Below are 54,210 nucleotides of genomic sequence, written 5' to 3' on the forward strand. Positions count from 1 at the left end.
GCGCGGAAGTCTCGGCGGACGCGGTCGGGGCGTGGCATCCCGACCTCACCGGCGGCGCGGGTCGCCGCATCCGCGCCCGAGGGGTGTGGGGAGCGCGCCGGTTGTTCGACGACGGCGCGCGGTGGGGCGATCGTGGCGTGCGCCTGACGGCAGGCGCTTGGGCAGGCTGGGCGTTCCCACAACCCACGCGGGTGACCGACGTCACCGTCACGGCTGTCGACGCCGCCGCTGCAGACGCGCTGGTGTGGGAGGCGAGCGACGACGGCTCGTCGTGGTGGCACGTGACCGTGACCGCACCCCGCGAGCTGCTACCCGACCGCACGACCCCATTCCGCTTCGCAGAGCCTGTAACGGCCCACTTCCTACGAGTGCGCACCCCGCGCAGCACGCGTCTGCGCCAACTCGAGCTGTTCGACCTCGGCGATGCGCCGAGCGCGGTACCGGTGCCATCATGAGCGCATGACGACGTCGCCTTGGTCTGCCCCCGCTTCCCGTGCGAGCGCGCACGACGACGGGCGCCGACTGCGACGCCGCGTTCCGCGTAGGTCGCTCGCTGAGCTCCCTGCCCGCACGCGGGACCCCCTCGGCATCCTGTCCGCGCAGAACGCGACACGCGTCGAAGAGCTCGTACCCCTGCGCGAAGAGCGGATGTCGGCGAGTGCATTCGCGTTCTACCGCGGGACCGCCGCGCTCATGGCCGATGACCTCGCGGCGGCCCCGAGCACCGGCATCCGAGTCGCCTCTTGCGGCGACGCCCATGTGGCGAACTTCGGCTTCTACGCATCGCCGCAGCGCACGCTGATGTTCGATCTGAACGATTTCGACGAGGCGGCGTGGGCGAGCTGGGAGTGGGACCTGAAGCGCCTCGTCACCAGCATCGTCGTCGCCGGTCAGGCGACCGGCCGCGACGAGAAGGTGACGGCGGATGCCGCACGCGCCGCGGTCGTTCGCTACGCCCGCGCCCTGGCCGCCGGCGACGCCTCGACGCCCTTGATCCGCTTCTCGCACCACTTCACGGCTGCCGGCGGACTCACCGGCATCGACAAGGCGTCGCGCAGGGTGCTGCGCACGGCGATCGCGGATGCCGAGAAGCGCACCGGAGATCACGCGGTGCGCAAGATGACGACCGTCGGTCCCGACCGTCGCCTGCTGTTTGTCGAGCAACCGCCGACGATGACGCACGTCTCCGACGAGATCGCGGCATCCGTCGATGAGTCGCTCGCCCGATACACCGCGACAACCCGCGCCGATGTGCAACTGGTGCTGTCGCAGTACGCGCTGTCCGACGTCGTCCGCCGTGTGGTGGGTGTCGGCAGCGTGGGTACGCGCTGCTACGTCGCCGTCTTCGTCGACGGCGACGGGGCCGCACTGGTGATGCAGGTGAAAGAGGCCGGTCGCAGCGTGCTGGAGGAGTACGGGCGCTGTCCGCTGCCGCCCGAGATCGTGGCGTTCGTCGACGAGTACGGCGAAGGCGGCCGGGTCGTGGCGCTGCAGCGCATCCTGCAGGGGGCGTCCGATCCGTTCCTGGGTCACTTTCGCGGCACGGACCGCGACTACTACGTGCGCCAGTTCCGCGACATGAAGGGCGGCATCGACGCTGAGACGCTGGAAGACGCGCCGTTTCGCCTTTACGCGCAGGCGTGCGCCACCGTTCTGGCGCGGGCGCACGGGCAATCGCCGCATGCGGCGCAGGTGGTGGGCTATCTCGGCGCCGGACGCGCCGCCGCTGAAGCGATCGTGGAATGGGCCTACGGCTACGCCGCGCTGTCTCGCGCCGACTACGGCGCGTTCCTCGACGCGATCGCGCAGCGTCAGCGCTCCTGATCGTCCTCGAGGTCACCCGGGGGCATCGGCCGCCACAGCACGACCTCGGTGGCGCGGCGTACACGCGTGCCGTGACGCAGCGTGACGACCGAGCCCGTCGCTCCCGCGGCGAACACGCGGGAGCGACGGCCGAGCTCTTCCTGCAGTCGCTGTTCGAGTTCGACGACGCGACGACGGAGGCCGCGCGCCTCGTTCTCCAGCTCGATGAGTCGGGAGATGGCCGGAAGGCTCATCCCCTCCGCCGACAACGCGGCCACTTCACGCAGCTGCTTGACGTGGCGCAGCGAGTACCGCCGCGACCCGCCCTGCGTGCGCCCGGGCACCACCAGTCCTAGCCGGTCGTACTGCCGCAGCGTCTGCGGGTGCATACCGGCGAGCTCGGCGGCGACGGCGATCGCGAAGATCGGCGCCTCCTCGTCGGGCTGCTCGTCGGTCATCATCACTCCCGGGCCTTCGCCATGAGGTCGGCGCGCGGATTCTCCTTCGGCTCGAGCTCATGGAAGCGCTCGAGCGCCTCCTTGGCCTGCTCGTCCAAATGCGACGGTACAGCCACCTGCACTTCTGCGAGCAGGTCTCCCGTGCCCTTGGAGGTGTGCACCCCGCGACCCTTGACGCGCAGCACGCGGCCCGACGGAGTACCCGGGGCGACGCGCAGCTTCACCGGGTCGCCGCCGAGGGTGGGTACCTCGATGGTGGCGCCGAGCGCGGCCTCGGTGAAGGTCACCGGAACCGTGACGCGCAGGTTCTGTCCGTCGCGAGTGAACACCGGATGCGGACGCACCGTGATGCTCACGACGATGTCGCCCGGCTCACCGCCGTCGGGCGAGGGACGCCCGCGCCCGCGGAGGCGGATCTTCTGACCGTCCGCCACTCCGGCGGGGATCTTCACCTTGAACGGCTTGCCGTCCTCGCCGGCGAGGGTGATGGTCTCACCCTTCACCGCGGTCTGGAAATCGAGCGTGGTGCGGGCTGTGACATCCGATCCGCGCTGCGGCCCGCCGTAGCCGCGGAATCCACCCGACGACTGGCCGAAGCGTCCGGAACCGAAGCCGCCCTGGCCGAACATCGAGAACAGGTCATCGAAGTCGGCGCTCTGCTGCGAGCCGGCCCGGGGCTGACCGAACCGGCTGAAGACGTCTTCGAAGCCGCCGCTGCCGGCCCCCGGAGCCTGGAAGCGGGCACCGCCCGCCCCCATCGCCCGGATCTGGTCGTATTCCTCGCGCTGGCTCTTGTCGGAGAGCACGGCGTACGCCTCGCTCATCTCCTTGAACTTCGCTTCCTTCGCCGGATCCCCTTGCGTGGAATCCGGGTGATAGGTGCGTGCGAGCTTGCGATACGCCTTCTTCAGCTCCGCCTCGGACACGTCCTTGGAGACGCCCAGGACCTTGTAGAAGTCCTTGTCGAACCAATCCTGACTGGCCATGGACACCTCCTCCCGTTAGTCGGCCGAGCCGGCGACGACGACCTTGGCCGGTCGCAGCTCGATCGTGCCGAGACGGTAGCCGACCTCGACGACGTCGAGGATCGTGCCGTCCTCGACCCCACCGGGGTTGGGCGCGTGGAAGATCGCCTCGTGCTGCTGCGGGTCGAACTTCTCGCCCGCCACACCGTAGGTCTGCACGCCCAGCTTGCCGACCACGGCGCGCAGCTTCTCCGCGATGGCCAGCAGGGGCGTGCCCTCGGTGAGGTCGCCGTGCTTCTCGGCCCGGTCCAGGTCGTCGAGCACCGGCAGCAGCCCCTTGGCGACCGAACCCTTCGCACGGGCGATCTCCACCTCGCGCTGCTCCTCGGTGCGGCGACGGTAGTTGGCATATTCGGCCTGCACCCGCTTGAGATCCAGCAGCAGGTCGCGCTCGTCCTCGGATGCCTCGGCCACCGCAGCCTCGTCGGTCTGCGGTGCGTCGAGGATGTCATCGACGGTCAGCTCTTCGCCGTTCGCCCGGTCCCCCTGCGAGTCGGGGCCGGAGGCATGTGCCTCCGACCCCTCGTCACCGGGGACTTCGTCGATCGGCTCTTCGAAGTCCTTGTTCGTCATGGTTCGATTCTCTTACTTTCCGGTTCCCGGCTTCTTGTCGTCTTCGTCCTCGACGACCTCGGCGTCGATGACGTCCTCCTCGGGGTTCGGCACGCTACCGTTGCCCGGGTCGGCGACCGTGGGGTCAGCCGGCTCGCCCGCCGCCTGCGTCGAGGCGTAGATGGCCTCACCGAGCTGCTGCTGCGAGGCGTTCAGCTTGTCGAAAGCGGTCTTCACCGCGTCGTCGTCATCGCCGGCCAGCGCGGTCTTCAGCGCGTCGACGTCGCCCTGGACAGAGGTCTTGACCTCTTCGGGGAGCTTGTCCTCGTTGTCCTTGATCAGCTTCTCGATGGAGTACGAGAGCGTCTCGGCCTGGTTGCGCACCTCGGCCGCCTCGCGGCGCTTCTTGTCCTCGGCAGCGTGCTCCTCGGCCTCGCGCACCATGCGCTCGATGTCGTCCTTGGGCAGCGACGAGCCGCCCGTGATCGTCATCGACTGCTCTTTGCCGGTGCCCTTGTCCTTGGCGGACACGTGGACGATGCCGTTGGCGTCGATGTCGAACGTGACCTCGACCTGCGGGATGCCGCGGGGCGCCGGCGCGATGCCGGTGAGCTCGAACGTTCCCAGCGGCTTGTTGTCGCGGGTGAAGTCGCGCTCGCCCTGGAAGACCTGGATGGCCACCGACGGCTGGTTGTCGTCGGCGGTCGTGAAGGTCTCGCTGCGCTTGGTGGGGATGGCCGTGTTGCGCTCGATGAGCTTGGTCATGATGCCACCCTTGGTCTCGATACCGAGGCTCAGGGGGGTGACGTCGATGAGCAGCACGTCCTTGCGCTCGCCCTTGAGGACGCCGGCCTGCAGGGCGGCGCCGACAGCGACGACCTCGTCCGGGTTCACGCCCTTGTTGGGCTCCTTGCCACCGGTGAGCTGCTTGACCAGCTCGGTGACCTGCGGCATACGCGTCGATCCACCGACGAGCACCACGTGGTCGATGTCGCCGACCTTGATGCCGGCCTCGGCGATGACGTCGTTGAACGGCTTCTTCGTGCGGTCGAGCAGATCCTTGGTGAGGTCTTCGAACTTGGCGCGCGTCAACGTCTCCGACAGCGACACGGGGCCCGAGTCGGTCAGTGAGAGGTAAGGCAGGTTGATCGAGGTGCTGGTCGAGCTCGACAGCTCCTTCTTCGCCTGCTCCGCCGCTTCCTTCAGACGCTGGAGCGCGATCTTGTCACCCGAGACGTCGACACCCGTGGTGTCCTTGAACTGCTTGATCAGGTAGTCGACGACGCGCTGGTCCCAGTCGTCACCGCCGAGGCGGTTGTCACCGGCGGTGGCGCGCACCTGGATGGTGGAGAAGTCGTCGTCCTTGCCCACCTCAAGCAGCGAGACGTCGAACGTACCGCCACCGAGGTCGAAGACGAGGATGAGCTCGTCTTCCTTGCCCTTGTCGAGGCCGTACGCGAGCGCCGCGGCGGTGGGCTCGTTGATGATGCGCAGCACGTTGAGGCCGGCGATCTCACCGGCATCCTTCGTGGCCTGGCGCTCGGCGTCGTTGAAGTAGGCCGGGACGGTGATGACCGCGTCGGTCACGCTGTCGCCCAGGTACTCCTCGGCGTCGCGCTTGAGCTTCTGGAGGATGCGGGCCGAGATCTCCTGCGGCGTGTACTGCTTGCCGTCGATCGCCTGGGTCTTCCAGTCGGTGCCCATGTGGCGCTTGACCGAAGCCAGCGTGCGGTCGACGTTGGTGACGGCCTGGCGCTTGGCGGTCTCGCCGACCAGCACCTCGCCGTCCTTGGTGAACGCGACGACCGAGGGGGTCGTGCGGAAGCCCTCGGCGTTGGCGATGACCTTCGGCTCGCCACCTTCGAGGACCGAGACGACGGAGTTCGTCGTCCCGAGGTCGATACCCACTGCACGTGCCATGTGTGTTCCCTTTCGTGAAACGGATCTGAGGAAGTCTGCGGGGTTGAGTCCGCGGGGTTGAGTCCCTGCGGCTCAACTTCGATGTTTCCCACGATAGCCGCGGCATTCATTCGTGTCAAACCGAAGTTGATATGAATAGGCTCAACTTTGGAGACGGGATGCCGAGAGTAGCCTGAGCCTCGCGGCACGACGACGCGCCGCCACCCGGCGTTCACCGAAGGGACATACCGTGACGAACATGTCACTGCCCGCTCAGCCCGCTCCCGACTCGCTCGCCGCCACCGGTGCCCGGGCCATCGCCGCCGACAGACGCGGCGTCCGCGCGTGGGCGCTCTGGGATTGGGGCTCAGCGGCCTTCAACGCGGTGGTGACGACGTTCGTGTTCAGCACGTACCTGTCCAGCAGCTACTTCATCGACCCCGCGATCGTCGCGGCGGCCGGTGACGACGACAAGAACCCGGCGCTGGTGGCGGCCAAGGCCGACAATGCGTCACTCATCGGCATCGCGCTGATGATCGCCGGCATCCTGGTGGCCCTGCTCGCCCCCGTGCTCGGCCAGCGCTCCGACGGCTCGGGACGCCGCAAGCTGTGGCTCGGCATCAATACCGGCCTGGTCGTGCTCGCCATGGCCGCGATGTTCTTCGTGCAGGGCACGCCGGACTACCTCGTGCTGGGCGCGACGCTGCTCGCGGTCGGCAACGTCTTCTTCGAGTTCGCGAGCGTCAACTACAACGCGATGCTCGTGCAGGTGTCCACCCGCCAGACGATGGGGCGGGTCTCCGGCTTCGGTTGGGGCATGGGATACGTCGGCGGCATCGTGCTGCTGCTCGTGCTGCTGCTCGGCTTCATCGGGCTCAGCTCGAGCCCGGGCCCGCTCGGCATTACCACCGAGGGTGGTCTGGACATCCGACTCGCCGTTCTCGCGTCGGCGGTATGGTTCGGCGTTTTCGCGATCCCGGTGCTCGTGCGGGTGCCGGAGATCCCGGCATCCGAGCGTCGGGTGAAGGTGGGCTTCTTCCGCTCCTACGCCGTGCTGTGGGGGACGCTGCGCGGACTGTGGCGCGGAAACCGGCAGGTGCTGCTGTTCTTGCTCTCGAGCGCCGTGTTCCGCGACGGCCTTGCGGGCGTGTTCACCTTCGGCGCCATCATCGCCGCCCAGGTGTTCGGCTTCAGCTCGACCCAGGTTCTCTACTTCGCGGTCGCCGCGAACGTCGTCGCCGGCATCTCGACGATCTTCGCCGGGCGGCTCGATGACCGCTTCGGGCCGAAGAACGTCATCCTCGTCTCGCTCATCGGGCTCGTCGTCGCCGGCCTCGCGGTGCTGGTCATCGGCACCGCGCAGCTCGGTTTCTGGATCGTCGGCCTCGTGCTCTGCATGTTCGTCGGACCGGTGCAGTCGGCGTCGCGCTCGTTCCTCGCGCGCATCACGCCGGAGGGTCGCGAAGGCGAGATCTTCGGGCTCTACGCCACAACCGGGCGCGCCGTGTCGTTCCTCGCACCGGGCCTGTTCGCCCTGTTCGTCGCACTCAGCGGCGACACCCGCCTCGGCATCCTGGGCATCGTGCTGATCCTGCTCGCCGGGCTCGTGCTCATGCTGCCCGTCAAGACGGCGCAGGTCGAGATCCGCTGAGGCTGCGCCCTCGCCTGCTCAACGGATGCCGCCGCCGCGTCAGTCGCGGCGCGGACGACGCTCGCCGCGGTCGGCCCGGTCGCCGTCACGATCGCGGTCGCCGTAGGCACGGTCGGGGCGCTTCGCGGAGCGCTGGAAGCGGTCGGGCTTGAGCTCGATCAGACGACCGCTGATGCGTGTGCCCTCCAAGCGCTGCAGGGTGTCGCGAGGCAGATCGGCGGGCAGCTCGACCAGCGAGAAGTCCGGGCGAATCTGGATCGCACCGAAGTCCTCGCGGCGCAGACCGCCCTCGTTGGCGAGGGCGCCGACGATCTGGCGCGGCTCGACCTTGTGGCGACGCCCGACCTCGATGCGGTAGGTCGCCGTGGCGCCGCCGCTACGCTCGCGGCGCGGGCGGTCACCACGGTCACCACGGTCGCCGTCTCGGGAGTCGCGGTCGAACCGGTCGCTGCGCTCGCGGCGCGGCGACTCGATCGCATCGGCGTCGAGCAGCAGCGGCGTCTCGCCCTGCGCGACGAGCGCGAGCGCAGCCGCGACATCGGCCTCGGGAACGTCGTGGTGGGTGACGTAGTGGTTGATGATGTCGCGGAACCGGTTGATGCGCTCAGTCTCGGCCAGCGCCGCCGTGATCGCATCGTCGAAGCCCGTGAGGCGCTTCGCGTTGACGTCGTCGACGCTCGGCAGGCTCATTTCGGTGAGCGGCTGACGGGTCGCCTTCTCGATCGAGATCAGCATGCGGCGCTCACGCGGCGTCACGAAGCTGATCGCATCGCCCGTGCGACCCGCGCGGCCCGTGCGGCCGATGCGGTGGACGTAGGACTCGGTGTCGATCGGGAGGTCGAAGTTGACGACGTGGCTGATCCGGTCGACGTCGAGGCCGCGCGCGGCGACGTCGGTTGCGACGAGGATGTCGAGCTTGCCGGACTTCAGCTGGTTGACCGTGCGCTCGCGCTTGTCCTGCGCGACGTCGCCGTTGATCGCAGCGGCAGTGTAACCACGGGCGCGGAGCTTCTCGGCGACCGTCTCGGTCTCGTTCTTCGTGCGGGTGAAGACGATCATCCCCTCGAAGGCTTCGACTTCGAGGATGCGGGTCAGGGCATCCACCTTCTGCGGGTAGGACACCATCAGGTAGCGCTGGGTGATGTTCGTCGCCGTCGAGGTCTTCGCCTTGACGTTGATCTCTTCGGGTTCTTTCAGATACGTACCGGCCAGGCGGCGGATCTGCGCGGGCATCGTCGCGGAGAACAGCGCGACCTGCTTGCCGGCGGGGGTGTCGGCGAGGATCGTCTCGACGTCCTCAGCGAAGCCCATCTTGAGCATCTCGTCGGCTTCGTCGAGCACGAGGTACTTGAGCTCGGTGAGATCGAGGGTGCCCTTGGCGAGGTGATCCATGATGCGACCGGGGGTGCCGACGACGATGTGCACGCCGCGGCGGAGGGCGGACAGCTGCTGCCCGTACGCCTGGCCACCGTAGACGGGGAGCACGTGCACGCCGCGGAGGTGCCCTGCATAGCTCTCGAACGCCTCGCATACCTGGAGGGCAAGCTCACGGGTAGGCGCGAGGACGAGCGCCTGGGGCGTCTTCTGCGCGAGGTCGAGGCGCGAGAGGATCGGCAACGCGAACGCAGCGGTCTTTCCCGTGCCCGTCTGGGCCGTGCCGAGGACGTCCTTGCCGGCGAGGAGCGGCGGGATGGTCGCCGCTTGAATCGCGGAGGGCGTCTCGTAGCCGACATCCTTGAGCGCCTTCAGGACGGCGGGATCGAGCCCGAGGTCGGCGAAGCCGGGCGTCGTCGGAGCCTCGGAGGAGGCGGAGGTGGGGGCGTCGGGCGCGTTCGCTGCCTCGACGGGTTCGGTCATGCTGTCAGAGGCCATATGTCCACGGTAGTCGCACCGGGCCTCAGGCGCCGCCCCGGCATCCCGCGAAGCCCCGCGGGAAGCGGCCTGTCACCACCCCATCGAGCCGGGCGCTCCCTTGAACGGTCCGACGACGGCGGCTGTGATCCAGCCGCCGTAGAAGCCCCCGGGCTGAGGCGTGACGACCTCGCCGCCGACGGTGCACTCGTCCATCGTCCCGGCGTAGACGGCGACGCGGTCACGAAGCGCGGCGAACCCGGGCGACGGCTGCGGGTAGTTCCACGCCGCCGCTGCGCGGACGACCCCTCCGCCGACCACATCGAGGTAGCGGGCGGTGCCCTTGAACTCGCAGAATGAGGCGCCGGCGGCATCCGCCAAGGCGCCGGACACGAAGTCGGCCATGGGCAGGTAGTAGACCGGCGGATGGCTGGTCTCGAGCACGCGAACGGCGTCCCGCGTGTCGGCGATGAGCTCACCGCCCAGGCGGATCGTCACGCGCGCAGGCACCGCCTCGACGCGCGGCGGGCGCGGGTAGTCCCACACCGACTCTTGGCCGGGCGCGGGCGTGTCGGGTCGTGGGCGAGGCACCCGCCCACTGTACGTCGCCGAGTGTTTGACTGGGCCCATGACGGTGATGCCGATGTTCCCTCTCGGATCGGTGCTCTTTCCGCGCACGCCGCTGCCGTTGCGGGTGTTCGAACCCCGCTACCTGCAGCTGATGGGCGAGCTGCTCGACAGCGACGACCCGCGGTTCGGCGTCGTCCTCATCGACCGCGGGCACGAAACCGGCGGGGGCGACCAGCGATCGGGAATCGGCACGTTCGCCCGGCTGACCACCATCGCCGCTGGTGCGGACGCCCTCCAGGTCGTCGCCATCGGAGAAGACAGGTTCACGGTCGACCGCTGGCTCGACGACGATCCCTACCCGCGCGCCGAGGTGACCGTTCTTCCGGCGCTGGAGTGGAACGACGCGCTGACGCCGTTGCGCGTCGAGGCCGAGGCGATCGTGCGCCGCGTGCTCGGCCGCTTCCCCGATGCTCCCTGGGGCGCCCACATCGAGCTGTCGGACGATCCGTTGGCCGCTGTGTGGCAGATCGCCGCGATCGCCCCGCTCGTGGAATACGACCAGCAGGCACTGCTGCGCGCGACGACGACGGGTGGACTGCTGCGCCAGATCATCGATCTGACGCTCGAGGTCGACGAGATCTGGCCCGGGGCCGAGGATCTGTAGCCGACGTCAGCCGGCGGGCCAGGCGGCGGCGAGCTTGGTGAGCAGGCGCGCGAGCTCGGCACGCTCCTCACCGGTGAAGTCCGTGAGCGCCTGAGTCAGATACTCCCGACGCCGGCCCCGGAACCCGCGAGCGAACCGCTCGCCGGTCTCGGTCAGGGCGATGCGCGTGCGACGCGCGTCATCGGGGTCGGCCTCCCGCTGCACGAGCCCCATCTCGACGCTCTGCTGCACGAGGCGCGACGCTCGCGGCTGATCGACGCCGATCGCCTCGCCCAGTTCGCTGACGCTGAGGGGATGGGATGCCGCGTGCAGCGCCTCGATCAGGCGCAGACGGGCGGGACCGCCGTGGCGCATGGCGGGGCCGCCGCCGCGCATGCCGACCCACCCCTCGGGGGGGCCGAATCCACGATCGACCCCATGTTCTCCGCCGCGGGGGTGGGTTCGACGTCCTCCACGGGGACCGAAGCGGTCGTGCGCATGGTCAGCCGCCGCGGGGTCGCCGGAGTCGCCGCCCGCGCCCCGTCCGCGCATCCCGGGACCGCGTCCACGCAGAAGTCCGAGGGCGGCATCGATCGCGTCCAGGGCCTGCGCAGCGGATCGGTCGGAGGGTTCAGCATCCGTCATCCCTCAAATTTACATGTCGCTTGACATGTTCTCATCATGCATGTCATGCTGCATGTACATGCACATTGACATGCAAACTGGCGACAGCTGAGCAACCGCTCGGCCACCGCTCGATGAAAGGACCTCCCATGGAGAACCCCACAGACACCACAGACACACACCACATCCCCGACGCTCACTCGTTCGCCCGCTGGGTGCGCGCCGTCGATCGCCTGCTCTGGCAGGAGCGCGCCGCGGCTCTGACCGCCGACGACATCAGCCCGCGCGACGCGCGCCTGCTGCACGTGCTCGCCTCCGATCACGCCTCGACGCTGCTGGCGCACCTCTCCCACAGGGGAAAGCGTCTGCGTCGACTCGCCGAGCGCGGCTGGGTCGCCGAGGCGGACGGCACCTGGTCGCTGACCGACGCCGGGCGTGCCGCGGCCGACCGTCTCGCCCAGCGCGCGAACGAACTCGGATCGCGCCCGAGCGAGGCCGTATCGACCGACGAGCTGGCCGCAGCGAGCAGGACCCTCGAGGCCGTCGCCCGCGCTCTCGGCTGGCGGGAGGGCGAGTCCCGCGAAGGACGTCACCCGCACCACCCGGGCGGGTTCGGTCCGCGCGGTCACCGCTTCGGTCACGGCCGACACGGTTTCGGGCCCGGCGCGCACGGGTTCGGTCCGCGTGAGCGCGTCCACGGCGGACGCGATCGCCATGGCGACGACGTCGCCGATCGCGACTCGCGTCACGGTGACGCCGAGAGTGCTTACGAGCGCGGCTTCGCCGCCGGCTTCAGCGAGGGACGCACCGCCGCGAGCGCCTGAGCGACTCGCGAACCCGCCGTCGCCCGCCGTCGCCCGCCGGGAGAGCGTCGCGAACGCTCCTAGAATGGCGGCGACGCGCGGCGGACCCGCGGCGCAGATCGAGAACCCTCATGCCCCTCTCCCCCGCCGGTCGCGCCTTCCGTGACGCCCGCGACCTTCTGCTCTCCCACGCCGATGACCTCGACGCGGCGCATGCCGCGTTCCGCTGGCCCGACGTCGGAGACCATTTCAACTGGGCCGTCGACTGGTTCGACGGCATCGCCGAAGACAACGACCGCGTCGCCTTGCGCATCACGGAAGAAGACGGCAGCGAAGCTTCCGTCACCTTCGACGCACTGCGCCGGCAGTCGAACCGGGTCGCGAACTGGCTGAGCGCCTGCGGCATCGGTCGTGGCGACCGCGTCATGCTCATGCTCGACAACCGCATGGAGCTGTGGGAGGCGATGCTCGCGATCATGAAGATCGGCGCCGTCATGCTGCCGACCTCGGTCGTGCTCGGCAGCGACGACCTCGCCGAGCGTCTCGAGCGCGCCGAGGTTCGCGCCGTCATCGCCGACACGGCGGATGCCGCCAAGTTCGACGCCCTCGACGCGGAGCTCATCCGCATCGTCGTGGGTTCGCCCCGCGCCGGTTGGCACTTCTTCGACGACGCGGATGCCGCGAGCGACGCGGCACCGGATATCGAAATCGACTCGACCGACCCGTCGATCATCTACTTCACCTCGGGAACGACGTCTCGTCCGAAGATGGTCGAGCACACCCACCTGACCTATCCGGTCGGCCACCTGTCGACGATGTACTGGATCGGCGTGCGTCCCGGAGATGTCCACATGACCATCAGCGCGCCCGGCTGGGGCAAGCACGCATGGAGTCTCTTCTTCTCGCCGTGGATCGCCGAGGCGACGGTGTTCGTCTACAACTACTCGCGCTTCGACCCCGAAGCTCTCGTCGCCCAGCTCGATCGCGCCGAGGTGAACACCTTCTGCGCGCCTCCCACGGTGTGGCGCATGCTCATCCAGGCGTCGTTGGAGAAGCGTCCGCGGGCGCTGCGCGAACTGCTGTCTGCCGGCGAACCACTCAACCCCGAGGTCATCGCGACGATCGAGCGGTGGTGGGGCATCCAGATCCGCGACGGCTACGGGCAGACCGAGCTGACCGCGGTCATCGGCAACACCCCGGGAACGCCACTCAAGCCCGGCTCGATGGGCCGCCCCCTGCCGGGCAACGACGTGGTGCTGATCGATCCGCTCACCGGGCTCGAGGCGGACGAGGGCGAGATCTGCCTGCCGACCGCGCCGACACGCCCGTTCAACCTGACCCCCGGTTACGTCGGCGAGCCCGAGCGCACGGCAAAGGTCGAACACGACGGCCTCTTCCACACGAGCGACGTCGCCTCGCGCGACGCCGACGGCTTCCTCACCTTCGTCGGCCGCACCGACGACGTCTTCAAGGCGAGCGACTTCAAGGTGTCGCCGTTCGAGGTCGAGTCGATCCTGCTGACGCATCCGGCCGTCGCCGAGGCGGGCGTGGTCGGCGCCCCCGACGACGTGCGCCTGAACATCGTGAAGGCTTACGTGCAGCTGAGCGCGACGGCGGCACCGGACGCCGAGACGGCGCGGGCGATCTTGGCGCATGCGCGCGAGCACATGCCGCCGTATATGCGCGTGCGCCGCGTGGAGTTCGCCGAGCTGCCCAAGACCATCTCGGGCAAGATCCGCCGTGTGGAGCTGCGCGATCGCGAGATCGCGCAGGCGGGAACGCGCATCGAGACGGAGTTCCGCGAGAGCGACTTTCGCGACCTCAAGGGCTGATCAGCGGCCCGCGGGCGCGGCGCGACGGATCAGGCGCCGCGGGCTCCGGCATCCGTCGAGCCGACGTCGGTGCGGTGGAAGTTCTGGAACGACCGCGAGGCCGTCGGCCCGCGCTGCCCGTGGTACCGGTTGAGGTACGGGCCCGTGCCGTAGGGGTTCTCGGCGGCCGACGACAGGCGGAAGAAGCAGAGCTGGCCGATCTTCATGCCGGGCCACAGCTTGATGGGCAGCGTCGCGACGTTCGACAGCTCGAGCGTCACGTGACCCGAGAAGCCCGGGTCGATGAAGCCGGCCGTCGAGTGGGTCAGCAGGCCCAGTCGACCCAGCGACGACTTGCCCTCGAGGCGCGCCGCGATGTCATCGGGGAGGGTGACCTGTTCGAACGTCGATCCGAGCACGAACTCGCCGGGGTGCAGGACGAACGGCTCGTCGGGCTTCACCTCGATGAGGTGCGTCAGGTCGGGCTGGTCTTCGGCCGGGTCGATGAAGGGGTACTTGTGGTTGTCGAACAGCCGGAAGTACCGGTCGAGGCGAACGTCGACGCTCGAGGGCTGCACCATCGCGGGCTCCCAGGGAGCAAGGCCCACGCGGCCGGCGGCGATCTCGGTACGGATGTCACGATCACTGAGCAGCACGCCGCCAGCCTACTGTCCCCGCACGTGGCGCCGGAGCGGATTCAGGGTTCGACGGATGCCGCGACGGCCAGGGCAGAGCGGGCGAGCACGCCGACGATCTCCTCGGCCGGGCGGTCCGACTCGAGCCCCAGCTCGATGAGCACGTCTTCCGCGAACGCCACCCAGGCGCGTGCGGACACTCTCAGCAACGCGGAGTCGGCGTAGCCGAGCTCGCGGAACACGTCGAGAATGCGGCGCGCGTTCTCATCGCGAGCCTCGTCGACCAGCTCGCGCACGACGGGGTCTCCGCTGGCGACGCCGCGCACCAGCGAGTAGAAGGTGCCCCGGTGGGCGCGGACGAAGGCGACGATGCGGGCGATCGTGTCGTCGAGGCGCTCGAGCGCCGGAAGTTCCGCACGCGGAGCGGACGCCGCGATGAGCGCATCGCGTGCTGTCGTGACCACGGCGGTGTGCAGACCCTGCCGCGTGCCGAAGTAGTGGAACACGAGTGCCCGCGAGACGTCTTCGCGCTCGGCGAGCGCCTCGATCGTGAGCTCGTCCAGCGGGCGCGACACCAGGAAGGCGACCCCCGACGCGATCAATTGCGCACGGCGATCTTCGCGCGACAGGCGCCTGCGCTGGTCGATGGCCATGACCCGACCCTATCGACCGACCTCGTCAAGGCCGTCGGCCCCACAGAATGAGAGTCCTCTCACGAACACGCCCGGCTTATTGACTGTTTGTCAATTCAGGCGCAAAGTCGGTGATCGAGCGCACCGGCAGCGGAGCCGGCGCCCCGGCATCCGGAGGATCGATGAGACTCTCGAACCCCACCCGCTCTCGCGCAGGTCGCATCACCCTGGCCACGATCCCCGTCGTGCTCGCCTCGACCTTCCTCCTCGGCGGTGTCGCCCAGGGCGCGGTGCCCGTGTCGTTCGCCGTGTCGGGCAGCCAGTTCCAGATCAGCGCCTCGAAGCTGGAGGGAACGGGCTTCTCGCAGTACGCCGGCGTCACGCAAGACACGGCGGGCGGATCCCACAACGTCGCGATCGCGAACATCGCGTCGGCTCAGCTGTACGACCTGTGTCAGTCGGTCGTCTCGGACACTCCGCTCGGCAAGGTCGGGGTGATGATCACCGCCGGCGGCGGAGGAAACCCGGCGTCGGCGACCGACCTGCAGATCGGCATGACCGAGCTCAAGGGCGACTCGTCGTTCTCGAACATCCGCATCGGCGTCGACGCATCCACGGTGAACACGGCGGCGAAGGGATCGGCGGGCGACTTCGCCCAGGATGCCGACGGCGTCACCATCAACAACCTCCAGCAGACGTCGTGGAGCACGCAGGCCTCGGTCTTCACGCTCACCGGGATGTCGCTGAAGCTGACGGACGGATCGACGGGATGCTTCTGACGCGACGCGCCACCCGCGAGCAAGAGCCCGGTGCGGCGCCTGCCCAAGCCGACACTCCTTCCACCGGGCGAGGGACGACGTGGCGTCGTGAGCGACCGCTTGCCGGCGGCATCCTGCTGATGCTGGGTGGCCTGGCGATGTTCGGCTCGAGCCAGCTCGACTTCGGGCGCCTGCATATCCACCTCGGCATCGAGGGACTGCAGGCCGTGGTCATTCCCCTGCTGCTGATCGTGCTGGGCGCCCTGGTCATCGCCACTCCCGCACACCGCATCCTCTACGGCGTCATCGCGCTCGCAACGAGCGTCTACTCGATCGTCGGCGTCAACCTCGGGGGCTTCCTCGTCGGGTTCCTCCTGTCCGCGGTCGGCGGAATCCTCGCCGTCTCGTGGATGCCGCGCCCCACCGCGTCCGACGCGGATGAGCCCGCGGACACCGACGCTGACGCCGAGGAGGCGATCGTCCCCGACGAGGCGGTCGCACGATGATCCGCGGTCGGGCGCGCTCCGCCATCGTGGTCGCAGCACTTCTCGCGGTCACTCCGGGCACGGTCGGTGCCGCAGCCATGCCGGCCTCGGCCGCCGCGGCGTCGCGGGTTCAGCCCGCCGAGTGGTGCATCCCGATCATCCTGCCCTGCCACACCTCGCCGTCCCCCACCCCCAGTCCGTCGCCATCGTCGAGCGCGGCGATTCCCGGCATCCCCGGCCTCCCCAGCATTCCCGGCATCCCGAATCCGGCAGAGCCCTCGCCCTCTCCGTCACCGTCGGAGGGGACCACACCTCCCGCCGTAGCGCCCGTCGCCGACGAGCAGGGCCCGGTGTTCACTCAGCCGTCCGCGCAGCTCGGGTCGACGTCGCTCTCGTTCAGCGGGTTGCGAGGCATCTCCGTCGTCACCGTCCCGCTCGCCGACGGTTCACGGATCACGGCGCTGAAGCTCGAGGCCGACCGCATCACGATCTCGGGCTTCAGCCTGACCGTCCGTCATGACACCGGCCCGATCTTGACGACAACGGCCGACACGATGACCCTGGACGGCCACGTCGCCGTGTACATCAACTCATTGAGCGCCACCCTGCCCGGCGGCAAGCTCCTCACGCTGGGCGCCGACACCCCGCCGCCCGCCGAGGGCCTCAACTCGCTGTTCGGCGTCACCCTCGGCCTGGTCGGCTCGACCGCAGATTCGATCACCTACACGAACACGGTGCAGCACCTGTCGGAGTGAAGACAGCGACTCGCGGGTCGGCTCAGTAGTCGACCCGCGAGTCGTGCTCGATGTCGAGGGTCGTGTCATCCGCGGCCCACGCCGCCTGTGTTCGCTGCAACTGCCGCAACAACCACTCGGCGGTCAGCTCGCCGTCTTCCACGAGGGCGGCGAGCTGACGCTGCTGCTCGTCGACGGTGCCGCTGAGATCGTCGGGCGTGGGCGTCGCGGTCATGTGATCCTCCGTGGTCGCAGGCGTGTGAGCTGCCATCCTCCTCGGATGCCGCCGCCTCCTCGTCAGACAGGAGTCGAACGGTTGCGGCCGACGTCGGGGCGCGGCATCCGCTCGGTGGGCGTCCACAAGCTGGTTAGTATGGGTGCAGTCGGTGTTCGCAGCCGACTGCGGGGCTGTAGTTCAATGGCAGAACTTCTGCTTCCCAAGCAGATAGCGCGGGTTCGATTCCCGTCAGCCCCTCCATGGGTTGTTCGCGGAAGTACGCGATTTTGTTCGCGTAAGTCCTCGAACAGCTTTGCCCCGATCAGATTGACGTTTTGGCTTTCTGGCGGCTCGACGCAAGGCATCTGCATCGAGCGCGCCTGCTCGATGCAGCGCACCTCCCGCTCGCTGTAGACAGCACGTGTCCGTGACACCGTCGATCCGGGCATACAGGCTCAACACCCAAACCGGCACGCAGCCGCAAGTCCCCTCCCTGGCCTACTGGACAACTCGCTCACGACAACCTGCGGCTCGGATCTGTTGCGAGAACGCATGTGCGCCAGCCGACAGCCCGTCGCAGTCGAAGGCGGCGCAGTCGATGCGGTACGAATATGTTAGGAGCCGGGGCAAGGCGCAGACGTGTTGACTGGGGAGTGACTCATATGTCCGACAGCTACTTAGCGACGCTTGAGCGGCTGGCAGACGGCTGTAGCTCCGGCGGGCACCTACTTTGCGCTCACACGCTCGAGTGCCGCCTAGCGCTTGACGAAATGGTAGCCGCGAAGAACTCCCGCGAGATGGCGGCGAAGTTTGACGCGGGCCGGGAACGGCTTAGCCTTCAGTTCGAACAGCCGAGTGAGACATGGTCAACTAGTGCGCTTCTTCGGACGGCACGGGACCTCCTGCTCACACCACCGACGTCAGATCCGTGGTGGAGATCAATCTCAATCACAACCTCGTTGGCACGGCTCGGTGAGCGTGGGCTCAGCGCAGACGCGGTCGTTCGTACAGGCCTGGCCCGCGACCTCGTGAAGTTGATTGTGCGTGACGCTGCCATGTTCTGGGCCGCATCTGTGGCTGAGGACATCGAACGAGTGGAGGTCCCAGATGTCCTTGCACCGTGGGTCGCCCTGTTGCAAGCGGACCCCTCCCTTGCGCGTCACAAGAACGAGCTTCCTCCGCACATCGCCTCCGTCGCTCTAGCCGGAGATTTAGGCGCGACAGCGGAGAAGTGGATCCGCAACGCCGCCATTGCACACATCGTGAGCTGGCGAGTGGATGATTATCTCCACGTCGAACGCGAACCGAGGGACTTGGTCTTGCCCGGCGGGAAGGATGTCACGCACTGGGTCACGGAAAGGTTCACTCTGACCTACGTGCCCGAGTGGCGCGCGACCTCGCTCCAATGGGAGCAGATGTTGAACTCCAATCCCAGCGAAACAGCAAGCGCGGCTGGCGTGCCCCTTGCGCTGCTGCAGGAGCGAGCCGTCACGGCCGAGATGCTGAATAGCGCTCTGCAAGCCAAGCTAATCGGGCGTGTGGACGAAGAATTCGAGCAGCGCGAGTTGGGTGACTCTTCGATCGCCGCTCTTGCACGACTCCTGGAGGGGCGGCAATACGAAACCGCCCTACAGATGGCGCAGAGATTCCACGAGGCCCAACCGCAGGCGACGCACTTCGCGATGGCCTACGCGTTCTGCCTGATTCCCATCAACGCCGCCCGCGCCCGTTCAAGCCTCGAGAACTTCCAGCCTTCGGAGGGCAGCATCGGAGCGACGATACGTGAAATCAATCTGGCGAGCTGCGCGCTGATCGATCGAAACCTCGACAAGGCGGCTGAGCACGTCGCCAGCATCGTCACCGAATCAGACAGTGCAGCCTGGCTGTGGGATCCAGTCAGTTTGGTCCTAGGTGAACCACTGGTCCGTTATTGGCACATCGAAGAATGGGCGGAACAGTTCACGGTGGCGAAGTCAATGATCACTCCGCGAACCGCCGAAGTTCCTTCATCGGGATCATGAGGTGCAAGTCCTCGATCGGGGACTGAAGGAAGTCGCCATGGTGGAGGTAGAAGCTCTTCGCGCTTTCGTCACGACAGTGGATCAGGACGGCGGCCGCGCCAATACTTCCGCTGATGTGAAAAGACCGTATGAGCGCGTCGCGGAGCAGCCCCCACCCTAGGCCGGCTCCCTTGAATTCCTCGTCCACAGCGAGCCGCGCTAGGAGGATGCACGGGATTTGGGACGGTCGACGCTCAGCAAGTCGTGCGGGAGCGTCGCCGACGGCAACGGCAGCCATGGTGATCGAATAAAATCCAGCCACCCGATCACCATGGCGCGCAACGTATGTTGTCGCATTGTTTGCCGCTTGGTTCTCCCAAGCGAAGCGTGTGAACCAGTCGTCGAGCTCGTTCGCGCCGCTGTGAAACGCGCTTCGGTCGTCGCTCTTCTCAAGCTTGCGGGGCGCGGAGAAACTCGTCACGCCTCGTCCGAGAACACAGACGGTCGAGCAAACAACTTCTCGAACTTCGTCGTCGACGGCAGGGGTGCATCAAGGAGCCGCTTAAACTCCTCGAACTGGTCTTCGGTTGCGATGAACCAACGGCGATCAGCCATGACTCTCTCCGCATGTTCCACGGCGCTTCCAAGGATGAACTCGGTCAACGTGTGATCAGTAGCCTCGGCAGCACGACGGAGCAACGACTCTTGACGGTCCGTGGCGCGCAGGTTGATTCTTTGATTTTTGGCGAGTCGAGTATCGACTGCAGACTCAGACATCGGAATCTCCTTCTTGTACACACAGGGTACGTACATCCCCTCGTTCTTGTCAACTTTCGGCCTCGATTGAGTTCGCGCGCCGATGAGACTCATCGACTTGGAGTGATGCAGCGCCGAGAGGCTAAACGCCTGTGGACGAGACATCAGACTCCGGCTCGTCGGAGCAGTCTCGAACGAAGCAGGAACCCGCCGGAACGAGGTCACGTCATGAACGGACCCGTAGACGGAACGCCCACAATCGCGGGCGTGGATAGTGTTCGTCACGCCTCAGAGGATCCGAGAGGATTTTCTCGAGGATGCGAGAGGATCGGCTCATTTCTGGGCCTCGAAGAACCGCGGAAACACGCGGCTTCTCGCACTAAAGCGAACAACCCTCCATCCATATCCCTCGGCATCCGAGTTCTGCGCAACCGGATCCACTTCGCGTCGCGCGGCGGTCCAGACGGTCCGGGCACCATCGCGCACGCGAGGTTGACGACCAGCGCCCGACCGCGAGCGGAACCGGCACGGGCGGGTAGAGGTCGAGGTCGAGGATATTCGTGGTGACCAGCATCTTCCTCGCGCTTCTGACTCCGGTGACATTGCCGCGGTGTCCGTGACACTCATCGCCCTCCTCGGCCTCATCGCCGTCTGCCTGCTGGTCGTTCCGCTCATTCCTCGCACCGCGATCGCCGACATCGAGTAGCGGCCCGTTCTACGCTGGGAGGCATGAGCCTCACCGATCCGAAGGACGTCGCCGCTGAACGCAACCGTCGACTCGAGGGCTCGGGCAAAGCCCTCGCCGCGACGCTCATCTGGGCGTTCGTCGGGCTCGTGGCGGCGGCGGTGCTCGGCTTCGGGATCGGCGGGTTCTTCGACCAGTTGCGCGTGGTCACGATCAACAGCGTCTTCGGCTCCTGGGACGGCGGGATACCGGTCGAGCTACGGTCCACCGCACTGCCGGTCGGCATCGTGGGCTGCCTGCTGTCGATGGGCGCATACGGGGCGTGGAACCACCGCTACACGGGTCGGCGCACCTACTACGCCTTCATCGGTCCCGCATCGATCATCCTTCTGGGCATCACGATCGGCATCCTCGTCTCGACGAATTTCTGGGCCGCACCGGATGCCGTCGGCACTGCCGTCGACCCGACCTTCCACGACGACCAGGCGTGGGACGTCGGCGGGTGGGTGATGTACACGGGTCTCTGGTGGCTGCCGGGAATGTTCGCCCTGCTCACGGCGCTGAGCCTGATCGGCCGGGCGCGGGCACAGCGGTACCGCCGGCGCAACGCCGGCCTCGCCGCCGAGCTGCTGGCCTCCGGCCGCCTCGTCGACGCCGAGGTGACTTCCGCTCCGCTGCCGGTGACGGATGCCGCACGGATGGCGCTGACCCTCACGTTCGCATTCGACGACGGGCAGGGTGCCCGCCGCTGGGTGACGTGCATGACACTCCTACCCGTGACCGAGGTCCCTCGCGAGGGCGAGTCGCGCCCGCTCGTCTTCGACCCCCGCTCGCCGGGCGACGTCAAACGCATCTTCGTGTCGCCGACCGGTGACCTCGACCCCGCCTCCTTCGTCGCGGTGCGGCGCGCGTAAAGTCCACGCGGATGACGACACCCACGCCGGCAGCCCGCGCTCGTCGCGGCATCCGATCGATGACGGCGCGCGAGCCCGGCGAGCAGCACCGGGCGGCGAGCCCGCTGGAACTGTTCTTCGACCTCGTCTTCGTGGTCGCGGTCTCGCTGTCGTCACAGCAGCTGCACCTGATGGAGTCGCACGGCGAACTCGGGCTCGCGGTCGCGAGCTACATCATGGTGTTCTTCACGATCTGGTGGGCGTGGATGAACTTCACCTGGTTCGGGACGTCGTTCGCCGTGGACGATTGGCTCTACCGGGTGATGACGATCATCCAGATGGCCGGCGTGCTCGTGCTCGCCAGCGGCATCACGGCAGCGATGCAACACGGCGACTTCACCATCGTCACGTTCGGCTACGTCATCATGCGACTGGCGATGGTGGCACAGTGGCTGCGCGCGGCGGCATCCGTCCCCGAGTTCCGACGCGTCTGCCTGCGATATGCGGGCGCCATCGCGCTCGTGCAGGTCGCGTGGGTGCTGCGACTTCTGCTTCCGCCGGCCGCGGGGCTCATCGCCTTCTTCGTGCTCGTGCTCGCCGAGTCCCTCGTGCCGGTGTGGGCGGAACGCGACGCCCACACACCGTGGAACGCCCGCCACATCACCGAGCGCTACAGCCTTTTCACCCTGATCCTGCTCGGCGAGTCGATCCTCGCGTCGGCGGGCGCCATCATCGACGCCCTCGACCGCGGCGAGCACACGACCGAACTCATCGTCCTGTCGGCCGCGGGCCTGGTGATCGCCGCCGGGATGTGGTGGGTGTATTTTTCACGCGAACATCATCGCCACATCCGCACGCTGGCGTCATCGATCCGCTTCGGATATTTCCACTACGTGATCTTCGCCGCCGCCGGAGCCTTCTCCGCGGGCATCGAAGTGGCCGTCGACGACATCGACCACGAGGCAGCGCTGTCGAACGTCGTGGCCCACGCCACCCTCACCGTCCCCGTCGCCCTGTTCATCCTGGGGATCTGGGTGCTGACCGTGCGCGCGGCCCTGACCCTCGTCGGCAATGTGCTGCTGCTGGTCGGAGTCACCGCCGTGCTCGCGGCGACGTTCGTGCCGACGCCCATCGGGATGCTCGTCACCGCCGCCGTCGGCACGACGCTGGCCGTCGTGGCCGTCGAGCTGGGGCGCCCGCCCCGCACCTGAAGCCTCAGAGGCAGGTATCGATCACGGTCGGGTCATCGAGCACGCCGACGATGCGCTCGGCCAGCGGCCAGTACGGTGCATAGTGCTGTGGGTCGCGATTGATCTGCACCCGGTGCGCCACCGTCGTCGGGTCGGTCGCCGAGCGTTCGGGCTCGGGCACGTCGGCGACCATGGCGCGATAGAAGAGCGTGGATGCCGTGTACGGGTCGAGACGTTGCTCACGCGTTCCCCACCCGTCCTGCTGCTGGAACAACCCGATGGACGTCGTGCGACTGCCGTCGGGATTGGTGACGCCGCCGGTCTCCCAGTCGCCGTAGTCGATGTTCTGCAGGCTCGATTCGCCCAGGGCCGTCATCACCGCTATCGTCTGATCGCGAACGGGGAGTCCGGCGTCGCGGCCGGCGTCGATGATGGTCCGCGCGTTGTCGAGCTGCTCGCGGCCGAAGCCGTCGGCCTCGGCGCACACGGCCGCATGATGCACCGCTTGTCCGATCGCGACACCCGCGATCCCCAGCCCGACCGCGAGCACCGCTGCGATGGCGAGCGCCACCGCGCGCCGGCGTTGCAGCTGTCGACGCCGCCGCACGCCGACCGCCGGACGACGACGCGCGCGGCTGCGACCTCCGGAGCGGCGGCGCGAAGCGGTGGAGCGAACGGTCACCGCGGCATCCTGTCACGCTCGGCTGTTCGGGAGCCGAACGTGGCTGACCGCGCCGGGTTCAGTCCCGCGGTTCAGCCCAGCAGTTCAGCCCAGGGTTTCAGCCCAGCGGTTCGGCGGCTTCCCGCGCGCGGCGGCCGGCCGCTCGAACGGCGCCGATCGAGGCGACGATGACCAGCACGATGCCGACAATCTCCAGCCAGACGAGATGCTGGCCGAGCAGCGCCCAGCCGGCGAGCGCCGCGACCGCAGGGGCGAGACTCATCAGAATGGCGAACGCGGCGGCCGGCAGCCGCCGCAGCGCGATCAGCTCGAAGGTGTACGGCAGCGTCGACGACAGGAGAGCGACCGCCGCGCCGAGCCCGAGGATCTCGGAACGCAGGACAGCCGCACCGGCCGATGGGATGCCGAAGGGGACCGAGAGCAGCGCACCGACGGACATCGCGATGGCGAGCCCGTCGAGTCGGGGAAAGGTGGCGCCGACGCGCGCCGACGCGAGGATGTAGAGCGCCCAGCTGGCCGCCGCGCCCAGGGCGAAGAGCACTCCCACCACAGTGAGGCGGTCCCAGCCGCCGCCGGCGAGCGCAGCGACGCCGACCAGCGCGAGACCGGCCCATACCCACGCAGACCGGCGGCGACTGGCGATGATCGACAGCGCGAGCGGACCGAGCACCTCGATCGTCACGGTGACGCCCAGCGGCAGCTGCTCCAAAGCCAGGTAGAAGAGCCCGTTCATCGTCGCGAGCACCACGCCGAAGAGAATGACGTCGCGCCACGCGGCGGCACCGTGCCGCCGCAGGTTCGGCCGGGCGACGACCAGCAGGATCAGCGCCGAGAACACGAGACGCAGCATGACCATGCCGAGCGCACCGACATCGGAAGACAGCGTCACCGCGATCGCCGCGCCGCCTTCTTGGCACGCCAGCCCCGCCACGACGAGGGCGACAGCCGTGGGAGCGGCGGACGTGCGGGGCGCCCGAGCGCTCATCACCGGAGGGACACGGTCACGGGATGGGGCACACCGCGGCGGCAGCGACCTGAGCGGCCATGTCCTCGGCGGTCCACGGCAGCCCCGCTTGCGGTGCGGTGCGGCCCGAGGCGGCGGGCGCCTTCGAGGCGATGGCGGCCAGCTCCCAGGCGAGGTTTCGCACCAGATCGGCGGACGCTCGCGAGTTGTTGATCGTGACGACCACGCTCATGCCGGTGTTGCGGTCGGCGAAGGCCGCGGTCAGGGCACCCGGCACCGAACCGTACTGGCCGATGAGACTGCCGGCCTGGTAGGCACCGCCGCGCGCGGTGAACCAGGAGGGCCCGTTCGCGACGGCGGGCAGAGCGTTCTCGAACCGACCGGGCGCGTCGTACGAACGCAGTCCCAGCGCGAGCGCCTGGGCGTACTGACTGAGGTCGGTCAGGTCGCTGATGACTCCGGATGCCGTGAATCCGGCGGTCGGGGACAGGTCGACGATCGGGGTCGGAGCCGTGCACGCCGCCGTGCCATCGGCAGCGTTCCCCGTCCACAGGCCCTGAAGTTGGGCATTGCCGGTGCTGGGCAACGAGCTGCTCCGCAGGCCGTTGGGGCCGAACACGTACTGCTGGTACAGCTGGTCGGCGCTCTTGTCGGTCGCGCGCTCGAGGGCGAGCCCGAGCAGGACATAGCCGGTGTCCGAATCGGCGAAGACGGTGCCCGGCTGGGCGGCGGCGCCGCGCGACAGTCCGTAGCCGAGCAGTTCGCGCGGGTTCCACTGGCGTTCGGGTGTCGCCCGTGTGCGCACGTCGATCTGAGGGGCATAAGAGGCCAGACCCGTCGTCGAGTCGCAGAGCTGGCCGAGCGTGAGGTTCTCCTGATCACCGATACCGGTGACGTACTTGCCGGCGGTGTCATCGAGCGAGACCACCCCGTCGTGGACCAGACCGTAAAGCACGTCACAGGTCATCGACCGCGTGACGGCGCCCGCATGGAAGGTCATATCGCTGCCTACGGAGGCTCCGTCGGGCGCCACCGTGCCGATGCCCGCGTTCCACACACCAGACCAGGGCACGCGCACGCCGACGATGGCGCCGGAGGCGCCGGCCGCGGCGACGGCCTTCTCGACGGCGGTCTGCAGTTGGCCCTGGATGTCAGACGCGATCGCGCCGTCTACCTGATCAGGCACGGCGAGGTGCACCGTGTCGTCCGATGAACAGGCGGCGAGCGCGATCGCCAACGCGATCGTTCCTGCCAATGCCGCGACGCGTCGCGATCGACGAAGACCCCGCATCCTCACCCCCTGATCAGTCCTTTCAGCGTAGGACACGAACTCTCCGCCACCCGACGCCGTGACATACCTGTCACTATTCTCCCCCGCCATTGCGACGGCCCACGCTCCTGGTCGGCGTCGAACCGCGCTCTAGGGTGGGTGCCATGGCGCACACCTTCGACGACGACGCACTGGCCGGCGTGCTCGGCCACATGAACGACGACCACTCTGACGACAACCTGCTCATCGCCCGCGCGTTCTCGCCCCTTACCGACGTCGTGGCCTCGCAGATGGTGACCTTCGACGGTGCCGCCGGACAGTGGCAGGTCACGCTCGCCGACGGAACCGACGATGTGATCCGCATCCCCTGGCCGGGAGGGGACATCACCGAGCGCCGCGAGGTGCGTCGCGAGATCGTGGCGCTCTACGACGAGGCCTGTGCGCGCCTCGGCATCCCTCCGCGCCCGCACGCCTAGACCGGGCTCATGAGAATCACCGCAAACCTTCAGTTTAGGTGAGCCTTAGTTTCAGATACACTGACGGTCGTGACCGAGTTGATCCCGTTCTCCACCGCCCTTCGCGAGCGCTCGCGCGCCGCCCACTCCGGCAGCGAGCACGCCGGGTTCATGGACGACCTCATGCGCGGCCGCGGCACGCGCGATGATTACGTCGCGCTGGTCGCCCAGCACTGGTTCATCTACGACGCGCTGGAGGCCGCGGCCGACACGATGCGGCACGATCCGATCGCCGCACCGTTCATCAGCGACAAGCTGACCCGGCTGCCCGCCATCGAGGCCGACCTCGCGTTCCTCATCGGCGACGACTGGCAGCGCCGCATCGAGCCGCTTCCCACAACCCGTCGCTACGTCGAGCGGATCCGGGAGGTGGGCGCGAGCTGGCCGGGCGGTTTCGTGGCGCACCACTACACGCGCTATCTCGGCGACCTCTCCGGTGGCCTGTTCATCGGCAAGCTCATGGCCCGCCAGTTCGGCTTCGAGACCAACGGCATCGGGTTCTACCTCTTCGAGGAGATCGCCGACCCCGCCGCCTTCAAGGACGTCTACCGCGAACAGCTCGACGCCGTCGCGTGGGATGCCGCGGAGCGCGAGCGCGTCATCGATGAAGTGCTCGTGGCGTACCAGTTCAACACCGACCTGTTCGTCGATCTCGCCTCGGCGAAGTCGGCAGCGGCGGCGACGGCCTGACGTCCGCGTCGCCGAGAAACGACCTGGCGCCCGAGGCGCACCGCCGTTTGGGGCGCCAGGTCGTTTCTCGGCGGGGCGGGGGAGCGAAACGGCGGTCAGAAACCCGCGGCGCGCACTCCGGCCATGAAGCGGCGCACGTCGGCATCCACGAGGATGTCGCTCGGGCGCAGGGGCCGCGACAGGTACAGGCCGTCCAGCGACGTCAGCCGCGAGAGCGCGACGTACGTCTGGCCCGGCGCGAACGCTCCCGAGCCGAGGTCGATGACGGCGCGGTCGTAGGTCTTGCCTTGCGATTTGTGGATGGTCACCGCCCACGCCAGTCGCAGCGGGAACTGCGTGAACTCGGCGACGATGTCGCGCGTCAGCTTGCGTGAGCCCGGATCGTACGCGTAGCGGAACCTCTCCCAGACCGCCGGCTCGACGTCGACCTCCTCGCCGTCCAGCTCCACGCGCACCGTCCCCCCGGCGATGCGCGTGACGGTGCCGATCGAGCCGTTGACCCACCGTGGACCGTCGCCGCGGCCGCCTACGTCGTTGCGCAGGAACATCACCTGAGCGCCCACCTTGAGCTGCAGCTCGGTGTCGGCGGGGTATGACGCCTCGCCGCGACCGAAGTCCCCGCTGATGTCGGCCCGTGCCGTCTGCACGGGGCCGGGCAGCGCATCGAGGTGACGCTGATTGATGCGCGCCACGATGTCGTTTCGCGTGGCGAGAGTGATGATGGGCACCTCACCCTCGACCGGCTCGGGAACCGGACGCGCTCCCGCCGCGTTGAGCATGCCGGCGATCTCGGCGGTCACCACGCCATGGCGCACCGCGTTGAGCATTGCCTTGAACCCGTCATCTGCCTGCCGGTGGATCTGCCGGAGCTCCCGGATGTGCAGCGGTGCGCCGACGCGACCGAGGTCGAGCAGGCCGTCCGAGCGGATGGTCGAGCCGTCGGTCGACGGCCCCGACCACACCTGCGCGTCGAAGAACCAGAACGAGCGGTAGTGATCCTGGATGTAACGCAGCTCGTCTCCCCGCGGAGGAACCGGAGAGAGCTGATACGGATCGCCGAACATGATGATCTGCACTCCGCCGAAGGCTTCGGAGCGGCGCCCGCGTGCCTGCCGGAGCGAACGGTCGATGCCGTCCATGAGATCGGCGTTGACCATCGAGACCTCATCGATGACGAGGGTGTCGATGGCTCGCAGCACCCGACGGGCCGGTTCGGACTGCTCCAACTCGCTGTCGGCGATGAGACCGATGGGCAGACGGAAGAGGGAGTGGATGGTCTGCCCCTCGACGTTGAGCGCGGCGACGCCGGTCGGCGCGCAGACGGCGATCTGTTTCTCGGTGTTCCAGGCCAGGTGCTGCAACAACGTCGACTTGCCGGTACCGGCCCGTCCAGTGACGAACACGTGCTCGCGGGTGTCCTCGATGAGGCGAAAGAGCTCCTCCTGCTCGGCGGAGAGGGCGGGGATGCTCACCGGATCCATGCTAGCCATCAGCATCCGTTTCCTAGACTGGACATGTGGACGGGGTGGAAGGGATCGACGCGAGCGTGTCGCGGCGGCGCAGCGACGCGCCCCGACGCCGTTCCTCAGGCCGACGGATGAACCGCCGACTCGCTTTCGACCTCACCTCGCTGGCGATCATCGGAGTGCTCCTGCTGGGCGCGCTCGGCGCCGCGACCGTCACGCTGTACCGCGAGCTCTACAGCCCGGGGGCCTTCGTCACGCGTTACCTCGACATGCTCAGCCAGGGCCGCGCGCCGGAGGCGCTGGCCTTGCCCGGTGTGCCGATCGACTCCACCGATCTCACCTCGGCGGGTCTGCCTGCCGATGCCAGCGAAGCACTGCTGCGGCGTGCCGCGCTGGCCCCGCTGTCGGACATCCGTGTCGTCAGCGAGCAGGCGGACAGCGGCATCGAGTCGGTCACCGTGTCGTACCAGGCCGGCCCCCACCAGGGCACCTCCACCTTCCGCGTCGAGCGCGCGGGATGGGTGGGCCTCGCGCCCACCTGGCGGTTCGCACAGAGCCCGCTGGCCGTCATCGACCTCACTCTGCGCGGTGCGACGGCGTTCTCGGTCAACGGGTTCGCCATCGACACGCGCCAGATCGCATCCAGCACGGGCACGACGACCGATCCGCTGACCCCGGTGGCGCTGCTCGTCTTCTCGCCCGGGCTCTACTCGATCTCCGTCGACACGCCCGTCTCGACGAGCCCCGGCGTCGCGGTTCTCTCTGACTCGCCGCAGGCAGAGGTGCCCGTGGACATCCAGACGCAACCGACCACGCAGTTCATCAAGGTCGTTCAAGACCGCGTCGAGTCTTTCCTCACGTCGTGCACGACGCAGCAGGTACTCCAGCCCACGGGATGCCCGTTCGGCCTGCAGGTGCGCAACCGCATCCTCGAGCCGCCCGTGTGGTCGATGGTCACGCAGCCCACCATCACGCTGGCCCCGAACGGTGCCGGCTGGTCGATCACTCCGACGGATGCCGTGGCGCACGTCGTCGTCGACATCAAGTCGATCTTCGACGGAACGATCCGCCACGTGAACGAAGACGTCCCGTTCCGGGTCGGCGGGACGATCACGATGCTTCCCGACGGCACCGCGTCGATCAAAGTCGAGCCGGCAAGCTGACCCCTCGCCCGCGCTCAGCGCGTGACGCTCAGCGGCTGACGCGCGCGTCGCGCGCGGCCATTTCGGCCAGCTGCGCGTTGTAGGCCTGCAGCTCGGCGTCGCCGGTGCGGTCGGCGTGGCGGTCGGTGCGCCGCTGCGTGCGCTCGTCGGAGCGACTCCACTGCACCGCGACCGTGATGGCGAGGATCAGCGTCGGGATCTCCCCGATCGACCACGCCACGCCACCGCCGGTGTACTGGTCGACGAGCGGGGCCTCACCCCACGTGCGACCCATCGATCCGAACCACTCCGCGACGAACAGCCCGGTCGACATCATGATCGCGATGCCGAAGAACGCGTGCATCGCCATCACCCCGATGAGGGTGAGCAGGCGGAACGCGTAGGGGTAGCGCAGCGGCACCGGGTCGATGCCGACCAGCGACTGCACGAACAGGTAGCCCGAGATGAGGAAGTGCGCCACCATCCACTCGTGACCGATGTGGTCGTAGAGAGTCCAGCGGAAGAGGTCGGTGTAGTAGAACGCCCAGAGCGAGCCGATGAACATCGCGGCGGCGAACAGCGGATGCGTCACGACGCGGGCGAACGGGGTGTGGACGGCCCACAGGATCCACTCGCGTCCCCCGCGCGTGCCGTCGGCGCGCTTGGCGATCGCGCGCGAGGCGAGGCTGACGGGGGCGCCGAAGACCAGCATCATCGGGATGGCCATGGTCAGCAGCATGTGGCCCATCATGTGCACGCTGAACAGATAGTCCTGGTAGGCGTTGATCGGCCCGCTGGTGACCCAGAGCAGCGACAGCATGCCCAGCACCCACAGGAGCGTGCGATAGATCGGCCAGCGGTCGCCGCGCCGGTGCAGGCGCCAGACACCGGCGAGGTAGAAGAAGAGGCCGAAGCCCACCGCGAACGCCCACAGGATGTCCACGTCCCACTGGGTGAACCACTGCGTGATCGTCAGCTCGGGCGGAAGCGGCGTTCCGGTCAGGATCTCGGCCGGCGTCTTCACGTCGGGCAGCCGGGTGTCGACGGGGGGCGGCGTGCGCGACAGCGCGACCGCGGCGCCGCTCGCGATACCCATGAAGACGATCTCGAGCGTCACGAGTCCCCAGAAGCGGCGCGTCGCGGCATCCCGACCCGTCGTGTCCGCACTGCCGATGCGCGCGATGAGCCCACTGCGATAGCGGGCTCCGAGAGCGCCCATCACCAGCAGCGCGACGACCTTCACGCCCAACAGCGCCCCGTAAGGAGAGAGCAGGTAGCGCGGCTCGACGACCCCGACGATCGCGCGCGCGACCCCCGACAGGGCGACCACGATGAAGGCGGCCAGCGCGAGAGTCGAGTACCGCGCGAGCACGGTGCCGAGTTCGGCGGCGTGCAACTGCGGGCGCAGCACGACCAGCAGGATCAGCCCGCCGAGCCACACCGCAGCACCGACGATGTGCAGCACCAGCGCGGAGACGGCGACATTGTGTCCCGCCTCGTCGCCCGAATGCCCCTGGGTTGCCATGGGGATGAGGCTCGCGACGGCGAGGATGGCGACGATGAGCGTCGAGGTCCAGCCGCGCACGGCGAACGCGAGCACCGTCAGCGCAGCCCCCGCGAGCACGGTCAGCGACCAGGCGCGACCCGCGTCGGTGGTCACCAGGAAACGGCCGAGCTGCTCGCCGAACTCGGCGCCGGCACTGGGCGTCGAGGGCAGCACGTTGATGAAGGTGAAGAACGTGTTCAGAGCGCTCGCGACGGTGAACAGCGCCGCGGAGATGGATGCCGCGTCCAGCGCTGAATCGAAAGAGCGCTCACCGGCGCGCAGCGCGAACAGCGCGAGCACGAGAGAGCCCACCATACCCGCCGCCGTCAGGTTCACCGCGAGGGTGATGATCGGCAGGCCCCACCGGACCACCGGCCCGGGATCGAGCAGCAGCTGGGGCTGGGCGCCCCCGCCGTAGACCAGCCCGAGCAGCAGCGCGGCCAGGGCGGCGGCAACGAGGATCGCAGGCCCCGCCAGGCGCTGAGCAAGGGACGAGATCACCCGTCCAGCCTACGCGGCGCCGGACACGCAGAAGGGGGGATGCCGAGCGGCATCCCCCCTTCGCAGGAGCGTCCTTACTTGACGGCAGCCTTGAGCTTCGAGCCCGCGGTGACCTTGACGCGCTTGCCGGCGGCGATCTTGATCTCCGCACCCGTCTGCGGGTTGCGGCCCGTGCGGGCGGCGGTGGCGACCTGCTCGAACGAGATGAAGCCGGGGATCGTGACCTTCTCGCCCTTGGCGACGGCCTCGGAGACAGCCGAGAACAGGCCGTCGACGACACGGCCGACGGTGGCCTGGCTCTCGCCGGTGGCGCTGGCGATGCTCGCGACGAGCTCAGTCTTGGTGATAGCCATTGGGGTGTCCTCCAGAACGGCAGCGGATGCCGCCTTCAGTGAGATCGGACCGGACGCGGTGCGGCCGGTTTGGTCGGTTGGACCGTCCCCGAATATACCTACGATCCCCGGAAATCCGCGGATTTCCGGCCTTCTCGCGTCATCTGGGCGGCGTGTCGGCCCACAAAGGTGACGGATGGGGCTGGTGTGACCCGGCATCCGCCGTCTTCACCCGCACCAGAATCGGACCGAGGCACCGGAATCGGATGCCGCGTGGCCGCCCGTCCGATTCCGTTGGCGAGTTCCGAATCCCGTGCGGACGACGAGAACCGACGGCATGCGGGCAACGCAGAAGGCCCGGTCTCCGAGGAGAACGGGCCTTCTGAATGCGGTGGTCGGTGCTTACCAGCTCGACTTGGTCACGCCGGGCAGCTCGCCCTTGTGCGCCATGTCGCGGAAACGCACGCGCGAGATGCCGAACTTCGACAGGTAGCCGCGGGGGCGACCGTCGATGGCGTCGCGGCCACGCAGGCGCACGGGCGACGCGTTGCGGGGAAGCTTCTGCAGGCCGACGCGGGCAGCCTCACGGGCCTCGTCGGTCGCGTTCGGGTCGACGAGGGTCTTCTTCAGCTCGGCACGCTTCTCGGCGTAGCGGGTGACGACCTCTTCGCGCTGGTTGTTGCGCGCGATCTTGCTCTTCTTAGCCATGCGATCAGCGCTCCTCTCGGAATTCGACGTGCTTGCGGATCACCGGGTCGTACTTCTTCAGCACGATGCGGTCGGGGTTGTTGCGACGGTTCTTGCGCGTCACGTAGGTGTACCCCGTGCCGGCGGTCGAACGAAGCTTGATGATCGGACGGACGTCCTGAGCCTTCTTCGCCATTAGAGCTTCACACCCTTCGCGATGAGGTCCTTCACGACCGACTCGATGCCGCGGGCGTCAATGACCTTGATGCCCTTGGCCGAGACGTTCAGCGTGATCTTGCGACCAAGCGAAGGAACGTAGTAGGTCTTCTTCTGCACGTTCGGGTCGAAGCGGCGCTTCGTCCGACGGTGCGAGTGCGAGATGTTGTGACCGAAGCCGGGAACTGCTCCGGTCACCTGGCACACTGCTGCCATAGTGATTCTCCTTAGTACCGTGACACCGGACGGTGCCACCCAAGATCCCTTGTCTGCATCCCATGCGGGATCGGACTCCTCCGCCGGTCGTTGAACGAGCCGAAGGCGAGTCGAAACGTGGTGGGATACGAACTGCGTGCTGGAGTGCGCGCAGACAAAGAGTCAGTCTAGCACGACGGGCGTGTCGGCTTGACGCGGCATCCGGATCACTCGCTCACCGTGCCAGCCGGCGCATTGCCTGCGGCGTCGCCTCGAGATGAGCCACTAAGCGGCCGGTCCGGCGCCACGGCCCCAGCGGAACACCGACACCGTGGGGTCGCCCTCGATCCAGAAGCGCCACGGGAACGCGGCGGTTCCAGCGACCCCCGCGACGCCGACCCGCGGCCCGGTGACGATGTCGCGACGCACGGCCACGGGCAGCCACAAACGGGCCCGGGCGCGGGAGTGCTCGGCGCCCGTGATCGCATCGATGCCGTCGTGCACGGGATGGCGCAGGCCCACCGCATCGCCGAGGCGCCCGGGTCCGCGGGCCAGGTCGCGGGAGGTCCGCGCCGCGGGCCGCCGCGCGAACGCGATCGCCTCACCCGCGATGATCTCGCCCGCCCGCAGCAGTACACCGCCGGCCTGACCGTCGGGACAGCAGACGACGTTGACGCACGAATGGATGCCGTGGCTCAGGTAGACGTACAGGTGCCCCGGTTCGCCCCACATGGTCGCATTGCGCGCCGTGCGGCCCATCCGCGCGTGGGAGCCCGGATCGGCCTCCGGGCCGGTGCCGGCGCCGTGATAGGCCTCGACCTCAGTGAGTCGGACGGAGACGACCTCGGAGTCGGAGTCGGTGCTGACCGCGACCTGCAGCACGGCCCCGAGCAGTCGCGGCGCGACCTCGAGCGGCAGCGCCGCCAGCGCCTCGCGCGTGGCGGGTACCAGCTCGGGCCCCGGCCAGCTCATCCGCGCGGAGGCGTCTGGCACCACGAGATGTCGAACCCGGCGAGTGCGCCGACTTCGGTTCCCGCGTTCGGCCCGGTCAGGGTGACGACGTGCGTTCGCACGTGGGTGGGCAGCGGCAGTTTGTAGCCGTCGTAGGGGTTCGAGACGGCATCCGGTGCAACGAGGAAGGCACCGTAGCGGCCGCTCGGCGACACGCACGACTGGATGAGGATGTCTTTCGGCTGCACGGAGAACACCGGGGTCGCCGTGCCGGATGCATCGACGACGTTGACGGTGGTGGAGCGCACGGTGAACCCGTCGACCACCGCGAGCACGCGGAGGGTGCTGCCGTCGGCGAGCGGCGTCATCTTGTTCGTCTGGCCGAGGGCCTTGTCGGTAGGGGGCAACGCGACCTGTTTGGCGGAGGCGAGATCGATCGCGGCGGGGCCGTCGATGCGCTCGACGATCGCGGTTGTCGTGCCACGCGCGATGCCGTCGATCGAGACGGCGTTGCCGAGCGTGACAGGGTCTCCCCCGGACGGCGAGATGAGCGTGAGCGCCCCGTCATAGGTGAGCATGAGGATGCTGTCGGTGCCGGGGACGAACCGCCAGTCGTCCACCCGGGATTCGCCCCCCGCGCGTTCGATCATCGTGGGCTGGACGCCTGCCTGGGCGGCCGTCAGCGACGCGGTGAACAACCGCGCCTCGCGCGCTCCCGGCGTGCCGACGCTCGCGTCGGTGAAGGTGTAGCCGACGAGGTCGCCGCGGTCGGCGCTCTGCAGGTCGGTGACCGAGCCGTCGCCGGGCAGGGGCAGCTCACGGGCATTCCCGCCGTCGAGGTCGGTGACGATGAGGTGCGACTTGTCGTCGCCGTCGATGGTCGACATCACCAGGTGGCCCGACGTGGCCCGGAAGTCCTCGATGTGGGGGTTCGTGTACACCGGCTCGGGATCGGCGCCCGCCAGATCTGTGCGCAGGATCGTGTCTCCGCCCGTGCCCCGCTGCAGCACGTAGGGGTGCAGCGGCGGGGTGGTGAAGCTCTGCTCCACGGATGCCGCCGGCCCCCCGCCCAGGCCGACCAGCCCTGCGATGGTCACGGTGTACGACGTGTCGTCCCAGAGCGGCTGAGTGAAGCGGATGCCGACACTGCGCCCCGACGTGTCGACGGTGAATGGAGCTGCCGGTGAGACGGTGACCTGGGCCGGAGCGACCTTCGCGAGCGATTGGGTGGTGGTGATGATCAGTCGTGACCCCGAGGCGCTGACGGCGGCATCCGGATCGACGCTGACGTTCGTGACGCGAGGCCCCTGAGAGACGGTAACCGCGGCGCCGGCGAGGCCGACGACGGCGAGCGCACCGACGATGAGGGCGAAGGCGCCCAGAAACGCGCGCGAGCGACGGCGACGCGAGCGCTCTCGACGCGTCGCGCGCTCAGTACTCATACGGGTCCTTGGGCTGGTCGACCGTCCGCACCGAGGCGGGCTGGATCTGCAGCCGCCCGGCGGTGTCACGGATGGTGCCGGTGACCGTCACCCACGTCCCGGTGGAGGGGATGCCGTCGGCCAGCGCCACCGGCACACTCGCCGGCTGGGCGTCGATGACGCAGTGCGTGATCACCAGGCGGGTGAGGCCGAAACCGCCGTCGGTGGGCGTGACGAAGCCGGTGAGCGTGATCGTGTCGCCGTCGAAGGCCTCGGGGTTCGTCGCCGTCGCGAACACGCTGGCCCACTCGCCGACGCCGAACTTCGCGGTGTCGCCGGTCGAGGCCAGGGCGATGGTGTCGGCACCCTGGAACAGCGGCGGCGCCCCGGTGTCGCGCTGCATCGCGAGTTCGGCCGACAGGGTCGCGGGCGGCGTCAGCACGATCGCCGCAACGACGCCCGTAGCCAGGATGCCGCCGGTCACCGTCGCCGCCGTACCCCACACGCTCCGCTGCTCGCCCCCGTGCCCGTGCCCGGTCGCGCCTGCGGTCGCTGAGCGCGCGGAGCGCGTCGAAACGCCCTCGTGGTGACCGTGGTCATGCTCATGCCCCTCCTGCGCATCGCCGTGGTCGTGTCCGTGGTCGGCCTCGGCGCCGCGCGGCAGCGCGAAGCTGACCACCGTGCCGACGAGGGCGATGACGGCCATCGAGACGGCGAACCAGTTCGACGACGGGTTGATGTACAGGGCCAGCTGACCGGTCAGCCAGAGGGTGATCGTGACGGTGGCCAGCCCGGCGGCCAGTCCCACGCCGAGCAGCCGGGATCCGAGGAGCTCACGCAAGGAGGTTCACCACCGATCCCACCGCGACCGCGAACAGCACGACGATCACCACCAGGGTGCCGAGCACCTTCGTGCGGAACGTCGTGCGCAAGAGCGCGAGCATCTTCACGTCGACCAGGGGTCCGACCAGCAGGAAGGCGACGATCGAGCCGGGCGTGAAGGTCGAGGCGAACGACAGCGCGAAGAACGCGTCGACGTTCGAGCAGATCGACACGATCATGGCGAGGGCGATCATCGCGACGATCGACAGCGCGGGGTTCGACCCGATGGCCAGCAGCGCCGACCGCGGCACGAGAACCTGCACCGCACCGGCGAGCGCCGAACCGATGACGAGCGCCGGCATGACCGCACGCAGCTCGACGACGAACTGGGCGAGGCTGCGCCGGCCCTTGCCGGATCCCCCGCCGTGAGCGGCAGACTCGAGCGACACCTCACAGCTGGCACGGAAGCGTTCGGTGAGCAGGCCGTCCGGGTCGGGATGCCGGCTGTACAGCCATCCGATCAGGTTTGCGACCGCGTAGCCGCCGAGAAGGCGCGCGATCAGGATGCCGTCGTCGAACCCGAACGCCTGGTGCGTGGTGATGATCACGATCGGGTTCACGATCGGCGCGGCGATGAGGAACGTGAGGGTCTCTGCGACGCCGAGACCGCGCATCATCAGTCCGCGTGCGAACGGCACGTTGCCGCACTCGCAGACAGGGATGAGCATGCCCAGCAGAGACAGCACCGCACGGCGGGCCCATGGTGCCCGCGGCATCCATCGTTCGATCACACCCGGCGGCACCCACACCTGCACGATGATCGACAGCAGCACGCCGAGGATGACGAACGGGAGCGACTCGATCAGCACGCTGATGGAGAGCGTCAGGCCGTCCTGCACGCGCGTCGGCAGCGATGGTCCCGGAGAGAGGAGGGCGACAGCCACGAGGGCTCCGACCACCAGCACGCCGAGACCGACGGCCACCGCGGTGCGGGCCGGCGCGGCGCGCACCTCAGTCGACACGCTCTCCGGCGAGTGTCGCGGCGCGCTTCGCCGAGCAGGCGGCGCAGACCCCGAAGATGTCGACGACGTGCTCGGCCTCGGTGAATCCATGCGATGCGGCGGTTCGCTGAGCCCACGCCTCGACCTCGTGAGCCTGGATCTCCACGGCGAGGCCGCACGAGCGGCAGATCAGGTGGTGATGGTGTCCCGTGCTCGAGCAGGCACGGTAGATCGCTTCGCCCTCGGGGCTCTGCAGCTGATCGGCTTCGCCGCTGGCGGCGAGGGTGGCCAGCGCCCGGTAGACGGTTGCGAGCCCGATGCCGGTGTTCTCGTCGCGCAGGGTGGCGTGCAGCGCCTGAGCGCTGACGAATCCCGGAGCGTCGGTCAGCGCCTCGCGCACGCGATCGCGCTGCCAGGTGTTGCGCTGAGCCATGCGGGGAGTCTACTCGCGGGGTCTTGGAGCGGGCTGGATGCGTACCGCCCCGGGATGCCTAAGCCTCGACGCTGCCCCGACGGCGGACGCCGTCGACGGCTCGGCACACGAGGTAGATGAGGAAGGAGAGGGTGGTGATGTACGGACTCACCGGAAGCGTGCCCGCGATCGCCAGGAGGATCCCGCCCACGGCGGACACGACCCCGAATCCCGCTGCCAGCAGCGGCACCGCGACAGGGCCGTTCGCCACCCGCATAGCCGCCGCGGCGGGGGTGACCAGCAGCGACAGCACGAGGAGGGCGCCGATGATGTGCACCGCGACGGCGACCACGATGCCCAGCAGGATCATGAAGACGAACGACACCACCGTGGTGGGAACGCCGCGCGCGGCGGCCGACTGCGGGTCGAGCGAGTCGAAGGTGAGCGGACGCCAGATCAGCAGCAGGGCCACCAGTACGATCACGCTGAGCACGATGAGCACCGTCAGCTGGCCGCTCTGCACCGAGACGATCTGTCCGGTGAGCAGGCTGAATCGGTTGGCGCTGCGGCCGTTGTAGAGCGAGATGCACAGGATGCCGAGGCCCAGACCGAACGGCATGAGCACGCCGATAATCGAGTTGCGATCGCGGGCGCGGGCGCCCAACCAGCCGATCAGTCCGGCCGCGACGAGCGAGCCCAGGACAGATCCGGTGACCACGTCGAACCCGAGCAGCAGCGCTGCCGCTGCCCCGGCGAACGACAGCTCGCTGATGCCGTGGACGGCGAAGGCCATGTCGCGCTGCATGACGAAGACGCCGATCAGGCCCCCCACGATGCCGAGCACCGCACCGGCCCACACTGAGTTCTGCACGAGCGCGAGGATGTCGCCGTAGCGCGAGAGGCCGCCGAAGAGGGCGTTGCCCACATCGTCCCAGTTCATCGGACCCCTCCCATCGATGATGGCGACGCAGGGGTGAGCGACGGGGCCGTGTCGTCACGGGCGTCGTCGCCGTGGTGGTGGTGTCCGGCTTCCGAGTCGGGAGCGCCGACGACGACCAGCCGCCCGCCGATGCGCGCGACGTGCACGGGCGTGTCGTAGAGCGCGGTCAGCGTCTCGGAGGTCAGCACCTCGTCGGGGCGGCCCAGCGTGAAGCGGCCTCCCGTGAGGTAGAGGATGCGGTCGACCTTCTCGAGCACCGGGTTGATGTCATGGGTGACGAGCAGCACGCCGGCCCCGCTCTCGCGGCGGTACCCGTCGATGAGGTCGATGACGTCGCGCTGATTGGCGAGGTCCAGGCTGGTCAGAGGCTCGTCGCACAAGAGCAGCCCGGGGTTGTCGGCGAGCGCCTGGCCGACGCGCAGCCGCTGCTGCTCTCCTCCCGAGAGCAGGCCGACGGGACGGTCGGCGAACGATCCGGCGCCGACGGCATCGATGAGCTCCTGCACGCGTTGACGGTCACCGCGGCGCGGAAGCGGGAAGCCGAAACGGTGGCCGTCGACGCCCAGACGCACGAGGTCGCGACCGCGCATGGCGGTGTGCCGCGCGAGCGGTCGCTGCTGCGGGATGTAGCCGATACGACGGCTGCCGGCGCGGTGGACCCGTTCGCCGAGGGCCTCGACGCTTCCGGCGCTGAGCCGCTCGAGGCCGAGGATGGCGCGCAGCAGTGTGGTCTTGCCCGCCCCGCTCGGGCCGAGCACCGCGACGAGTTCGCCCGGTTGCAGTTCGAGGTCGAGCCCGCGCCACAGCTCGTGGCCGCCGCGCGAGAGCGCGGCGGCCACGATGCGAAGGGGCGGAGTGGTCGCGGGGGTCACGAACCCAGCGCGGTCTTGATCTGCGTAGCCATGTCAGTCATCCACGATACGTAGTTCTGACCGTCCGGAAGCAGCTCCGACGCCTTGATGACGGGAACCTTGGCCTCGGCAGCCTTCGCCTCGGCCTGCGTGGTCTCGGCGCCGGCAGCCTGAGCGTTCACGAAGAGGATCTTCACCGTGCCGCCGCCGATCAGCGTCAGGGCGTCGAGCAGCGTCGCGGGCGGAACATCCTGGCCCTCCTCGACGGCTTCGCTGAACGCCGACGGGGTGACGTTTTTCAGGCCGGCCGACTCCGCGAGGTAGAGCGGGACAGGCTCGGTGACGAAGATGTCTTCGCCGGCGTGCGCCTTCGAGATATCGGTGAGAATCGGCGTGACTTTGGCGTCGATAGCGGCGCGGAAGGCCTTGGCGTTGGCGGTGAACGTGCTCGCATCGGTCGGGTCGATCGTGCCGAGTTGCTTCGCAACCTCGTCGGCGACCGCCGCGATGGTCTGCGGATCGTAGAAGACGTGCTCGTTGAAGCCGTCCACCGCCTCGGACGGGTTGGATCCCTTCCACTCCGGAGAGAAGGTGACGGCGCTGATGAGCGGAGCGGCCGACGAGGTGGAGTCCTTCATCGTTGCCATGAACGGGTCGTAGCCCCCGCCGTTCTCGATGAGCAGTTGGGCGTTCTGGATGTCGAGCTGGTCGGCAGCGGTCGCCTCGAAGTCGTGCGGGTCCTTGCTCTCGTCGGCGATCAGCGACGTGACTTCGACGTGCTCGCCGCCGATCGTCTTGGCGATGTCGCCGTAGACGTTGGTGGAGGCGACGACCGAGATCGTGCCGCCCGCAGAGGACGAGGAGGCAGGCGACGGGCTGGCTGAGCTGGAGCAGCCAGCGAGGGCGAGGGAGGATGCCGCGGCGAGGGCGGCGAGCAGAACGACGGGACGCTTCATGCTCTCCAGCGTAGGGCTACTGATAATCGTTATCAAATCCAGGAAACCCGAAATGCTGTCAATTCATAGGCTCGGCTTGAACAGCGGGTGCCGCGACCATCAGGCTGATCTTCGGCCTCCGCGTCCGACGGCGCTCGCAGACGGCCTCTGCCCGCACCGACCGTGAGCAATCCGGTCGACTCCATCGCCTTTCGAGGAGCCGTCATCTCACCCTGGACTCTGTTGCTGCTCGCCCTCGGGGTGTCGGCCGACGCCTTCGCCGTCGCTCTCGGCAAGGGCGTGCAGCTGCGCGCTCACGTGCTGCGCACGGCCCTCGTCTTCGCCACCGCCTTCGGCGTCGCGCAGGCGGTCATGCCGCTGCTGGGATGGCTGCTCGGATCGACCTTCGCCGAGGCGATCGCCCCGTGGGATCACTGGATCTCCTTCGGTCTGCTCGCCCTCGTCGGCGGCAAGATGCTGTGGGAGGCGCTGACTCCGGACGCACGGGTGGATGCCGATCATCCGGCGCACGTGCACGACATCGAGGCGTTCACCACCCGGGAAGTCACCCTCCTGTCCATTGCCACCAGCATCGACGCACTCGCCGTCGGCGTCTCCTTCGCCTTCCTCGACGTCAACGTCGCCGTGGCCGTCACGACGATCGGGCTGGTGACCTTCGCGCTGTCGTTCGTCGCGGTGTTCATCGGCTACCGCATCGGCACCCGGTTCCGCCGACCCGCCGAGATCGTCGGCGGGCTCGTCCTCATCGGCATCGGCACGCAGATCCTCATCGAGCACCTCACGGCGTGAGCCCGCGGCATCCGCTGAACCTCCTTGCCGCCGTGCTGCGACCGGCCTACGGTGTGACACAGGAGGTGTGATGATGCGACTGATCGACCGCTTTCGCGCATGGCGCAAGGGGCGCAAGGCGAACCCCTACGTGCCACCGGAGGGTCGGTTCACGGGCAGCGTCCTGACGCAGTTGCCCGGCGTTCGAGGCCCGTCGCTGTGGACAGGAAAGCGGGGCGGCCTCGGCGACGTCCTGCAGCCCGCGAATCTGTCAGGCAACTTCCATCCGGTCGTAGACAAGGTTGACGACCCCGCCTCTCGCTGAGCTGCGGCATCCGCCTCAGGCGAGGCCGGGGAGGGCAGCCGACAGCCCGTGCACCAGGATCTCGGCGCCGATGGCGAGAATCAGGAAGCCCATCACGCGCGTGATGGCCCCGACCCCGGTGGGTCCGAGCTTCTCGGTGAGCGGCGTGCCGTACCGCAGCAGCAGCGCGATGACCGCGGCGATCACGATGACGGCGACGACGATGCCGATGCGATCGAGGATGCCGGGATTGCGTGCGGCGAGGCCGACCACCACACCGATCGCGCCGGGGCCCGCGATGAGGGGCAACGCCATCGGCGAGAAGCTGATGTCGGTCTTCGTCGCGGCGTGCTCCTTCTCCGCGCTCGATGCTCCGGCGCCGAGCTCGCGCGGCACGACCATGCCGAAACCGGAGTGCATCACGACGAGACCGCCGGCGATCTGCAGGGCACCGAGCGAGATGCCGAAGAACTGCAGGATCAGGGTGCCGAGCAGCGCGAACACGGTCAGGATCACCGCGACGTACACCCCCGTGAGCCACGACTGCCGGCGACGGTCGGCCTCGTCGAGGTGCGCCGACAGCCCCGCGTAGGCCGCCACCGCGCCGATCGGGTTCGTGATCGGCACGAGCGCCGCGAGGGCGGCGACGAAGACGGTCAGCATGACTCCAGTGTCGCGCACGACCGTGACCGCGCGAGCACCGGCGAAGGCGCGTTCAGCTTGTCTCGCGGATGCCGCGCACGTACTCGTCCACGGAGGCGAGCAGCTCATCATCATGCGGGCCCCATACAGGCGCGGGAGTCTCCGGCCCGACGTACGGCTCATCGCGATAGAGCGCCTGCTGCGCAGCGAGCTGCAGCTCGAGCCTCGCCTTCACCGCCGCGTATGCCGGATCATCCGCCACGTTGCGCATCTCTTCCGGATCGGTGTGCAGGTCGTAGAGCTCCCACTCGGGTTCGAAGATCTGCTCCGATGCGCCCGGCACGCCCAGGCCGGCGCCGTAGTAGTAGATGAGCTTGTAGCGGGCGGTGCGGATCCCATAGTGCGCCGGCGCCGCGTGAATCGGGTCGTCGTGTTCCCAATACCGGTAATAGGCCGCCTCCGGCCAGTCGTCGACGTGCTCACCGCGCAGCAAGGGCCGAAAGCTGCGTCCCTGCTGCGTCGGCAGATGCTCGGTCGCGTCGATACCGGCGACGTCGAGGAAGGTCGCGGCGAAGTCGACGTTGGTGATGATCGCCTCGCAGCGCGATCCGGCCGCAATCTCGGCCGGCCAACGGATGAGCATCGGCATCTGCAGCGACTGATCGAACATCAACCGCTTGTCGAACCACCCATGGTCACCGAGGAAGAACCCTTGGTCGGAGGTGTAGACGACGAGGGTGTTGTCGGCGAGACCCCGCTCCTCGAGATGGTCGAGTAGGCGCCCGACATTGTCATCGATCGACTGGATGCACTGCAGGTAGTCGCGCATGTAGATCTGGTACTTCCACCGCATACGCGCTTCGCGGTTGTCGGGACCGCGCAGGCGCGCCGGAACTTCTTGCTTCAGGTCGTCGGACCCCATGTCGTCGGCGATGGTCATCCGCACGCCGCGAATGGCACGACTGCGCGACTCGTGGTCGTCGAAGAACGTCGCGGGTTCGGGGATCGAGCCGTCGGCGTAAAGCTCTTTGTGCTTCTCATCGGGAACCCAGGGACGGTGCGGCGCCTTGTGGTGCACCATCATCGCGAAAGGCTCGCCGGGATCGAGCGCATCCATCCACGCGAGGGACAGGTCGGTGACGATATCGGTCGCGTATCCCTTGACAGTGGAAGAGCCGGAGGCGTCGATCATCTCGGGATCGACGTAGTCGCCCTGCCCCGGAAAGATCTTCCACTCGTCGAACCCCCGCGGCAGCGAGTGGCCGCGCTCGCCCAGGTGCCATTTGCCAAACATCGCCGTCTTGTAACCGTGGGTGTGCAGCACATCGATGAACGTCGGCACGCGGTAGTCCATCTCGGTCCAAATCGACGACACCCCGTTGATATGACTGTAGGTGCCCGTGAGGATCGTGGCTCGCGAGGGGGAACAGATGGAGTTGGTGCAGAAGACGGCATCCATCCGCACGCCCTCGTCGGCGATTCGATCGAGGTTCGGTGTGGAGTTGACCCTGCTGCCGTACGCCGAGATGGCGTGCGCCGCGTGATCGTCCGACATCACGAAGATGATGTTCGGGCGGGAGAGATCTGCAGTGCTCACGGAAACTCCTTCGTCGCCTTCGCCGCGGTACGCAACGAGAGCAACAGTAGCACTCGTGTCATATATAAGCAGAGACAAATTAAGAAGATAGGGCCTGGCGCTAGTAGCATTGCTCTTAGTTGACATGCCGCGATGGCGGCGCCAGGAGAGCAGACAGGAACCTCAGTGGCACTCGCCCGATTAGAAGTGATCACACTCAGCCTGCTCACGGCCGGCGCCCGCACGGGCTACGACATCCACAAATGGCTCGAGCGGAACGGCGCCTTCGTCGGATACACAACGCAGCCTTCGCAGATCTACCGGCAACTCGCACGGTTCGACGAGCTGCGATGGGTGACATCCACGAGAGAGGTGCGAGAGGGCGGCCCGGACGCGAAGCTCTACCGCATCGCCGAGGCTGGGCTCGCGGCACTCGACGAATGGATCGATTCCCCGTACACGCCATCGCCCCGGCCCCTCGATCCCGACTTCCAGGTGCGCTTGATGTTCAGCGCACGGCGCGGGCCCGCGCGCCTGCTCGATCTGGTCCGCACTGAACTCGCCTACCGCAAAGAACACGAGGACTACCGCCGAGGAGTCGACGCCGATCTCGTTCCCGAAAACGCCGACGCCCCACTGCGGGCATGGCTGCGCACCGCGCACATGATCCAGAGCGAGCGCGGCCACTACATGGTGCAGACCCTGATCGCATGGCTTGAAGCGACCGAGGTCCGCCTGGCGGCACTCGTCGACCAGCCCTGAACGCATCGAAGGATCGCGAATGAACGGTCAGTCGGACACGGAGGCGGAGGGATGCCGCACGGGCTGCGGATGCCAACCCTCGAGCACATCGCGACCGATCAGGCTTGTTCGGCCGCCGATGGTCATCGCTCCCCGCTCTCGGGCGCGTGGTGGGCACACGATCGAGCAGGCCTCTATCCCGGCCGGAACGTTCGTCATGGGTGACGCGTCGGGTGACCGCAACCCCGCCGATGGCGAAGTTCCGTTGCATGCCGTCACGGTCAGCGACTTCCGGATCGACACCACGACGGTGTCGAACGATGACTTCGCGCGCTTCGTCGATGACACGGGATACGTGACCGAGGCTGAACAGTACGGATTCTCCGCGGTCTTCCACCTGGCAATCGCGGCCCCCGACGCCGACATCATGGGTAGTGCCGTTGGAACGCCCTGGTGGCACGGAGTACGGGGAGCCGACTGGGCGCATCCCGGCGGCGCCCACTCCTCGCTCGCGGGACGCGGCGACCACCCCGTCGTGCATGTCACCTGGAACGATGCCCGGGCCTACTGCGCGTGGGCGGGGCGCCGGCTGCCCACCGAAGCGGAGTGGGAGTACGCCGCACGCGGCGGCCTCGATCGCAAGACCTTCCCGTGGGGAGATGAGGCTGTCGATGACGGCGGATGGCGCGCGAACATCTGGCAGGGCAGCTTTCCGGCGACCAACACGCTCGAGGATGGCTTCCTTACCACTGCGCCGGTGCGCACGTACTCTCCCAACGGCTTCGGCCTGTGGCAGTGCGTGGGAAACGTGTGGGAGTGGTGCGACGACCGGTTCTCATCGCGCGCGTACGCCGCGACGCCCGTCACCGATCCGCCAGGGCCGCCGATGGGCGAGCTCCGCGTGCTGCGGGGCGGGAGCTACCTCTGCCACGACAGCTACTGCAACCGATACCGCAACTCGGCGCGCTCGCGGAACACCCCCGATTCCTCGATGGGTAATGCGGGCTTTCGCACCGTGTCGCGCTGAGCGGGACCTCAGTCCAGCAGCAGCGCGGGCTCTTCGAGAATCGACGCGATGTCGGCGATGAAGCGGCTCATGCCGTCGCCGTCGATCACGCGATGGTCGAACGAGCCGGAGACCGTCGTCACGAAACGGGGACGCACCTCGCCGTCGACGACCCACGGCTTCTGCCGGATGGTGCCCATCGCGACGATGCCCGACTCCCCCGGGTTGATGATCGGCGTCCCGGCATCCATTCCGAACACGCCGATGTTCGTGATGGTCACCGTGCCGCCCTGCTGGTCGGCGGGGGTGGTCTTGCCCTCACGCGCCGTCAGCGTCAGTTTCTCGAGCGCCTTGGCGAGCTCACGGAGGCTGAGGTCCTGGGCGTCTTTGATGTTGGGGACGAGCAGGCCCCTCGGCGTCGCGGCGGCGATGCCGAGGTTGACGTAGTTGCGCACGCGGATCTCCGCCGTGCCGTCTTCCTTATCGATCCACGCGGCGCCGATGAGCGGGGTGCGGCGCACCGCCCAGATGACCGCCCGCGCCATGATCAGCAGCGGCGAGATCTTGATGTCGGCGAAGTCCGGTGAGGCCTTCAGCCGCTTGACGAGCTCCATCGTGCGGGTCGCGTCGACGTCGGTCCACACCGACACGTGCGGGGCGGTGTAGGCCGAGCGCACCATTCCGGATGCCGTGGCCTTGCGCACGCCCTTGACCGGGATCGCCTCTTCGCGCTCGCCTACGGGCGGTGCCACCGGAGCGGGAGCCGCCACCGGGATCGTCTGCTCGCGCTCGGCGGGAGTCGCAGGGGTCGCGATGTTGCGGAAGACGCTGGCCTGTTCGGCATGGCGCACCACGTCGTCGCGGGTCACCTCTCCTGCCGGACCGCTCGGGGCCACATCGGCGAGCGTGACGTCCAGGTCGCGCGCGAGCTTTCGCACCGGAGGCTTGGCCACCACACCGACCGAGGCGCGCACCGTCTCGCCACGCTCGGCAGGGCGCTTGCGCCGCGACGTCGCTCCCGCGCCGGTGCCGTAGCCGACCAGCACGGCCCCGCCGTCGTCGGATGCCGCGGCGGGCTCGGTCGCCGCCGGGGCGGTGGGCTCGGCGCCCGCCGCAGCAACACCGGCGATCGTGATGATCGCCGCGCCGACAGTGACGGTCTGCCCCTCGGGGGCGAGCAGTTCGCCCACCGTACCGGCGAACGGCGAAGGCAGCTCGACCAGCGACTTGGCGGTCTCGATCTCGACCAGCACGTCGTTGACGGCGACGCTGTCGCCGGGCGAGACACGCCACTGCACGATCTCGGCCTCGGTCAGGCCTTCACCGACGTCCGGCAGGTGGAAGATCTGCTCGCTCATGTCGTTCTCCTTCAGGGCGGACGGTCAGTAGGCGAGGGCGCGGTCGACGGCCTCGAGGATGCGGTCGGCATCGGGCAGGTACGTGCCCTCGAGCTTGGCGGGCGGGAACGGCACGTCGAATCCCGACACGCGCAGCACCGGCGCTTCCAGGGCGAAGAACGCGCGCTCCATGACGGTGGCAGCGACCTCCGAGCCGACCGAGACCGACCCGGGCGCCTCCTGCGCGTAGACCATGCGTCCCGTACGTCGCACCGAGTCCAGGAGCGGGGCGTAGTCGATCGGCGACAGCGATCGCAGATCGATCACCTCGCACGAGGTTCCCTCGCTCTCGGCGAGCGCGGCGGCCTGCAGCAGGGTCGTCACCATGGCACCGTGACCGACGAGGGTCACATCGGTGCCGCGACGGACGATCCGCGACGCGTGCAGCGCCAGCGGGCGCTCCGCCGTGTCGACGTCACCCTTCATCCAGTACTTCGCCTTGGGCTCGAGGAAGATCACCGGATCGGGCGAGCGGACGGCATCCTGGATCATCCAGTACGCGTCGTTGGCGGTCGACGGAGACACGACGCGCAGACCCGGCGTGTGCGCGAAGTAGGCCTCGGGGCTCTCCTGATGGTGCTCGACAGCGCCGATGTGCCCGCCGTAGGGGATGCGGATGACGACCGGCATCTGCAAAGCCCCCTCGTGGCGGTTCGTGAGCTTCGCCAGCTGCGTGGTGATCTGATCGAACGCGGGGAAGACGAACCCGTCGAACTGCACCTCGATGATGGGGCGGAATCCGGCCATGGCGAGGCCGATCGCGGTGCCGACGATGCCCGACTCGGCCAGCGGGGTGTCGAGCACGCGCTGCTCGCCGAACTCTGCTTGCAGCCCCTCGGTCACACGGAACACCCCGCCGAGGCGACCGATGTCCTCCCCCATGAGCAGAACGTGGTCATCGGCGGTCATCGCGGCGCGAAGCCCCGCGTTGAGGGCCTTGGCCAGTGGCATCGACTCGACCATCAGGCGCCCTTCTCGAACGAAGCCTCGTAGTCGGCGAGCCAGCGGCGCTGCTCGACCATCAGCGGGTGATCCTCGCTGTAGACGTGCGCGAACATCGAGTCGGCCTCGATCGTGCCCAGCGCATTGGTGCGCACCCGCACGTCGTCGGCGTACTCCTGCGCGGCGGCATCCACGTCGTCGAAGAAGGATGCCGCCGCACCCCGTCCTTCCAGATACGCGCGCATGCGGGCGATGGGGTCGCGCCGCGCCCACGACTGTTCCTCGTCGGAGGTGCGGTACTTCGTGGGGTCATCGCTCGTCGTGTGGGCGCCCATGCGATAGGTCATCGCTTCGATGGCGCGGGGGCCGTCGCCGGCGCGCGCCTCGTCGAGCGCGAGCTTGGACACCGCGAAGCTGGCCAGCACATCGTTGCCGTCGACGAGGATCGACGGCATGCCGTAGCCCTCAGCCCGGCGGTACAGGGGCCCGCGCGACTGCGTGGCCACCGGCACCGAGATGGCCCAGTGATTGTTCTGCAGGAAGAAGACCTGGGGCGTGCGGTAGGTGTTGGCGAAGACCATGGCCTCGTGCACGTCGCCCTGGCTCGAGGCGCCGTCGCCGTAGTAGACGACGACGGCTTCATCGCGGGCCGGATCGCCCGTACCGCACCGCTTGTCGAAGACGAGACCCATGCCGAAGCCGGTCGCGTGCAGCGTCTGCGATCCGAGCACCAGGGTGTAGATGTGCACGTTGCCGTTCTTGGGATCGGTGGGGTCCCACCCGCCGTGGGTGAGGCCACGCATCACCCGGATGATGTCGATCGGGTCGACTCCGCGCGTGGTCGCGACGACGTGCTCGCGATACGACGGGAACAGGTGGTCTTGCGCGCGCGCCGCGCGCACCGAGCCGACCTGGGCTGCTTCCTGGCCGAGTGACGGGGGCCACAGCGCGAGTTGTCCCTGCCGCTGCAGGTTGGTGGCCTGTCGGTCGAAGGCGCGGACGGTCACCATGTCGCGGTAGAACGTCTCGAGTTCGCCGTCGGTGAGCGCCTCGATCAGCGGCAGATACCGCTCGGCTTCGGGCGTGGGGGCGAACGTCCCGTCGGCCGCCAGAACGCGCACGAGGGCCGGGTCGTCAGGCGGGGTCATGTTCCCACGCTAATGCCCTCCGCATGCGCCGCACTGCATGAGATCGACAACGGATGCCGAGATCCGCGGTGCGTCCGCGACAAGCCGCAGGGAGAATTCGGTGCCGCCCGCTCAGCGTGGGGCGACGGATGCCGCGACCTGCACGATCGTGTCGAGGGCCTCGTGCTCGCCGATCGAGATGCGCACGCCGTCGCCGGCGAACGGACGCACGATCAGCCCCGCCTCCTCGAAGGCAGCAGCGACGTCAAGCGCACGCTCCCCCGCCGGCAGCCACACGAAGTTGCCTTGCGCCTCGGGGACGTCCCACCCGGTCGCCCGCAGTCGAGCGGCGAGGTCGTCGCGATGCCCGGCCAGCGTGCGCACCCGTTCGAGCAGCTCGTCCTCGGCGTCGAGGCTGGCCAGTGCCGCCTCCTCGGCGGCAGCCGTGACCGACAGGGGGATGCCGGTGCTGCGGGCGGCTGCGAGGATGCGCGGGTCGCCGACGGCGTAACCCACCCGCAGCCCCGCGAGACCGTACGCCTTGGAGAAGGTGCGCAGCACGACGACGTGGGGGTGTCCGGCGGCGAGCACGGCGGCACCACTGACTGCGTCGGGGTCGGTGACGAACTCGGCATACGCCTCGTCGAGCACGACCAGCACATCGGCGGGCACGCGCGCGAGGAACGCATCGAAACCGGCCTGCGTCACCACCGGACCGGTCGGGTTGTTCGGGCTGCAGACGATGATCATGCGGGTGCGATCGGTGACGGCATCCGCCATGGCGTCGAGGTCATGGCCGCCCGCCGCGTCGTTCGGCACCGTAACGGCCGTCGCGCCCGCGACGGTGGCCAGGCTCGGGTAGGCCTCGAACGACCGCCACGAGAAGAGGATCTCATCACCCGGGCCGCTGGTGGCCTGGGCCAGCTGGAACAGAATCGAGACCGAACCGGCCGCGATGTGCACGGCGTCGTCGCTCACGCCGAAGCGCTCCGCCAATCGTGCCCGCAACCTCGGCGACGATGCGTCAGGGTAGCGGTTGACGGCGATCGCCGTCTGCACGGCGGCGATGACGCTCGGCAGCGGCGGGAACGGATTCTCGTTGCTGGACAGCTTGAACGCTTCGGCGCCGGCCTGCTTGCCCTGCTTGTAGGCGGGGAGGGCGGCGATCTCGGGGCGGATGCGGACGGGCAGTTCGGTCACGGGGATGAGTCTACGAGGGGCCCATCCGCAGCGGGACGGTGCGAACCCTTCCCGGTGAGGAAGGCACGTGGGAGACTGGCCTCACCATGCGCTTCTTCGTCCGTGTGCTCGTCAATGCGTTCGCCATCTGGGTCGTGACCCTCATCGGCCCCTTGAAGGTCGGGGTCACCCCGTTCGCGCCCGGTGAGACGCTGCAGCTCGTGTTGACGCTGCTCGCCGTCGCCGCCATCTTCGCGCTGGTGAACACCATCATCGGCACCGTCATCAAGATCGTCGCCTTCCCGCTGTACATCGTCACCCTCGGGCTGATCTCGTTCGTCATCAATGGCCTGCTGCTGTGGATCACCGCCTGGGTGACGAGCTCGTGGGGTTGGGGTCTGACGGTCGGCGAGTTCTGGCTGGGCGTGGTCGCGGCGATCGTGATCTCGCTCATCAACTGGGTGTTCGGCATTCTGTTGCGCCCCCAGCAGAAGCGAAAGCGCAGCTGAGCGCACCCTCACTCGCCGCCGGAGCCGCGGCGGCGACGCTCGGGCGGCGCAGTCCGGTGGGCGCCGTAGACGGTCGACGTGACCATCGCCGCGCCCGCCAGCGGCGCCAGGTGGTCGCGCAGGGCCGCGACGCGGGGGTCGCCTGAGGCGTCGGCGAGCGCCGCCGTCTCGCGGTACTCTGCCAAGCCGTGCACGGAGAACGTCACGTCCGACCAGTTCGGTGTCGGGTCGGCGACGCGCTCGACCACGAAGCTGTCGCGCGCTCCGGACACCCCGGGAATGCCTCCGACCGACAGCGCGGCGACCGGGTCGTCGGTGTGACGCAGGCCCACCGTGAAGGTGTCGCCCGAGAGCACCGGCTGCACAGGGCTGGCGATGCCGATCTGCGTCGCGACGTCGAAGCCGCCCTGACGGGCCAGGTGCGCCGCGATCATCCCGCCCTGCGAGTAACCGACGATGTGGAGGCGATCGCCGCTGACCGCCCCGGCCGCGGCGAGGGCACGCTCGACCGCGACGTAGGACGATGACTCCTCGCCGAAGTACAGCTGAAGGTTCGAGCCCATGTCCCACGGCTCGTCCGCGTCGATGAGCTTCCGCGTGCCGTCGATGTAGACGACGAACTGCGATTCGCCCGATGCGAACCGGTACTCCTCGACCCGCACGCGGGCCTCGTCGTTGCCGTCTCGTCCCGGCATCCGGTCGATGATGTCGACGAGCGAGGTCGGTGCCGCCTCTGGGCCCGACGCCTGGTGTCGGCTGAGTTCGATGACGGATGCTGCGGCCCCGATCGGCCGCAGCGGCGGGGCATCGGCGGGGATGATCCCGAGGTGGACGGCACGGACGGCGGCCGTCAGCGTGGTGAGCGCGGGCCCGACCGGGCCGAGCGGGCCGACGGGTCCGGGCATCCCGGCGGCGCCCTGCATCTGGCGTTCGATCTCGCCGTGGCGGCTCTGTACCCACGCGGTCGCGAGCCGCGTGGCGGCGGCGCTCACGTCCGGCGTCGCCTGCAGCCGACGCGCCGCAAGCAACATCTGCAGCGACCCGGGGGCGCGTTCGCCGCCCAGCGATACGAGCGCCTGTTGCTCAGCCAGTTCGTACACCTCCGCGAGAGTGCGCAGCCCGCGGGCCAGATCGTCCGCGACATCTTCGGCCCGCTGCGCACTCGCCTGCGGCGACGGCACCCACAGACCCGCCGCCAGCGACGCGTCTCCCGCGGCGCCGAGCACACCGGCGGCCTCGCCGAGACGGGCAGCCAGGGCCGTGAGCACCCCGGCGACGTGCCGCAGCGAATCGGTGTCGACGGCGACCGGGCCCCCCGAACGAATATCGACATCGTCGGTCATCCCACCGCTGCCTCCGCGAGCGCCCGGGCGTGCGACATCCTCAGCGAATCGGCCCAGGTCTCCGCCTCGGTGACGGCGATTTCGACGAGACGTACCCACTCACCGAGGCGTTCCTGCAGCAGCCCGGCGTCTGCCGTCTGCCACTGCACATCGTGCACCAGGGACGGCGCACGCAGCGCGACCTCCGTCAGAATCTCGCGCGCGGTGCCCACCAGCGCCTGCGCGCGCTCGATGTCATCGAGTCCGTTCACCCCCCGATCCTCGGTCGCGACCGCCCGCGGCGGGCTCCCCCGCCGGCATCCGTGGACGACGTCGCTCCCACCGGCGCTGGGGAGGAGGCTGCGCCGGGGCTTTCGGGGCGCGGCGACCTGCACCACAATGGGGAGGTGATTGACCGCGCCGCACCTTTCCGCGTCGTGTTCGTGTGCACCGGCAACATCTGCCGCTCCCCCATGGCGGAGATCGTGTTCCGCGATGTCGCGGAACGTTCGGGGCTGGGAGATCGTGTGGTCTCGACCAGCTCGGGAACCGGCGATTGGCACGTGGGCGAGCGCGCCGACGTGCGCACCCTCGATGCGCTCGATCGACGCGGCTACGACGGCGCCCGACACCGTGCCCGCCAGTTCACCCTCGACGACTTCGACCGCAACGATCTCGTCGTGGCACTCGACCGTTCGCACGAACGCATCCTGTCGAGTTGGGCACGAAGCGCGGCGGATGCCGACAAGCTCGCGCTGCTGCTCTCGTTCGACCCCGACGCGCACGGCAATCTCGACGTGCCCGACCCCTACTATGCGGGACCGGAACTGTTCGACGATGTGCTCGGTATGATCGAGAGCGCGAGTCGGGCGCTCTTCCGGCAGCTCGAACCGGCCATCCGCCCTTCGTCGTGAGCGTCCGCCGCGCGTCGACAGACACCGTGATCGGAGCCCGCGTCGTGACCACCGCGAACACCCTCGCCCACCAGCCCCTCAGCCCGCTCGACGGGCGGTACAGCGCCGCCGTATCGGGGCTGTCCGCCTATTTGTCGGAGGCCGGACTCAACCGCGCCCGCGTCGAGGTCGAGGTGGAGTGGATCATCGCTCTCACCGATCGCTCGCTGTTCGGCTCGGCGCCGCTCGACGAGACGCAGAAGCAGTCGCTGCGCGCGCTCTACCGTGACTTCGGCAAGGCCGAGATCGACGCGCTGGCAGCGACCGAGGCGGTCACCCGCCACGACGTCAAAGCCGTCGAGTACCTGGTGCGCGACCGCCTGCAGACGCTCGGGCTGCAGGGCATCGCCGAGCTCACGCACTTCGCCTGCACGAGCGAAGACATCAACTCGGCCTCGTACGCCCTGACGGTCAAGCGCGCCGTCACCGAGGTGTGGCTGCCGAAGCTGCGCACCGTCATCGAGGCCATCTCCGCCCTCGCCGACGAACACCGCGACGCGGCCATGCTCTCCCGCACGCACGGGCAGCCAGCCACCCCGTCGACGATGGGCAAGGAACTCGCCGTCTTCGCCTGGCGCCTCGAGCGGGTCGCTGCTCAGATCGACGGCGGCGACTACCTCGCCAAGTTCTCCGGTGCGACCGGCACCTGGTCGGCGCACCTCGCCGCGGCGCCCGAGATCGACTGGCCCGAATTGTCGCGTGGGTTCATCGAGGGCCTCGGCATCGACTTCAACGTGCTGACGACCCAGATCGAGTCGCACGACTGGCAGGTGGAGCTCTACGACCGCATGCGTCACGCCGGAGGCATCCTGCACAACCTCGCCACCGACATCTGGACCTACATCGCGATGGGCTTCTTCGCGCAGATCCCGGTCGCGGGAGCGACCGGATCGTCGACGATGCCGCACAAGATCAACCCGATCCGCTTCGAGAACGCCGAGGCGAACTTCGAGATCTCCGGCGGGCTGTTCACAACGCTTGCCTCGACACTCGTGACCAGCCGTATGCAGCGCGACCTGACCGATTCGACGACGCAGCGCAACATCGGGGTCGCCTTCGGCCACTCGCTGCTTGCGCTCGACAACCTGCAGCGCGGTCTCACCGAGATCTCGCTCTCGCGCGACGTGCTGCTGGCAGACCTCGACGCCAACTGGGAGGTGCTCGCCGAAGCCATCCAGACCGTCGTGCGCGCCGAGATCGTCGCGGGCCGCTCGCAGATCACCGACCCCTACGCCCTGCTCAAGGACCTCACACGAGGACGCCGCGTGGGCGGACCGGAGCTCGCCGAGTTCGTGCGCGGACTCGACATCGGGGATGCCGCCAAGGAGCGTCTGCTGGCTCTCACCCCGGCGGGGTACACCGGTCTGGCGGCGGAGCTGGTCGACCGCGTCTGAGCGCGTTTCGACGCGCTGGGCTCGCGCAACGACCGGGGACGAAACGCCCGGGTCAGCCGCGCGGCGCAGCGTCGCCGTCGGCCCCGTCGGAGGACGCCGCGGCATCCTCGTCGTT

General features: G+C 68.6%; 60 protein-coding genes and 1 tRNA gene (2 of these 61 running past the window's edge). 23 read left to right on the top strand and 38 right to left on the bottom strand.

What is annotated here, in order from left to right:
• Positions 1-455, top strand: the final stretch of a protein-coding gene (locus ITJ43_RS09485) for a GH92 family glycosyl hydrolase (RefSeq protein WP_194583590.1). 2,767 nt of this gene lie to the left of the window's left edge; 455 of the gene's 3,222 nt are visible here — the last part of the coding sequence; its start codon lies beyond the left edge, outside the window; the stop codon is at positions 453-455.
• 4 nt (positions 456-459) lie between these two features.
• A complete protein-coding gene (locus ITJ43_RS09490; RefSeq protein WP_194583591.1) occupies positions 460-1,824 on the top strand; it encodes a DUF2252 domain-containing protein in 1,365 nt (454 codons plus the stop codon).
• Here the strand turns inward: ITJ43_RS09490 and ITJ43_RS09495 are convergent.
• The 4 genes from ITJ43_RS09495 to dnaK are packed head-to-tail and all read right to left on the bottom strand — an operon-like array spanning position 1,812 to position 5,758.
• Positions 1,812-2,261, bottom strand: a complete 450-nt coding sequence (locus ITJ43_RS09495; protein ID WP_194583592.1) for a heat shock protein transcriptional repressor HspR — start codon at positions 2,259-2,261, stop codon at positions 1,812-1,814. The genes ITJ43_RS09490 and ITJ43_RS09495 overlap by 13 nt on opposite strands.
• A gap of 2 nt (positions 2,262-2,263) precedes the next feature.
• Positions 2,264-3,247, bottom strand: a complete 984-nt coding sequence (locus tag ITJ43_RS09500) for a DnaJ C-terminal domain-containing protein (protein WP_194583593.1) — start codon at positions 3,245-3,247, stop codon at positions 2,264-2,266.
• A 15-nt stretch (positions 3,248-3,262) separates the two neighbouring features.
• The gene (locus ITJ43_RS09505; protein ID WP_194583594.1) at positions 3,263-3,859 is read right to left on the bottom strand and encodes a nucleotide exchange factor GrpE; all 597 of its coding nucleotides are present in this window, start codon (positions 3,857-3,859) and stop codon (positions 3,263-3,265) included.
• A gap of 12 nt (positions 3,860-3,871) precedes the next feature.
• Positions 3,872-5,758, bottom strand: coding sequence for a molecular chaperone DnaK (gene dnaK, locus ITJ43_RS09510; protein ID WP_194583595.1), 1,887 nt, complete (start codon positions 5,756-5,758; stop codon positions 3,872-3,874).
• 238 nt (positions 5,759-5,996) lie between these two features.
• On the opposite strand from dnaK, the gene ITJ43_RS09515 reads away from it, so the two are divergent.
• Positions 5,997-7,388 (top strand): MFS transporter, encoded by a 1,392-nt coding sequence (locus ITJ43_RS09515; protein WP_194583596.1) that lies wholly within the window; start codon positions 5,997-5,999, stop codon positions 7,386-7,388.
• Between the two features lie 39 nt (positions 7,389-7,427).
• Here the strand turns inward: ITJ43_RS09515 and ITJ43_RS09520 are convergent, their stop codons facing one another.
• Together ITJ43_RS09520 and ITJ43_RS09525 are read right to left on the bottom strand one after the other, a co-directional pair.
• Complete coding sequence (locus ITJ43_RS09520) at positions 7,428-9,260, bottom strand: DEAD/DEAH box helicase (protein WP_194583597.1); 1,833 nt, start codon at positions 9,258-9,260, stop codon at positions 7,428-7,430.
• A gap of 72 nt (positions 9,261-9,332) precedes the next feature.
• A complete protein-coding gene (locus ITJ43_RS09525) occupies positions 9,333-9,830 on the bottom strand; it encodes a DUF427 domain-containing protein (RefSeq protein ID WP_323741184.1) in 498 nt (165 codons plus the stop codon).
• 37 nt (positions 9,831-9,867) lie between these two features.
• Between ITJ43_RS09525 and ITJ43_RS09530 the strand changes: the two genes are divergently transcribed.
• Positions 9,868-10,473, top strand: coding sequence for an LON peptidase substrate-binding domain-containing protein (locus tag ITJ43_RS09530; protein WP_194583599.1), 606 nt, complete (start codon positions 9,868-9,870; stop codon positions 10,471-10,473).
• Positions 10,474-10,479: 6 nt separating this feature from the next.
• Here ITJ43_RS09530 and ITJ43_RS09535 read toward each other — a convergent pair whose 3' ends face one another.
• Entirely contained in the window at positions 10,480-11,097 is a 618-nt protein-coding gene (locus tag ITJ43_RS09535) for a MarR family winged helix-turn-helix transcriptional regulator (protein ID WP_228495629.1), read from the bottom strand.
• A gap of 128 nt (positions 11,098-11,225) precedes the next feature.
• Between ITJ43_RS09535 and ITJ43_RS09540 the strand changes: the two genes are divergently transcribed.
• Positions 11,226-11,900, top strand: a complete 675-nt coding sequence (locus tag ITJ43_RS09540) for a hypothetical protein (RefSeq protein WP_194583600.1) — start codon at positions 11,226-11,228, stop codon at positions 11,898-11,900.
• A gap of 110 nt (positions 11,901-12,010) precedes the next feature.
• Complete coding sequence (locus ITJ43_RS09545) at positions 12,011-13,711, top strand: AMP-binding protein (protein WP_194583601.1); 1,701 nt, start codon at positions 12,011-12,013, stop codon at positions 13,709-13,711.
• 29 nt (positions 13,712-13,740) lie between these two features.
• Here the strand turns inward: ITJ43_RS09545 and dcd are convergent, their stop codons facing one another.
• Together dcd and ITJ43_RS09555 are read right to left on the bottom strand one after the other, a co-directional pair.
• Positions 13,741-14,346 (bottom strand): dCTP deaminase, encoded by a 606-nt coding sequence (gene dcd / locus ITJ43_RS09550; protein ID WP_194583602.1) that lies wholly within the window; start codon positions 14,344-14,346, stop codon positions 13,741-13,743.
• 41 nt (positions 14,347-14,387) lie between these two features.
• A complete protein-coding gene (locus tag ITJ43_RS09555; RefSeq protein WP_194583603.1) occupies positions 14,388-14,978 on the bottom strand; it encodes a TetR/AcrR family transcriptional regulator in 591 nt (196 codons plus the stop codon).
• A 161-nt stretch (positions 14,979-15,139) separates the two neighbouring features.
• On the opposite strand from ITJ43_RS09555, the gene ITJ43_RS09560 reads away from it, so the two are divergent.
• Genes ITJ43_RS09560 through ITJ43_RS09570 form a run of 3 tightly spaced genes read left to right on the top strand, consistent with a single transcriptional unit; the run spans position 15,140 to position 16,955 of the window.
• On the top strand, positions 15,140-15,736 hold the full coding sequence (locus tag ITJ43_RS09560; RefSeq protein ID WP_194583840.1) for a DUF6230 family protein: 597 nt from the start codon (positions 15,140-15,142) through the stop codon (positions 15,734-15,736).
• Positions 15,727-16,221 carry a DUF6114 domain-containing protein gene (locus ITJ43_RS09565; protein WP_194583604.1) on the top strand — a complete coding sequence of 165 codons (495 nt, stop codon included), beginning with the start codon at positions 15,727-15,729 and terminating at the stop codon, positions 16,219-16,221. The genes ITJ43_RS09560 and ITJ43_RS09565 overlap by 10 nt, the downstream gene beginning before the upstream one ends.
• Positions 16,218-16,955 carry a hypothetical protein gene (locus ITJ43_RS09570; RefSeq protein ID WP_194583605.1) on the top strand — a complete coding sequence of 246 codons (738 nt, stop codon included), beginning with the start codon at positions 16,218-16,220 and terminating at the stop codon, positions 16,953-16,955. Before ITJ43_RS09565 ends, ITJ43_RS09570 begins: the two co-directional genes overlap by 4 nt.
• 22 nt (positions 16,956-16,977) lie before the next feature.
• On the opposite strand, the gene ITJ43_RS09575 is transcribed toward ITJ43_RS09570, so the two are convergent.
• Positions 16,978-17,169, bottom strand: a complete 192-nt coding sequence (locus ITJ43_RS09575; RefSeq protein ID WP_194583606.1) for a hypothetical protein — start codon at positions 17,167-17,169, stop codon at positions 16,978-16,980.
• 169 nt (positions 17,170-17,338) lie between these two features.
• Between ITJ43_RS09575 and ITJ43_RS09580 the strand changes: the two genes are divergently transcribed.
• Both ITJ43_RS09580 and ITJ43_RS09585 read left to right on the top strand, forming a co-directional pair.
• A tRNA-Gly gene (locus ITJ43_RS09580) sits at positions 17,339-17,412 on the top strand.
• 812 nt (positions 17,413-18,224) lie between these two features.
• The gene (locus ITJ43_RS09585; RefSeq protein WP_194583607.1) at positions 18,225-19,172 is read left to right on the top strand and encodes a hypothetical protein; all 948 of its coding nucleotides are present in this window, start codon (positions 18,225-18,227) and stop codon (positions 19,170-19,172) included.
• Here the strand turns inward: ITJ43_RS09585 and ITJ43_RS09590 are convergent.
• Positions 19,132-19,632, bottom strand: a complete 501-nt coding sequence (locus tag ITJ43_RS09590; RefSeq protein WP_141380644.1) for a GNAT family N-acetyltransferase — start codon at positions 19,630-19,632, stop codon at positions 19,132-19,134. The two genes, ITJ43_RS09585 and ITJ43_RS09590, sit on opposite strands and share 41 nt — an antisense overlap.
• Positions 19,629-19,928: a DUF1778 domain-containing protein gene (locus tag ITJ43_RS09595; protein ID WP_194583608.1), complete on the bottom strand. Its 300-nt coding sequence runs from the start codon at positions 19,926-19,928 to the stop codon at positions 19,629-19,631. The genes ITJ43_RS09590 and ITJ43_RS09595 overlap by 4 nt, the downstream gene beginning before the upstream one ends.
• A gap of 708 nt (positions 19,929-20,636) precedes the next feature.
• Between ITJ43_RS09595 and ITJ43_RS09600 the strand changes: the two genes are divergently transcribed.
• Together ITJ43_RS09600 and ITJ43_RS09605 are read left to right on the top strand one after the other, a co-directional pair.
• Positions 20,637-21,506 (top strand): hypothetical protein, encoded by an 870-nt coding sequence (locus ITJ43_RS09600; protein ID WP_194583609.1) that lies wholly within the window; start codon positions 20,637-20,639, stop codon positions 21,504-21,506.
• 11 nt (positions 21,507-21,517) lie between these two features.
• The gene (locus ITJ43_RS09605) at positions 21,518-22,696 is read left to right on the top strand and encodes a low temperature requirement protein A (protein ID WP_228495630.1); all 1,179 of its coding nucleotides are present in this window, start codon (positions 21,518-21,520) and stop codon (positions 22,694-22,696) included.
• A gap of 4 nt (positions 22,697-22,700) precedes the next feature.
• On the opposite strand, the gene ITJ43_RS09610 is transcribed toward ITJ43_RS09605, so the two are convergent.
• From ITJ43_RS09610 to ITJ43_RS09620, 3 genes are all read right to left on the bottom strand, one after another.
• Entirely contained in the window at positions 22,701-23,357 is a 657-nt protein-coding gene (locus ITJ43_RS09610; RefSeq protein ID WP_323741185.1) for a peptidase M23, read from the bottom strand.
• A gap of 97 nt (positions 23,358-23,454) precedes the next feature.
• A complete protein-coding gene (locus tag ITJ43_RS09615) occupies positions 23,455-24,342 on the bottom strand; it encodes an EamA family transporter (protein ID WP_194583610.1) in 888 nt (295 codons plus the stop codon).
• A gap of 16 nt (positions 24,343-24,358) precedes the next feature.
• A complete protein-coding gene (locus tag ITJ43_RS09620) occupies positions 24,359-25,612 on the bottom strand; it encodes a serine hydrolase domain-containing protein (protein ID WP_194583611.1) in 1,254 nt (417 codons plus the stop codon).
• 143 nt (positions 25,613-25,755) lie between these two features.
• On the opposite strand from ITJ43_RS09620, the gene ITJ43_RS09625 reads away from it, so the two are divergent.
• Positions 25,756-26,067, top strand: coding sequence for a DUF2470 domain-containing protein (locus tag ITJ43_RS09625; protein WP_194583612.1), 312 nt, complete (start codon positions 25,756-25,758; stop codon positions 26,065-26,067).
• Between the two features lie 69 nt (positions 26,068-26,136).
• Positions 26,137-26,796, top strand: coding sequence for a heme oxygenase (biliverdin-producing) (locus ITJ43_RS09630; RefSeq protein WP_194583613.1), 660 nt, complete (start codon positions 26,137-26,139; stop codon positions 26,794-26,796).
• A 95-nt stretch (positions 26,797-26,891) separates the two neighbouring features.
• Here ITJ43_RS09630 and ITJ43_RS09635 read toward each other — a convergent pair whose 3' ends face one another.
• A complete protein-coding gene (locus ITJ43_RS09635) occupies positions 26,892-28,277 on the bottom strand; it encodes an AAA family ATPase (protein WP_228495729.1) in 1,386 nt (461 codons plus the stop codon).
• A gap of 116 nt (positions 28,278-28,393) precedes the next feature.
• Between ITJ43_RS09635 and ITJ43_RS09640 the strand changes: the two genes are divergently transcribed.
• A complete protein-coding gene (locus ITJ43_RS09640; protein WP_228495631.1) occupies positions 28,394-29,425 on the top strand; it encodes a hypothetical protein in 1,032 nt (343 codons plus the stop codon).
• Between the two features lie 28 nt (positions 29,426-29,453).
• Here the strand turns inward: ITJ43_RS09640 and ITJ43_RS09645 are convergent, their stop codons facing one another.
• The 13 genes from ITJ43_RS09645 to ITJ43_RS09705 all read right to left on the bottom strand — a co-directional run bounded on the left by ITJ43_RS09645 (position 29,454) and on the right by ITJ43_RS09705 (position 40,235).
• A complete protein-coding gene (locus ITJ43_RS09645) occupies positions 29,454-31,448 on the bottom strand; it encodes a cytochrome c oxidase assembly protein (RefSeq protein WP_323741204.1) in 1,995 nt (664 codons plus the stop codon).
• 77 nt (positions 31,449-31,525) lie between these two features.
• Positions 31,526-31,804, bottom strand: coding sequence for an HU family DNA-binding protein (locus tag ITJ43_RS09650; RefSeq protein WP_194583615.1), 279 nt, complete (start codon positions 31,802-31,804; stop codon positions 31,526-31,528).
• Positions 31,805-32,185: 381 nt separating this feature from the next.
• Positions 32,186-32,491 carry a 30S ribosomal protein S14 gene (gene rpsN / locus ITJ43_RS09655; RefSeq protein ID WP_194583616.1) on the bottom strand — a complete coding sequence of 102 codons (306 nt, stop codon included), beginning with the start codon at positions 32,489-32,491 and terminating at the stop codon, positions 32,186-32,188.
• Between the two features lie 4 nt (positions 32,492-32,495).
• Complete coding sequence (rpmG, locus tag ITJ43_RS09660) at positions 32,496-32,666, bottom strand: 50S ribosomal protein L33 (RefSeq protein WP_005051772.1); 171 nt, start codon at positions 32,664-32,666, stop codon at positions 32,496-32,498.
• Positions 32,666-32,902: a 50S ribosomal protein L28 gene (rpmB, locus tag ITJ43_RS09665; protein WP_005051771.1), complete on the bottom strand. Its 237-nt coding sequence runs from the start codon at positions 32,900-32,902 to the stop codon at positions 32,666-32,668. The genes rpmG and rpmB overlap by 1 nt, the downstream gene beginning before the upstream one ends.
• A gap of 264 nt (positions 32,903-33,166) precedes the next feature.
• A complete protein-coding gene (locus ITJ43_RS09670; RefSeq protein WP_194583845.1) occupies positions 33,167-33,853 on the bottom strand; it encodes a DNA-3-methyladenine glycosylase in 687 nt (228 codons plus the stop codon).
• The gene (locus ITJ43_RS09675; protein ID WP_194583617.1) at positions 33,850-35,274 is read right to left on the bottom strand and encodes an Ig-like domain-containing protein; all 1,425 of its coding nucleotides are present in this window, start codon (positions 35,272-35,274) and stop codon (positions 33,850-33,852) included. Before ITJ43_RS09675 ends, ITJ43_RS09670 begins: the two co-directional genes overlap by 4 nt.
• A complete protein-coding gene (locus tag ITJ43_RS09680; protein ID WP_194583618.1) occupies positions 35,264-36,094 on the bottom strand; it encodes a TIGR03943 family putative permease subunit in 831 nt (276 codons plus the stop codon). The genes ITJ43_RS09675 and ITJ43_RS09680 overlap by 11 nt, the downstream gene beginning before the upstream one ends.
• Entirely contained in the window at positions 36,087-37,097 is a 1,011-nt protein-coding gene (locus ITJ43_RS09685) for a permease (protein ID WP_194583619.1), read from the bottom strand. The genes ITJ43_RS09680 and ITJ43_RS09685 overlap by 8 nt, the downstream gene beginning before the upstream one ends.
• Entirely contained in the window at positions 37,087-37,509 is a 423-nt protein-coding gene (locus ITJ43_RS09690) for a Fur family transcriptional regulator (RefSeq protein ID WP_194583620.1), read from the bottom strand. The genes ITJ43_RS09685 and ITJ43_RS09690 overlap by 11 nt, the downstream gene beginning before the upstream one ends.
• A 58-nt stretch (positions 37,510-37,567) precedes the next feature.
• Positions 37,568-38,428 carry a metal ABC transporter permease gene (locus ITJ43_RS09695; protein WP_194583621.1) on the bottom strand — a complete coding sequence of 287 codons (861 nt, stop codon included), beginning with the start codon at positions 38,426-38,428 and terminating at the stop codon, positions 37,568-37,570.
• Entirely contained in the window at positions 38,425-39,300 is an 876-nt protein-coding gene (locus ITJ43_RS09700; protein WP_194583622.1) for a metal ABC transporter ATP-binding protein, read from the bottom strand. Before ITJ43_RS09700 ends, ITJ43_RS09695 begins: the two co-directional genes overlap by 4 nt.
• Complete coding sequence (locus ITJ43_RS09705; RefSeq protein WP_194583623.1) at positions 39,297-40,235, bottom strand: metal ABC transporter solute-binding protein, Zn/Mn family; 939 nt, start codon at positions 40,233-40,235, stop codon at positions 39,297-39,299. Before ITJ43_RS09705 ends, ITJ43_RS09700 begins: the two co-directional genes overlap by 4 nt.
• A 162-nt stretch (positions 40,236-40,397) precedes the next feature.
• Between ITJ43_RS09705 and ITJ43_RS09710 the strand changes: the two genes are divergently transcribed.
• Both ITJ43_RS09710 and ITJ43_RS09715 read left to right on the top strand, forming a co-directional pair.
• Positions 40,398-41,024 carry a manganese efflux pump MntP family protein gene (locus ITJ43_RS09710; protein WP_194583624.1) on the top strand — a complete coding sequence of 209 codons (627 nt, stop codon included), beginning with the start codon at positions 40,398-40,400 and terminating at the stop codon, positions 41,022-41,024.
• 70 nt (positions 41,025-41,094) lie between these two features.
• Positions 41,095-41,328, top strand: coding sequence for a hypothetical protein (locus tag ITJ43_RS09715; protein WP_228495632.1), 234 nt, complete (start codon positions 41,095-41,097; stop codon positions 41,326-41,328).
• Positions 41,329-41,343: 15 nt separating this feature from the next.
• On the opposite strand, the gene ITJ43_RS09720 is transcribed toward ITJ43_RS09715, so the two are convergent.
• Together ITJ43_RS09720 and ITJ43_RS09725 are read right to left on the bottom strand one after the other, a co-directional pair.
• Positions 41,344-41,970, bottom strand: coding sequence for a MarC family protein (locus tag ITJ43_RS09720; RefSeq protein WP_194583625.1), 627 nt, complete (start codon positions 41,968-41,970; stop codon positions 41,344-41,346).
• A 52-nt stretch (positions 41,971-42,022) separates the two neighbouring features.
• A complete protein-coding gene (locus ITJ43_RS09725; protein ID WP_323741187.1) occupies positions 42,023-43,546 on the bottom strand; it encodes a sulfatase in 1,524 nt (507 codons plus the stop codon).
• A gap of 165 nt (positions 43,547-43,711) precedes the next feature.
• Here ITJ43_RS09725 and ITJ43_RS09730 point away from each other — a divergent pair, with 165 nt between their 5' ends.
• Together ITJ43_RS09730 and ITJ43_RS09735 are read left to right on the top strand one after the other, a co-directional pair.
• Entirely contained in the window at positions 43,712-44,287 is a 576-nt protein-coding gene (locus ITJ43_RS09730) for a PadR family transcriptional regulator (protein ID WP_194583627.1), read from the top strand.
• A gap of 118 nt (positions 44,288-44,405) precedes the next feature.
• Positions 44,406-45,293 (top strand): formylglycine-generating enzyme family protein, encoded by an 888-nt coding sequence (locus ITJ43_RS09735; RefSeq protein ID WP_228495634.1) that lies wholly within the window; start codon positions 44,406-44,408, stop codon positions 45,291-45,293.
• Positions 45,294-45,301: 8 nt separating this feature from the next.
• Here the strand turns inward: ITJ43_RS09735 and ITJ43_RS09740 are convergent, their stop codons facing one another.
• The 4 genes from ITJ43_RS09740 to ITJ43_RS09755 all read right to left on the bottom strand — a co-directional run bounded on the left by ITJ43_RS09740 (position 45,302) and on the right by ITJ43_RS09755 (position 49,938).
• Entirely contained in the window at positions 45,302-46,630 is a 1,329-nt protein-coding gene (locus ITJ43_RS09740; protein ID WP_194583629.1) for a dihydrolipoamide acetyltransferase family protein, read from the bottom strand.
• A 24-nt stretch (positions 46,631-46,654) separates the two neighbouring features.
• Positions 46,655-47,632: an alpha-ketoacid dehydrogenase subunit beta gene (locus tag ITJ43_RS09745; protein ID WP_194583630.1), complete on the bottom strand. Its 978-nt coding sequence runs from the start codon at positions 47,630-47,632 to the stop codon at positions 46,655-46,657.
• Positions 47,632-48,759, bottom strand: coding sequence for a thiamine pyrophosphate-dependent enzyme (locus tag ITJ43_RS09750; protein WP_194583631.1), 1,128 nt, complete (start codon positions 48,757-48,759; stop codon positions 47,632-47,634). The genes ITJ43_RS09745 and ITJ43_RS09750 overlap by 1 nt, the downstream gene beginning before the upstream one ends.
• A 111-nt stretch (positions 48,760-48,870) precedes the next feature.
• Entirely contained in the window at positions 48,871-49,938 is a 1,068-nt protein-coding gene (locus ITJ43_RS09755) for a histidinol-phosphate transaminase (RefSeq protein ID WP_194583632.1), read from the bottom strand.
• Between the two features lie 86 nt (positions 49,939-50,024).
• Between ITJ43_RS09755 and ITJ43_RS09760 the strand changes: the two genes are divergently transcribed.
• On the top strand, positions 50,025-50,426 hold the full coding sequence (locus ITJ43_RS09760; protein WP_194583633.1) for a phage holin family protein: 402 nt from the start codon (positions 50,025-50,027) through the stop codon (positions 50,424-50,426).
• Positions 50,427-50,434: 8 nt separating this feature from the next.
• Here ITJ43_RS09760 and ITJ43_RS09765 read toward each other — a convergent pair whose 3' ends face one another.
• Both ITJ43_RS09765 and ITJ43_RS09770 read right to left on the bottom strand, forming a co-directional pair.
• The gene (locus tag ITJ43_RS09765) at positions 50,435-51,769 is read right to left on the bottom strand and encodes a hypothetical protein (RefSeq protein WP_194583634.1); all 1,335 of its coding nucleotides are present in this window, start codon (positions 51,767-51,769) and stop codon (positions 50,435-50,437) included.
• On the bottom strand, positions 51,766-52,020 hold the full coding sequence (locus ITJ43_RS09770) for a hypothetical protein (protein WP_194583635.1): 255 nt from the start codon (positions 52,018-52,020) through the stop codon (positions 51,766-51,768). Before ITJ43_RS09770 ends, ITJ43_RS09765 begins: the two co-directional genes overlap by 4 nt.
• Before the next feature lie 201 nt (positions 52,021-52,221).
• Here ITJ43_RS09770 and ITJ43_RS09775 point away from each other — a divergent pair, with 201 nt between their 5' ends.
• Complete coding sequence (locus ITJ43_RS09775) at positions 52,222-52,662, top strand: low molecular weight protein-tyrosine-phosphatase (RefSeq protein WP_228495737.1); 441 nt, start codon at positions 52,222-52,224, stop codon at positions 52,660-52,662.
• Positions 52,663-52,688: 26 nt separating this feature from the next.
• Positions 52,689-54,095: an adenylosuccinate lyase gene (gene purB, locus ITJ43_RS09780; RefSeq protein ID WP_323741188.1), complete on the top strand. Its 1,407-nt coding sequence runs from the start codon at positions 52,689-52,691 to the stop codon at positions 54,093-54,095.
• 52 nt (positions 54,096-54,147) lie between these two features.
• Here purB and ITJ43_RS09785 read toward each other — a convergent pair whose 3' ends face one another.
• A protein-coding gene (locus ITJ43_RS09785; protein WP_194583636.1) for an amino acid transporter crosses the window boundary here: on the bottom strand, positions 54,148-54,210 show its end. The gene runs 273 nt beyond the window's last position; the window shows 63 of its 336 coding nt (coding positions 274-336); the start codon falls outside the window, past its right edge; its stop codon occupies positions 54,148-54,150.

The organism is Microbacterium sp. VKM Ac-2870, assembly GCF_015350795.1.
Lineage (GTDB): Bacteria > Actinomycetota > Actinomycetes > Actinomycetales > Microbacteriaceae > Microbacterium.

What these genes read in the sequence shown, in the direction of transcription:
- ITJ43_RS09670 (WP_194583845.1), bottom strand. Translation starts at nt 33,853, where the DNA reads ATGAGCTGGCCGGGGCCCGAGCTGGTACCCGCCACGCGCGAGGCGCTG.
- ITJ43_RS09650 (WP_194583615.1), bottom strand. Translation starts at nt 31,804, where the DNA reads ATGGCTATCACCAAGACTGAGCTCGTCGCGAGCATCGCCAGCGCCACC.
- ITJ43_RS09620 (WP_194583611.1), bottom strand. Translation starts at nt 25,612, where the DNA reads ATGCGGGGTCTTCGTCGATCGCGACGCGTCGCGGCATTGGCAGGAACG.
- ITJ43_RS09775 (WP_228495737.1), top strand. Translation starts at nt 52,222, where the DNA reads ATGGCGGAGATCGTGTTCCGCGATGTCGCGGAACGTTCGGGGCTGGGA.
- ITJ43_RS09535 (WP_228495629.1), bottom strand. Translation starts at nt 11,097, where the DNA reads ATGACGGATGCTGAACCCTCCGACCGATCCGCTGCGCAGGCCCTGGAC.
- ITJ43_RS09555 (WP_194583603.1), bottom strand. Translation starts at nt 14,978, where the DNA reads ATGGCCATCGACCAGCGCAGGCGCCTGTCGCGCGAAGATCGCCGTGCG.
- ITJ43_RS09545 (WP_194583601.1), top strand. Translation starts at nt 12,011, where the DNA reads ATGCCCCTCTCCCCCGCCGGTCGCGCCTTCCGTGACGCCCGCGACCTT.
- ITJ43_RS09615 (WP_194583610.1), bottom strand. Translation starts at nt 24,342, where the DNA reads ATGAGCGCTCGGGCGCCCCGCACGTCCGCCGCTCCCACGGCTGTCGCC.
- ITJ43_RS09500 (WP_194583593.1), bottom strand. Translation starts at nt 3,247, where the DNA reads ATGGCCAGTCAGGATTGGTTCGACAAGGACTTCTACAAGGTCCTGGGC.
- ITJ43_RS09720 (WP_194583625.1), bottom strand. Translation starts at nt 41,970, where the DNA reads ATGCTGACCGTCTTCGTCGCCGCCCTCGCGGCGCTCGTGCCGATCACG.
- ITJ43_RS09575 (WP_194583606.1), bottom strand. Translation starts at nt 17,169, where the DNA reads ATGACCGCGACGCCCACGCCCGACGATCTCAGCGGCACCGTCGACGAG.
- ITJ43_RS09735 (WP_228495634.1), top strand. Translation starts at nt 44,406, where the DNA reads ATGGTCATCGCTCCCCGCTCTCGGGCGCGTGGTGGGCACACGATCGAG.
- ITJ43_RS09745 (WP_194583630.1), bottom strand. Translation starts at nt 47,632, where the DNA reads ATGGTCGAGTCGATGCCACTGGCCAAGGCCCTCAACGCGGGGCTTCGC.
- ITJ43_RS09560 (WP_194583840.1), top strand. Translation starts at nt 15,140, where the DNA reads ATGAGACTCTCGAACCCCACCCGCTCTCGCGCAGGTCGCATCACCCTG.
- rpsN (WP_194583616.1), bottom strand. Translation starts at nt 32,491, where the DNA reads ATGGCTAAGAAGAGCAAGATCGCGCGCAACAACCAGCGCGAAGAGGTC.
- ITJ43_RS09605 (WP_228495630.1), top strand. Translation starts at nt 21,518, where the DNA reads ATGACGACACCCACGCCGGCAGCCCGCGCTCGTCGCGGCATCCGATCG.
- ITJ43_RS09640 (WP_228495631.1), top strand. Translation starts at nt 28,394, where the DNA reads ATGAACCGCCGACTCGCTTTCGACCTCACCTCGCTGGCGATCATCGGA.
- ITJ43_RS09495 (WP_194583592.1), bottom strand. Translation starts at nt 2,261, where the DNA reads ATGACCGACGAGCAGCCCGACGAGGAGGCGCCGATCTTCGCGATCGCC.
- ITJ43_RS09570 (WP_194583605.1), top strand. Translation starts at nt 16,218, where the DNA reads ATGATCCGCGGTCGGGCGCGCTCCGCCATCGTGGTCGCAGCACTTCTC.
- ITJ43_RS09765 (WP_194583634.1), bottom strand. Translation starts at nt 51,769, where the DNA reads ATGACCGACGATGTCGATATTCGTTCGGGGGGCCCGGTCGCCGTCGAC.
- rpmG (WP_005051772.1), bottom strand. Translation starts at nt 32,666, where the DNA reads ATGGCGAAGAAGGCTCAGGACGTCCGTCCGATCATCAAGCTTCGTTCG.
- ITJ43_RS09740 (WP_194583629.1), bottom strand. Translation starts at nt 46,630, where the DNA reads ATGAGCGAGCAGATCTTCCACCTGCCGGACGTCGGTGAAGGCCTGACC.
- dnaK (WP_194583595.1), bottom strand. Translation starts at nt 5,758, where the DNA reads ATGGCACGTGCAGTGGGTATCGACCTCGGGACGACGAACTCCGTCGTC.
- ITJ43_RS09565 (WP_194583604.1), top strand. Translation starts at nt 15,727, where the DNA reads ATGCTTCTGACGCGACGCGCCACCCGCGAGCAAGAGCCCGGTGCGGCG.
- ITJ43_RS09705 (WP_194583623.1), bottom strand. Translation starts at nt 40,235, where the DNA reads ATGAAGCGTCCCGTCGTTCTGCTCGCCGCCCTCGCCGCGGCATCCTCC.
- ITJ43_RS09675 (WP_194583617.1), bottom strand. Translation starts at nt 35,274, where the DNA reads ATGAGTACTGAGCGCGCGACGCGTCGAGAGCGCTCGCGTCGCCGTCGC.
- rpmB (WP_005051771.1), bottom strand. Translation starts at nt 32,902, where the DNA reads ATGGCAGCAGTGTGCCAGGTGACCGGAGCAGTTCCCGGCTTCGGTCAC.
- ITJ43_RS09530 (WP_194583599.1), top strand. Translation starts at nt 9,868, where the DNA reads ATGACGGTGATGCCGATGTTCCCTCTCGGATCGGTGCTCTTTCCGCGC.
- ITJ43_RS09690 (WP_194583620.1), bottom strand. Translation starts at nt 37,509, where the DNA reads ATGGCTCAGCGCAACACCTGGCAGCGCGATCGCGTGCGCGAGGCGCTG.
- ITJ43_RS09490 (WP_194583591.1), top strand. Translation starts at nt 460, where the DNA reads ATGACGACGTCGCCTTGGTCTGCCCCCGCTTCCCGTGCGAGCGCGCAC.
- ITJ43_RS09635 (WP_228495729.1), bottom strand. Translation starts at nt 28,277, where the DNA reads ATGGATCCGGTGAGCATCCCCGCCCTCTCCGCCGAGCAGGAGGAGCTC.
- ITJ43_RS09750 (WP_194583631.1), bottom strand. Translation starts at nt 48,759, where the DNA reads ATGACCCCGCCTGACGACCCGGCCCTCGTGCGCGTTCTGGCGGCCGAC.
- ITJ43_RS09600 (WP_194583609.1), top strand. Translation starts at nt 20,637, where the DNA reads ATGAGCCTCACCGATCCGAAGGACGTCGCCGCTGAACGCAACCGTCGA.
- ITJ43_RS09715 (WP_228495632.1), top strand. Translation starts at nt 41,095, where the DNA reads ATGATGCGACTGATCGACCGCTTTCGCGCATGGCGCAAGGGGCGCAAG.
- ITJ43_RS09595 (WP_194583608.1), bottom strand. Translation starts at nt 19,928, where the DNA reads ATGTCTGAGTCTGCAGTCGATACTCGACTCGCCAAAAATCAAAGAATC.
- ITJ43_RS09695 (WP_194583621.1), bottom strand. Translation starts at nt 38,428, where the DNA reads ATGAACTGGGACGATGTGGGCAACGCCCTCTTCGGCGGCCTCTCGCGC.
- ITJ43_RS09505 (WP_194583594.1), bottom strand. Translation starts at nt 3,859, where the DNA reads ATGACGAACAAGGACTTCGAAGAGCCGATCGACGAAGTCCCCGGTGAC.
- ITJ43_RS09760 (WP_194583633.1), top strand. Translation starts at nt 50,025, where the DNA reads ATGCGCTTCTTCGTCCGTGTGCTCGTCAATGCGTTCGCCATCTGGGTC.
- ITJ43_RS09520 (WP_194583597.1), bottom strand. Translation starts at nt 9,260, where the DNA reads ATGGCCTCTGACAGCATGACCGAACCCGTCGAGGCAGCGAACGCGCCC.
- ITJ43_RS09540 (WP_194583600.1), top strand. Translation starts at nt 11,226, where the DNA reads ATGGAGAACCCCACAGACACCACAGACACACACCACATCCCCGACGCT.
- ITJ43_RS09515 (WP_194583596.1), top strand. Translation starts at nt 5,997, where the DNA reads ATGTCACTGCCCGCTCAGCCCGCTCCCGACTCGCTCGCCGCCACCGGT.
- ITJ43_RS09625 (WP_194583612.1), top strand. Translation starts at nt 25,756, where the DNA reads ATGGCGCACACCTTCGACGACGACGCACTGGCCGGCGTGCTCGGCCAC.